Source organism: Achromobacter sp. JUb104 (assembly GCF_024806975.1).
Classification (GTDB): Bacteria; Pseudomonadota; Gammaproteobacteria; order Burkholderiales; family Burkholderiaceae_B; genus Achromobacter; species Achromobacter spanius.
Window position 1 is genome coordinate 57672 of sequence record NZ_JANUEY010000005.1, and the last position, 56071, is coordinate 113742.

Here is a 56071-nt window from a genome sequence, read left to right on the forward strand (position 1 = left end):
CGCCCACGTCCAGCGCCAGGCGCCAGTCGTCATTGATCAGGAACACCACGCCCAGCTCGCGGCACAGCGGCGCTAACGCGCGGGCCTGTTCGGCGCGCACCGCGTCAGGCACGTTCTTGCGCCGCAATTGCAGGGAACGCATGCCGCCTTCGGCGGCCTTGCGCACGGCTTGCAAGAGGCGGTCGGTGTCGTCCCATTCAGGCGTGACGCCATACAGGCCGGCGGGAAAACGCAAGGGTTTCATTGCGGTTGAATCCGATTGGGAATGCGCCGGCCCATGCCGGGCAGGAAACTGGCCGCGACCGACGCATCGGCATGCGCCAGCCCTTGGCGCACGGCTTCGGGCATCTCGAGCCCGCGCGCCAGCATGGCGGTGATGGCGGTGGCGGCCAGGCCGCCGGCGTCGCCGTTGCGGTCGGGCGGCGTCTGCCACGGCCAGGTGTGGGTCTGGCCGTTGGGGCCCAGCAGCACATTGGCAAAATGGCCGGGCCGCTGCGGGCTGCCCAGCACCAGCACCCACTGCGCGCCCGCCGCCACCAGGGCGTGCATGGGCGAAGGTGCGTCCCCGATATCGATGTCGCCGTCGGCATGCCATTGCGCCAGGCGCAGATGCTCGATGATCACCAGGTCCGTCTGCGGCAGCACCAGTTCAAGCGTGGCGGCCAGGAGGTCGTCGGCCTCGTCTTCGTCGGCCGCGTCGGTCGGCAGGGGGGCACGCTGGCCCAGGTGCAGCACCAGCGGCACCTGGCTGTAGTCAGCGGCCACCTGGGCTGCCACGCTGGCAGTTTCAGCGGTGTATAGTCCGCCCACCTTGATGGCCTGCACGGACATGTCTTCCAGCAGGCAGCGAGCCTGGTCGTCCAGCAGGTCGGGCGAAACGGGATGGATTTCTTCGATGCCGGCAGTGTCCTGCACGGTCAGCGCGGTCACGGCCGCCAGGCCATGACAGCCCAGGCGGGCGCAGGTGACGGCATCCGCGGGCAAGCCGTCGGATCCCGAGGGATCGAACGGGCCGAAGACCAAAACGAGAGGGGGGGTAACGGGGGCCACGTAGACAGCGCTTGAGCTTTGAGCGGAGTACCCGGATTCATTTTGAGGTGAATCAGGGGAACCCCTATTGGGTTTCGGTAAGATTGTCCCCATTCTAATGGAAGCCCCCCACCTTTGCCCCGCCTCGGGGAACCGGGTGGGGTTTTGATGTAAGAGAGAACTATGCGTACTTGGATGTGTCTGATTTGTGGCTGGGTCTATGACGAAGAGGCCGGCCTGCCCGACGAAGGTATTGCTCCCGGCACTCGCTGGGAAGACGTGCCGCCGAACTGGGTCTGTCCCGAATGCGGCGCCCGCAAAGAGGACTTTGAATTGATGGAAATCTGAACCCGACCCGCTGACCCATTCCGCCAGGGCTCGTAAGATGGGGCATTGACCCCATCCCACGTAACCAAAGACGGTCTGCCGCCAGGCTAGACGGCCACGCTCGCGTGTGCGACGTCCACGGTTCTTTCAGACTACCCAAAGGGGTTGCCATGACGGAAAAACATCACGAATCCGCCGCATCGCAGGCGGCCAACTTTGCCAACCAGTTCCTGATCGCCATGCCCGGCATGGTTGAAGGCAGCCTGGCCGGCTCGGTCATCTACGTGTGCGAACACACCGAACGCGGCGCGCTGGGCCTGGTCATCAACCGGCCCACCGACCTGACCTTGGGCACCTTGTTCGAGCGCATCGAATTGACGCTTGAAATCGGCCCGGTCAAAGACACGCTGGTTTACTTCGGCGGCCCGGTCCAGACCGACCGCGGCTTCGTGCTGCACGCGCCCGCCGGCGACTACAGTTCCAGCATCAAGATGGGCGCCATGGCGCTGACCACCTCGCGCGATGTGCTGCAAGCCGTGGCCGACGGCAATGGCCCCGCCCGCATGCTCGTCACGCTGGGTTACGCCGGCTGGGGCGCAGGGCAACTGGAAAGCGAAATGGGCCAGAATGCATGGCTCAGCGTGGGCGCCGACGACCACATCATCTTCGACGTGCCCGCCGAAGACCGCTACCCCGCCGCGCTCAAGCTGCTGGGCATTGATCCGGTCATGCTGGCGGGCGATGCGGGCCATGCCTGAAGAAACACTGCTTGGTTTCGACTTTGGCGAAAAGAAGATCGGCATCGCCATCGGCAACACCCTGACGCGCCAGGCGCGCCCGCTGGAAATCATCTTCAGTGAAATCCGCGATGCGCGCTTTGGCCGCATCGCCGCGCTGTTGCAGGAGTGGCAGCCCCATCGCGTGGTGGTGGGGCTGGCGCTGGATGCCGATGGCGGCGAACAGCCCGCCACCGCGCGCTGCCGGCGTTTCGCCAATCAATTGCATGGCCGTTTCGGCATCGCGGTCGAACTGGTGGACGAGCGCGGCTCCAGCATGGAAGCGCAGCGCCTCTTGGGCACGCACGCCGCCGATGACGCGATGGCGGCGGCTGTTATCCTGCAACGATATCTCGACACCCTGCCTGCGGCGTAACGCGCGTGGCCCGGCCTTTTCTATGCTCAATCCGCAACTTGATCGCCGCGGCGAACTCATTCATCTGCTGACAACGGAAGGGCTGCCCAAGCGCCACGTCGAGCGCTTGCTGGACGCCGCGCGTGCCTATGCGGCAGCGGGCGACGCCGGTTCCCCAGCCGCCTTGATGCCCGACGCGCACGCCGCGCCATGCGCCGTCTTTCTGTCCCTGGGCGATGACCTTGCCGACCGCGACGCCTATGCCGCGTTGGCGACCCGGCTGTCGCTCTTGCCTGTGGTGCTGGACGCGCAGGATGAGCAACGCGGACAACACCCACAACACCCACAACACTTGTCCGACGTGCATGCCCCGTTCGCCCCGCCAGCGGCTCACTCGCATGCCGGCGACGCGCTGGCCGAAACGGTGGCGCGCCTGCAACCCGGCGTGCTGGTGCTGCGTCACGCGGCCAGCGGCACCGCCCATTGCGCCGCCGCGCACGCCGCGCCGGGCCTGCGCGTGATCAACGCGGGTGATGGGTGCCACGCGGACCCCTTGCCGGCGCTGGCGCTGGTGCTGGCCATGCTCCACGCCAAGCAAGACCTGACGAACCTGGCCGTGACCTTGGTGGGCGATATCCGGCATTCGCGCGTGGCGCGTTCGGTCATCCATGCCATGACCACCTTGGGCGTGCCCGAGGTGCGCGCGGTTGCGCCTCGCACGCTGCTGCCGCAAGGCTTGCCGCAGTTGGGCGTGCGCGAGTGCGCGACCCTGCGCGAAGGGCTGCAAGAGGCCGATGTCATCATCGTGCTGCCCTTGCAGGTGGAACGCATCAGCGGCGCGCTGCTGCCGTCCGCGCGTGAATACGCCCATGCCTATGGCCTGACCCCCGCCACGCTGTCCCACGCCAAGCCGGACGTGCTGCTCTTGCCCGGTGGCGCACTTACCCCGGGCGTGGAAGTGGATGGCGACGTGGCCGCCGGCCTGCCACCCGTGCAGACGCAATTGGCCGATCTGGAACAACACCTGCGCCTGGCCGCCTTGAGCGTCCTGGCCGGAGACACGCCATGAGGCTGCACATTGCCAATGGCCGCCTGATCGATCCCGCCAATGGGGTGGACGGGCCGCATGATGTTTACCTTGCCGACGGCCGGGTGGTGGCCGTGGTTGCCGCCGGCGCCACGCTGGACGGCTTTCAGGCCGATCGCGTGCTGGACGCGACCGGCCTGGCGGTATTGCCCGGCCTGGTGGACCTGTCGGCGCGCGTGGCGCAACCTGGCCACGCAACGGGCCTGGCGTTCGCGCCCGCCGAGTTGCGCGCGGCCTTGGCCGGCGGCGTGACGCGGCTGGTGATGCCGCCGGATGCCGCATCGGACGACGCGCTGGACGAGCCCGGCAAGGTCGACGCCTTGACGCGCCAGATGGAAGCCGGCCAACCCCGCATCCATCCGCTGGGCGCCATGACGGTGGGCCTGGCGGGTGAGACGCTGACGGAAATGGGCCTGCTCGCGCAAGCGGGTTGCCTGGCCTTTGCCCAAGGCGAGCACGGCATTGCCGACACGCGCGTGCTGTGGGGCGCGATGCGCTATGCCAGCGGGCTGGGCTACACGCTGTGGCTGCGTCCGCAAGACCCCTGGTTGGCCCAAGGCGCCGTTGCCGCCAGCGGCGCGTACGCCGAACGCCTGGGCCTGGAAGGCCTGCCGCCGCAGGCCGAGACGGTCGCCCTGAACACCATCTTCGAGCTGCAACGCGCCACCGGCGCGCGTGTGCACCTGACCCGCCTGTCCACCGCGCCAGGGCTGGCGCTGCTGCGAGCGGCCAGGCGCGAAGGCCTGGCGGTGACGGCGGACGTGTCCGCCCACAACCTGCACCTGACCGATGTCGATATCGGCTTCTTCGACACGCACTTCCACCTGCAACCGCCGTTGCGCGGCCAGCGCGACCGCGACGCCATCCAGGCGGCGCTGGCCGAAGGACTGGTCCAGGCGCTGTGCTCGGACCACACCCCCGTGGACAAGCACGGCAAGGCCGCGCCGTTTCCCGTGTCCACTCCCGGCGCGACGGCCTTGGAACTGCTGCTGTCGCTGACCTTGAAATGGGCGCGCGACCACCGCGTGCCGCTGGCCGACGCGCTGGCGCGGGTCACGTCGGGGCCGGGCGCGGTACTCAGCGGTATCAGCGGCGGCATAAGCAGTGGCACAAGCAGCGGCACAAGCAGTGGCACAAGCAACCCCGCCGCCCAGGCCGGCCAGTTGGGCGTGGGCGCGCCCGCCGACGCCTGCCTGGTGGATCTGGACGCTGAATGGCTCGTGACGCCCACGGCGCTGCAAAGCCGCAGCCCCCATACGCCGTTCGCGGGTATGATGCTGCCCGGTCGGGTACGCGCCACCGTGGTCGGTGGCCAACTGGTCTGGGAGACCTCAGTTTGAAGCTGCTGCGCTTTGTCTTACGGCTGGCCCTGGTGCTGCCTCTGATCGTGTTTGGCTTGTTTTGCGTGGGTCTGGTCTACCCCTTCATCCGCCCGCGAAGCCGGGCCTGGCTGAACCGCTCGTGGTCGCGCGCGCTGATGGCGGCCTGCGGCGTGAAGGTGACCTTCAAGGGCGACCCGCGCATGAGCGGCCCGGTATTGCTGGTGGCCAATCATGTCTCGTGGATCGATATCTTCGTCCTGAATTCCGCGCGTCCCACGTCGTTCGTGGCCAAGAGCGAGATCCGTAAATGGCCCGTGATCGGCTGGCTGGTGGCGGGGGCGGGCACGCTCTTCATCGAACGCGGCCAGCGCCACGCGGTACACGCCATGGGCGAGGCCATGCAAGCCCGCTTCAAGCTGGGTGACGCGGTCGGGCTGTTTCCGGAAGGCACGACGACAGAAGGCTTCGACCTGCTTCCTTTCCACGCCAGCCTGTTCGAACCGGCGCGTTCGGCGGCCGTGGAAATCCAACCCGTGGCCTTGCGATTCCTGCGCGACGGCAAGCGCGATGGCTTTGCGGCGTTCGTTGGCGAAGAAAGCCTGGTGGCCAATCTTTGGCGCGTGCTGGGCGCGACGGGCTTGTCCGTCGAAGTAGTGTTTCTGCCGGTATTGGCGGCAAGGCATCCGGATGGCAGCTTGCCGACCCGGCTTGAGCTGTCGCATCAGGCGCGCGACGCGATCCTTGGTGCGCTGTAAAGCCAGGGCCTGAAGCACGGGCCCGAAGCACGGGCCTGAAGCGCAGGCCTCCCCCCTACACCCCGCCGGAAAACTCGCAGCAGCTTTCCGCCAGCTCGGCCACGCTTTCACAGAACGCCACGTCCGCGTCGCGGCGGAACATGGCGCTGTAGACCGATTGCGGCGGCGCGGTGCTGGTGCGCGCAATCACCAACTGCTTCTTGCTGACCATGTCCGCGAAATAATCGCGGGGCAGGCAACTGACGCCGAAGCCCGCGGCGGTCAGGCCCGCCATGGCGATCAGGCTGTTGATCGTGAAGATATTGCTGTCCGGCGTATGGGGCCGCAGCCACCCGTCGTAGATCATGTTCAAGCCCGACTCGCGGCTTTGGCGCAAGAGCGGCAGGCGCGCGATGTCGGCGGGCGTGTAGACGCGGCTGGCGTCGATCAGGTCAGGGCTGCCCATCCAGGCGAATTCCAGGCGTTGCAGCGCCACGACTTGCAGGTTCGGTTCCGCGAATTCCCCGTGCAGGAACGCCATGTCCAACTGCCCCGCCTGCAAGCGCTTGAGCAGGTCCGCGCCCAGGTCGATGTGCGGTTCCAGCGTGATGCGCGGATAGTGCGCGCGCAGCAGGCGGATCAAGGCGGGCAACCACGTCATGGCCGTGATCTCGGTAATGCCGAAACGGAACGTGCCGGTCAGCGTGTGCTGGCCTTTCAGCCGCACCAGCAAGCGGTCTCGATGGCCCAGCATGTCTTCGGCAAGCGCATAGACCTCGTGACCCCGCGCGGTCAGTTCGGCGCGATGGCCCGAGCGGTCGAATAGCGCCACATTGAAGTCCGCCTCCAGTTCCTGGATGCGCTTGGTGATGGCCGATTGGGTCGTGTGCAGCTTCTGCGCAGATGCGGAAAACGTGCCCAGCCGGACGGTCCAGTACAGGGCCTCGATTTGCTTGAAAGTCAGCATGCCGGGCACCGCGTCGTAGAGAAGTTCATTCCGAAATTTCCGCCTAGGGCTAACCCCTATATTCCAAAAATTGATGAAGCTCGTGGAAATTTAATCCCTTTTTCTGAAAACGAAAAGCTCGCAACATGCCATCTGATTGTTCACCCGGCCGTCCTGCATCCTGAAAAATTCCACAGGGTTGCCGGCGGCTACCGACCCAGGAACTGCAGATCGTCATGGCCAATATCCTTACCGGCGCCCGCCAATTGCCGGCTTCCCCCGTTGCTCCCGCCGCCATTCTTGAAGCGCTTGCCGGCATCGTCACGCCCCACCTTAGCGACAACCTGGCGCGCCGCGAGGGCATCTCGGGCCTGCACCGCTACAACCGCAGCGGCAAGCTCGTGGGCACCGCGCTGACGGTCAAGACGCGCCCGGGCGACAACCTGATGATCTACAAGGCCATGATGCAGATCCAGCCCGGCCACGTGCTGGTGGTGGACGCGGGCGGTGACCTGTCCAACGCCGTGCTTGGTGAAATCATGAAGCGCTACCTGCAAGTGCATGGCTGCGCGGGCGTGGTGGTGGACGGCGCCATCCGCGACGTGGCCGCGTTTGAAGCGGACAGCTTCCCCTGCTATGCGCGTGGCCACATCCATCGCGGCCCTTACAAGGACGGCCCGGGCGAGGTCAACGTGCCTGTTTCGATCGGCGGCCAAGTCGTCAACCCCGGCGACATCATCGTGGGCGACGAAGACGGCCTGGTCTGCTTTGCCGCGTCCGACGCGGAAAGCCTGATTGCCGCCGCGCACGCGCATGCGGCCAAGGAAGAACGCATCATGGCCGAGATCGCCAAGGGCGATAAGACGCAAAGCTGGATGCAGGCCGCCTTTGCCGCCAAGGGGCTGGCATGAGCGCCGCCGATACCGCCTTCCTGGCCGAACGCGCCCGCGCGATCAAGCCGTCGCCCAGCATGGCCGCCAAGACGCGCGTGGACCAGTTGCGTGCCGAGGGCCGCGACATCATCGACTTCACCGTGGGCGAACCCGACCTGCCCACGCCCGCGCACATTGTGCAGGCGGGCATCGACGCGCTGAACAGCGGCGACATCCGCTACACCGCATCCGCCGGCGCCAAGCCGCTGTTGGAAGCCGTGCGCGCCAAGTTCGAACGCGAAAACGGCCTGGACTACGGACTGGACGAACTGATCGTCGGCGTGGGCGCCAAGCAATTGATCTTCACCGCGCTGGCCGCCACCGTGCAAGCCGGCGACGAAGTCATCATCCCCGCGCCCTACTGGGTGTCGTACCCGGACATGGTGCTGGTCAACGATGGCACGCCCGTGGTGCTGGCCTGCCCTGAAGCCGACGGCTTCAAGCTGACGCCGCAAGCGCTGGAACACGCCATCACGCCGCGCACGAAATGGGTGCTGCTGAATACGCCCAGCAATCCGACCGGTGCGATGTACAGCGTGGAAGAACTGCGTGCCTTGGGCGAGGTGCTGGCGCGCCATCCCCACGTGTGGCTGATGACCGACGAAATCTATGAACACCTGGCCTACGGCGACGCGCGCCACGCATCGCCCGCCGCGGTGGTGCCGGCGTTGGCGGGCCGCACGCTGACGATCAACGGCGTGTCCAAGGCCTACGCCATGACCGGCTGGCGCCTGGGTTACGCCGGCGGCCCCAAGCCGCTGATCAAGGTCATGGCCACGCTGATTTCGCAAAGCACCAGTTGCGTCAGCGCCATCAGTCAGTCGGCCGCGCGCGTGGCCTTGACCGCCGACCAGCGCTGCGTCAGCGATGCCGCCACCATATTCCATGCACGCCGCGATCGCATCGTGGCCTTGCTGAACGCGGTGCCGGGCATCCGCTGCCCCGAGCCGCAGGGCGCGTTCTATGTCTACCCGTCGGTTGAAGGGTTGCTGGGCAAGCGCACGCCAGCCGGCCGCGTGCTGGAAAGCGATCTGGACGTGGTGATGTACCTGTTGGACGAGGCCGGCGTTGCCGTGCTGGATGGCGCGGCCTATGGCTTGTCGCCCTACCTGCGGCTGAGCTTCGCCACGTCGATGGAGAACATCGAAGAAGGATGCCGCCGTATCAACAGCGCCTGCGCGGCGCTGCGCTGAACGCGGCGGTTTCCTGAACGCCGTTTTTGTTGGCAGTACGCATACCTGGCAGTACCCATACCTATATTCAAGGGGAATTACCATGAAGACCACCATTGCTTCCTTCGTTGCCGCCGTCGGCCTGGCCGCCACGCTGGCGCCCGCCGCGCACGCGGACACCGTGCAAGACATCAAGGCGCGCGGCAAATTCATCTGCGGCACCATGGGCACGGCCGAGCCCTTCAGCTTCCAGGACCCGAAGACCCGCGCGGTGGTCGGCTACGAAGTCGATATGTGCCAGGCCGTGGCGGATAGCCTGGGCGTGCCGCTGGAACTGAAGCTGATTGCCGTCGAAGCCCGCATCCCCGAACTGATCGCCGGCCGCGTTGACCTGGTGGCCGCCAACCTGGGCTGGAGCCCGGACCGCGCGAAGCAGATCGACTATTCGCACCAGCATTTCGTGAGCCTGCAGAAGATCCTGGCGCGCGAGTCCGAGAAAGACGTGAAGGCGCCTGCCGACCTGGCGGGCAAGCGCGTCAGCGCCGTGCGCGGGTCGTCCTCGGAGCAGGGCGCGCGCAAGAACATCCCGAATGTGGATACGGTGACTTTTAAAGACCCCAGCGGCGCGTTCCTGGCGCTGCAGCAGGGCAAGGTCAGCGGCTTTGTCGCGTCGGAGATGATGCTTGTGAAGCTTCAGCAACAAGCCGCCGGCAGCGCGGTGCCCGTGAAGATCCTGCAACCGGCGCTGTTCGTTGAACCCTGGGGCATGGGCGTGCGCAAGGGCGACACCGCCATGTTGAACCAGGTGAACAAGGTGCTGGACGGCATGGAAGCCTCGGGCCAGGCCACCAAGCTGTTCGATAAATGGTTCGGCGCGGGCACGCAGTTCAACATGAAGCGCGACTTCCGCATCGAAGCCATCAAGGGTTGATGCGCGACACGCGCTGGAGCCTCGTTCGATGCACTACGTTTTCGACTTCAGCGCCATTTTCCAAGGCGAGTACCCGGACTGGCTGCTAAGGGGGTTGATCACCACCCTGGCGCTGGCCGGCCTGGCCTGGGTTCTGGCGTTCTTCCTGGGCAGCCTGCTGGCGGTGATCCGCCTGACGGGCTCGCCCGTGGCCAATGCGGTGATCGCGGTGTATGTCGCGTTCCACCGCAACGTGCCCATGCTGGTGCACATCCTGTTCTGGTACTTCGGCGTGCCGGCATTGCTGCCGCAAGGCTTGAGTGATTGGCTCAACAGCCACGGCAGTGAATTCATCATGTCGTGCATCGCGATCGGGCTGGTGATGTCGGCCTACATCTGCGAAGACCTGCGCAGCGCCGTGCGCGGCATCCCGCCGGGGCAGGTAGAGGCATCGCGCGCGCTGGGGCTGAGCTTTCTGCGCACGATGCGCTGCGTCGTGTTGCCACAGGCGTTTCGCATCGCGATTCCGCCGCTGCTGAACCAGACCCTGCTGCTGTTGAAGAACACCAGCCTGGCGATGGCGATCGGCGTAACGGAACTGACGGCAGCGGGGCGCGAGATCGAGAACTACACGTTCCGCACCTTCGAGGCCTATGCAGTGGTGACGGTTATTTATCTGCTGTTGTCGTTCTTGATCATGGGCGGCGGCGCGATCTTGCAACGACGTTATCGTCCGCTGGGGGCGCGCTGAGATGTGGGACATACTGAAAGACAATTGGCTGCTGCTTCTGATCGGGCAGTATCCGCACGGCCCGATAGGCGGGCTGGTGGCCACGCTGGGCCTGGCGGCCATCAGCCTGACGCTGGCCTTGCCTTGCGGCGTGTTGCTGGCGCTGGGTCGCATCAGCCCGTACCGCATCTTCTACTGGCCGTCGTCGGCGGTGGTGTATCTGGTGCGCGGGCTGCCGCTCTTGATGTTCATTTTCTGGGCGTACTTTTTTGTACCGATCATCATCGGCCGCCCCGTTGCGGGCACGACCACGATGGTGGTGGCGCTGGTCTGCTACGAAAGCGCCTACCTGGCCGAGATCATCCGCGCGGGCATCCAGGCCTTGCCGCCGGGGCAGCAAGAGGCCAGCCGGGCGTTGGGCTTGTCGTACATGCAGACGATGCGGCGCGTGATCCTGCCGCAAGCGCTCTACAACATGCTGCCCAGCATGCTGAGCCAGTTCGTGTCGACGGTGAAGGAAACGTCGCTGGCCTATGTGATCAGCGTGCAGGAACTGACCTACGCCGCCAACCAGATCAACAGCGTCTTGCTGACCAAGCCGTTCGAGGTGTTCGGCTTGCTGGCGATGACGTATTTCATTCTGAATTTTGGCCTGAGTTCATTGGTGCACCTGACCGAACGACGTATCGGCAGACGGCGCGCCGGGCTTGGGGCTGTCTCTAAAGTGGTGCCGACATGATCCGATTTTCACAAGTGCAGAAGTGGTACGGCGACTACCAGGCGCTGGCCGACGTGACCGAAGAGGTCAAGCAGGGAGAGGTGGTGGTGGTCTGCGGGCCATCGGGGTCGGGCAAGTCCACACTGATCCGTACCGTGAACCGCCTGGAGCCTATTCAGAAGGGCGTGATCGAGGTCAATGGCCAGGATATCTATGGCCCGAAGGTGCATCTGGATCAGTTGCGCAGCCATATTGGATTCGTGTTCCAGCAGTTCAACCTGTTCCCGCATTTGTCGGTGCTGGAAAACCTGATGCTGGCGCCGCTGCAACTCAAGCGCGCAAAGCGGGCCGAGGCCCGCGAGCGGGCGATGCAGTTGCTGGAAAGGGTAGGGCTGTCGCACAAGGCCGAGGCGTATCCGGCCCAGCTTTCAGGTGGGCAGCAGCAACGGGTGGCGATCGCGCGGGCGTTGGCGATGAATCCGCCGGTGATGTTGTTCGATGAACCGACCAGCGCGTTGGATCCGGAGATGGTGGGCGAGGTGCTTCAGGTGATGAAGGGGTTGGCCCGGGACGGAATGACGATGGTGTGCGTGACACACGAGATGGGGTTCGCGCGAGAGGTGGCGGACCGGGTGTGGTTCATGGATGCGGGGCGGATTGTGGAGACGGGGGCGCCGGAGGAGTTTTTCAACCGGCCGGGAACGGTGCGGGCGCAGAAGTTCCTGGCGGAGATTCGGCATTGAGTTTTTTTGGGGAGTGATGGGTTGCGCGCGTTCTTGAGTCGGGTTCTTTTGGCGGCCTTGGCGCGCTTCACCCATCCTACGGGGACGGTTTGGGTGTGGCGGTGGTGGGTTGCGCGCGGTCGTGGAATGGGTTCTTTTGGCGGCCCCGCCGCGCTTCACCCATCCTACGATCCTACGGTTTGGCTTCGTAGGATGGGTGAAGTGCGAGGTGGACGGCCCGAAAAAATGCGGTGCTTGCCGCACGTAACCCATCAGCAACGGATGCCTGATCCGTTATTCCGACAACGGGTCCTGGAATTGCGAACACTTTACCTGCACCAGCTTGCGGTCCTGCAAGCGTAGCGCGGTCAAGGAACCGCCCCAGACGCAGCCGGTGTCCAGGCAGATGACGTCGGGTCGCTGCAGCAAGCCCAGCGTGGACCAATGGCCGAACACCGTCGTGATGTCGCGCGTGGCGCGGTTGGGGACGTCGAACCAGGGCACCAGGCCCGGGGGCCAGGCGCCGGGGGCGACCTTGGTGGCGAACTCCATGTGACCGTTCGGGGTACACAGGCGAATGCGCGTCAGCGCGTTGATGATGACCCGCATCCGTTTGCCGCCCTTGTGGTCTTCTTTCCACGTGGCCGGCTCGTTGCCGTACATCTTTTGCAGCGCCTTCTGCCAATTGGGGCCACGCAAGGCGTCCTGTACTTCCCCGGCCAGGGCCAGCGTCTTGGAGACATCCCACTTCGCCAAGGTGCCCGCATGCACCAACAGGTGACCCTGTTCGAAATGGGCCAGGGGGCGAAAACGTAGCCAGTTGATCAGGTCGGTGGCGTCAGGCGCGCGCAGGATTTCGTCCAGCGTGTCCGACTTTGACGGCTTGCGCACCCCGGCGGCGGCGGCCAGAAGGTGCAGGTCATGGTTGCCCAGCACCGAGGTTGCGCGGTCGCCCAGGTCGACGATGCGGCGCAGGGTCTCCAGCGACTGGGGGCCACGGTTGACCAGGTCGCCCGCGAACCAGAAGCGCGAGCGGGGATCTCCGACCAGGTCGGGATGGGCCAGCAAGCGATCCAGCGGCGAGCAGCATCCCTGCACGTCGCCGATCATCCAGATACTGCCGTTCATGCGGGACTCTTGCTCCAGGGCCAACGTTGTTGAACGATGCGGGTAATCGTGTGGCGGTATTCCATATAGCTCATGGCGCCCAGCGCCAGCGCCATGGCGCCGATATTCGGACCCAGGGCGGTGAACCAGGGCGGCCATTTGCCCAGCATGCCCACGTTCAACGCCAACTGGTTCAGCATGAAGAAGCCCACGCCCAGCAAGATGCCGATGAACACCTTCGCGCCCACGCCGCCGCGGCGCGTTTGCATCAGGCCGATGGGGGCAGCAATCGTGATCATCACAAGCAGGGTGAAGGGATACGCCAGTTTGCGCCACAGGGCGACTACCTGTCGACCATATTGCAATTGGTTGTCGCGCAAATACTCCACATAGTCCAACAGGGTAACGATGGACATGCGCTCGGGCGTCAGCACGCGGGCCAGCAGGCGTTCGGCGCTAAGGGTCGTGTCCAGCGTGCGCTCGGGCAGCTTCACCACCGAGGCGGGCGGGTTCTTCGGCTGGCGGGCGTCGGCCAAGGCATCGGCCGCGTCGTCATCCAGGCGCGTCTCAGAGACGTCCTTGAGCACCAGGTCGCCGTGGGCGAACAAGCCGGTGGGCGCGGTGGACAGGGCGGTCAGCGTCTGGTCTTTCTTGAATTCGTACAGGGTGATGCCGGCCACTTGGCCGTCGCCCTTGAGTTCGGCGATGTTGATGATGCGCATGCCGCCATCGGCGGTGGGTTCCTTGAACCAGTAGCCGCTTTTCAGGCGGTCGCCGCCGGCCTTGCCGCGAAACATCAGGTTGGCTTCGCCGGTTTTGATTTCGGCCCAGGGCGTGACGTATTCGGACAGCAGGGCCGCGCCGATCATCAGCGGAATGGTCACCACCCACAGCATGCGCAACAGGCGCATGCCGCTGACGCCCGACACGCGCAGGATGACGAGCTCGTTACGCTGGGCCAGGCCGGCCAGCGCCAAAATCGCGCCGATCAGCAGCCCAATGGGCAGCAGGTCATACAAGCGGGTGGGAATGGCCAGCGCCTGCATGTAGAGCAGGGCCATCATGGAGAACTTGTCGCCCACGTTGTCCAGGTCGTCCACCAGCGCGAAGAACGTGAAAAGGCCCAGCAGGGCCATAAGGACCACTGCACAAGAGCGATAGATCTCGCGGGCCAGGTAGCGACGTGCGGTACGCATGAAAATGATGGGGGAGCGCTAAACGTGAAAGCTTAACAAATCCCGCCCTCCAGGGTGGGGATGACCGGACGGTGGCGCGTGCTTTTGCGTGTCAGGGGATGTCAACCATCCGCATGCGGCGGGTCAGGACGCCCACGCGGGAGTTCAGGTAGTTGGAATTGCGGCGGGTGTCGTAGAAGCGGGGGTTGGGCAGCATGGCCGCCAGCCGCGCCGACTGGCTGGCGCTGAGATTGGCGGCCGAGGTATTGAAATAGTGCTGCGCGGCCGCCTGCGCACCGAACACGCCCACGCCCCATTCCGCCACGTTCAGATACAGCTCAAGAATGCGTTCCTTGCTCATGACGTGTTCGATCATGTAGGTCAGCACCAGTTCCTGGCCCTTGCGGATGTAACTGCGGGAATTGGACAGGAACAGATTCTTGGCCAGTTGCTGCGTGATGGTAGAGCCGCCGCGCATCTTGCTGCGGCCGGCCTCTTCCTGCCGCTGGTTGTATTCCCAGGCCTTGCGGATGGCGTCCCACTCGATACCGTCGTGTTCGGTGAACTTGGAGTCCTCGGACGCCACCACCGCGCGCTTGAGATTTCGGCTGATCTTGTCGTAGGGCACCCAGTCATATTTCAGTTGGAAGGCGGGGTTGCCTTCGCGCAGGCGCGAGCGTTCTTCGCGCATGATGGCGCTGCTGCCGGGATCGCGGTAGTTGTACCAGACCACCTGAGAGAACAGCCAGAATTGGTACAGCAGCACCGCGCACACCAGCGCCATCAGCACGCCGGTGGTGATCCGGAACCAGGATCGGCCTTGCTTGCGCGTCGCCATGCCGCTTAATGCCCGGCCGCCAGGGCCTCGCGCAGCGCGGCCAGCACGGGCGCCGGGTCGGGGCGCACGCCGTGCCAGATGAAAAAGCTTTCGGCGGCCTGGCCCACCAGCATGCCCAGGCCGTCGGCCGTCAGCGCGGCGCCGTCGGCCTCGGCCTGCTTCATGAAGGCGGTGGGCCTGGCGCCATACATCATGTCGTAGGCCGCCGCGCCATCGGCGTACAGGCCGCCCGGCAATGTGGGCGCGGCATCCTGCAAGCCGCTGGCCGTGGCGTTGATGACCACGTTCCAGCCGCCCGGCCGCGCGGCGTCGGACAGGCCGCCCGCCGTGACCTGGGTTTGCGGCGACACCCCGCTGGCGCGCCAGGCGTCGGCCAGTTCCAAAGCCTTGGCCGCGGTGCGGTTGACGATATGGATGCGCGCGCAGCCGGCTTGCGCCAGCGGTTGCAGCACGCCCCGGGCGGCGCCGCCCGCGCCCACCAGCAGCACGGCGGCATCGGACAGATGCACGCCCAGGCGCAGCAGGTCGGACACCAGGCCCACGCCGTCGGTATTGCAGCCGTGCCAGGCGCCATCGCGCCAGGACAAGGTGTTGACCGCGCCGGCCAGCCGCGCGCGGGTGGACAGATGACTCGCCGCCAGCGCGTAGGCGTCCAGCTTGAACGGCACCGTCACGTTCAGACCTTGCCCTCCCTCGGCCACGAACGCGGCAACGGCCTCGGCAAAGCCATCAACCGGCGCCAGCAGCCGCTCGTAGCTGAGTGGCTTGCCGGTTTGCTGGGAAAACAGGGCGTGGATCTGGGGCGAGCGGCTGTGCGCGATGGGGTTGCCGATGACGGCGTAGCGGGCAAGAGGGGACGCCTCGGTCATGGGGCTTGTGTTTCCAGGGTGTCGTTGACGAAGTGCCAGGTGCGGGTGATGACCAGCACGTCCGTATCGCGGGCGATATCGGGCGGGAAGGGGGGGAAGGGCGCGGCCAGCTGGACAATGCGGCGGGCGGCCTGGTTCAGTACGGCGTGCGGGGACGGTTGGTCGATTTCCACGTCGGCGATGCTGCCGTCGGCACGCACCGACACGGTGATGCGCAACGAGCCATAGATGCGTCCCCGCGCCTCGTCGGGATAGTGTTGGGTGCCGATGGCCTCGATGCGGGCGCGCCAGGCGTCCAGGTACGCGGCGTAGCGCGAGGCTTCGGCCGAGGGCGCCACGAATTGCTTGCGCGGTTCGTTGCTGTATTGCTGGACCCGTTCGGCCAGGGCGGCCACTTGCGCATTCTGAATCACGCTGGCCTGGTCTTCGGCGTCTTGCCCCAGGTCGGCGCCATCCGGCCACGGGTTCACGGCCTGCCGTTCGGCGCCCGCCTTGTCCGCCGAGCGCAACTGCGTCATCAGGCGGGTCTGTTCGGCTTCCAACTGCACCTGGCGCTTGCGCATGGCCTCCAGCACGATGGTCTCGGCGGACTCGCCGGTCTGGGGCAGCGGCGTGGTGGTCATGCCGCGTTCGGCGTTGCCGCCGCCGCTCATCTGGTTCTGGGCCTGGGCGCGTGGCGCCTCAGGCGGCGTTTCGCTGCGCGCGTTCAACAGCACCACTTCCAGGCTGGTCACGGGCGGGCGCGTCAGCGCGGGCGCGCCGAACCGCCACGCCAGGGCGCCGGCGTGCACCAACAGCGATATTGCAATGCCGATACGCAGGTAGTGCTGGGCGGGAGCGCCCAGCCACCGCAGGTAACGGCCTAGCGGGGAGGGGGAGTCAGGGCGTTGCACGGTCGCATTGTAAGGCGAGTCCGCGTCGGTCGGCCATGCCGGCCGACCGCTGTGTAACAGCTTTTGGACGGCATGCCGCAAGGCGGCCACGCCGTCGCGCACCCACTGGCGCTGTGGCCGGGCTGGGGCGTTGGGTGGTTACGGGCGCTTGATGGGTTGCGCGCGCTGGGCCGTGTTTCAGTTGCATGAAGCCCTGCGCGCTTCACCCATCCTACGTGGCGGCGGGGCTTAGTTCGCCTACGTAGCGGCAGTCTAGCTCCAGGCCCAGTTCGTCCATGCCCAGGATGTCGATTTCCACGGCGGTGCCGCGTTCCAGTTCTGGCATGCCGCCCACGCGGGTCACCAGCGGTGCGTTGGCGAAGCGGACCAGATCGTCGCGCAGCACGTGCGCCACGGTGCGGGTCACGCCGTGCTGCTTTAGCCAACGCAGGCACCAGTAGCGTTCCATGGCGCTTTGGAATTCGGCCCAGGCGGCGTACTGCGCGTCGAAGGCGCCGATGATGGCGAACAGGTCCGCGTCGCGCGGCTTGAACGGCGCCACCAGGCGCGCCGACACGCCGTGTTCCACCGCGGCAATCAACTGCCATTGGTTGACCAGGTCGACATAGCGGCGCAGCGGCGACGTGCTCCATGCATACTGCGGCACGCCAATCGCTTCGTGCGGCAGCGCCTGCGTGCTCATGCGCACACGGCCCGCCTGCTGCGAACGGTAGATGCCCGGCACGCCATGCTGGTGCAGCAGGCCGCCCCACAGGTTGTTGGCCAGGATCATGTATTCGGCCACCATGCGGTCCAGCGGCGCGTTGCGCTGGCGCGGCACCAGGCGTACCGGCGTGTCCGGATCGTCGGGGTTGCCGTCCAAATAGAAGCTGTATTCCACGCGGGAATTGTTTTCGGGCTTGCCGCGCACGTTTTCGCGTTGCGCCGACAGCGCCTGCGCCAGCTTCCACAGCGGTCGCAGCCAGTGGCCATAAGGAATATCGACCGACGGGTCAGCCAGGCTGGCCTCGGTGACCTGCGCGTCCAACATGTTGTGGCGCAGGTTTTCGCGCACGACTACCCGTTCCAGGCGCGTATCCGATTCGATGATCTCGCCCGTTTCAGGGTCGGCCACCACGTACAGCGACAGCACGGGCACTTCACGGCCCGCGTCCAGCGAGAACGCCTTGATGACGTTGTCGGGCTGCATCGGGATCTTGTCGCCCGGCATGTAGACGGTGGACAGGCGCGCGCGCGCCAGCTTGTCGAATTCGCTGTCGCGGGTGACCGACAGGCCGGGGGCGGCCACGTGTATGCCCACGCGCAGGCGACCGTCGGGTAGCGTGGTGACAGACAGCGCGTCGTCGATCTCGGTGGTGGTGACGTCGTCGACCGAATAGATTTCGGCGTCCGACAGCGGCAGTTCGCGGTCGATGGGCGGCAGTTCCAGCTCGGGGAATTCCAGCCCGCGCGGGAAGTTCACCGCCAGGAAGCGACGCTTGTGCAGCGCCAGCGCATGCGGCCACGCGCCCAATTCCAGCAGCAGGCGGTCGGGGCTTTTGCCCAGCTTGGCGCAGGCGGCGTCCAGCGCCTTCCATTGCTGCGAATTCTTGTCCGGACGGATCAACAGGGTTTCGGCAACCTGCGCAATGGGCTCGGGCAAGCGGCCCGCGGCCATCTCATCGACCCATTCCTGTTGCTGCTCGGCCTGGCGCTGCTTCTTTTCCAGTGCGGCCAGCGCGGCGGCCAGGATGTCCGGCGGGGCGGGGCGGTAGCGGCCCTTGCCACGGCGGTGGAAGTACGCGGGCGCGCTGTGCAGGCGCATCAGCAGCGCGGCGTGCTCCACGGGCGTGGGGGCATGGCCGAAGTAGTCGGCGGCGAGCGCCGGCGTGTCGAATTCTTCCTGGGGGGCGCATTCCCAAAGGAATTGCAGGTCCAGTTCATCGGCGGCCGCGGCGGCCTGGCTCATCAGCGCCGCCGGTTCGGGCGACGCGAAATTGAACAGGGTGTTGGCGCGCTTGATTTTGCTGCGCTTGCCCGACTCTGACTCCACCTGCAGGCTGGCGTCGGTTTCGGACAGGATGTTGCCGGCCTTGAAGCTGCCGTCATCTTCGTAAAACACATACATGGTGGGGATCTTCCTGGGCGACGCGCACGCGCCGCCTTGCGCAGCTATATAGATAGAGTGTTGATGCCTGGTACTGATTATTGAGGGCGAACCTGCTTGCCGCCAAGGGCGAATTCAAGCACCTCGGGCATCCAACGTTCAAAATCGGACAAACCGTGGTCGCTGCCTTCGACGATACGCTGTTGGCAACCCAGGTAGCGATCGCGCATTTCGCGCCAATCCAGCACCTCGTCGCCAGTTGCCGCCAGCAGGAAGTACCGGTCGGGCTGGGTGATGCGAGGGACGTGGATGGCCGCCAATTCGTCCACATATTCGGGCAGAAAGACGAACGGCGCGTTGGAATGATACATGTGGTGCTCGCCAACCTGGGTGGCCAGGTCGCGCGCCGCCTCGACGGCGGGGTTCAACAGCACGGCCTTGCAACCCAGTTGCTCGGCCAGCCAGGTGGCGTAGAAGCCGCCCAGCGATGAGCCGATCACGGTCAGCGCGCGGGGGCTGTCAGCGCCCTGCAATTGGCGCTGGGCAATGTCCATGCACAGCGCAATGGCTTGCCGGGGGCTGGCGGGAAGCTGCGGGCAGGCCCATAGCGCGGCCAGCCCGCGCTGGGCCATGGCGTCGGCCATCTGCCGGGCCTTGGTGGAGCTTGGCGAGGAACGAAAACCGTGCAGGTAGAGAATCATTTCGTGCTCGTCCAAGATGGGGATTCAGCCGCGCGCTCGCAGCGCATCCAGCAGCTTGCCGTGGACGCCGCCAAAGCCGCCGTTGCTCATGACCAGCACCTGATCACCGGGGCGGGCGGCGGCGGTCACGGCCGCGACCAGCGCGTCGATGTCATCGTAACTGGAAGCCCGGTCGCCCAGCGGCGCCAGGACGTCCGCCGGGTTCCAGCCCAGGGCGTGCTTGCCGCCGTGCGCGCCGAAGCAGAACACCAGATCGGCGTCGGCCAGGGCATCGGGCAGGCGGGCGGCCATGGTGCCCAGCTTCATCGTGTTGGAACGCGGTTCCAGCACGGCCAGGATGCGGGCCGAACCGACCTGCCGGCGCAGCCCTTCCAGCGTGGTGGCGATGGCGGTGGGGTGATGCGCGAAATCGTCGAACACCTTGACGCCGTTGACCGTGCCGCGCAATTCCATGCGGCGCTTCACGCCGGCAAAGCGAGTCAACGCGGCGATGCCGTCGGCGGCCGAAACCCCAGCGTGTTCGGCGGCGGCCAGCGCGGCCAGGGCGTTCATGCGGTTATGTTCGCCGCTCAGGTTCCAGCGCACGGTGCCGGCTTCAACGCCATTGCGCAGCACGGAGAACGCGCCGTCGTCATCGGGCGGCGATGCTTGCCAAGCGCCATCGGGGCCGAACGTGACGGTTTCAGACCAGCATCCGCGCGCAATCACGCGGTCCAGCGCGTCGCAATGGGCGGGGCGCACGATGCGGCCAGAGCCGGGGATGGTGCGCACCAAATGGTGGAATTGCGTTTCGATGGCTGCCAGATCGGGGAAGATGTCGGCGTGGTCGTATTCCAGGTTGTTCAGGATGGCGGTGCGCGGGCGGTAATGGACAAACTTCGAGCGCTTGTCGAAGAAGGCCGTGTCGTATTCGTCCGCCTCGATCACGAAGGGACGGCGCGCGGGGTCGTAGCGCGCCGACACGTGCAGGTCCGCCGCCACGCCGCCGATCAGGAAGTTGGGCGCCAGGCCCGCGGCTTCCAGTATCCAGGCCAGCATCGAGCTGGTGGTGGTCTTGCCATGCGTGCCCGCCACTGCCAGCACGTGCGCGCCCGGCAGGATGTTGTCGCCCAGCCATTGCGGCCCGGACACGTAACGCGCGCCAGATTCCAGAATGGCTTCCATCAGCGGGTTGCCGCGGCTGACCACGTTGCCGATCACGTACAGGTCGGGCGCAAGCGCCATCTGTTCGGGGCCAAAGCCCTCGATCAGCTCGATGCCTTGTTCGGATAACTGGGTGCTCATCGGCGGGTACACGCCCGCGTCGCAACCCGTGACCTTGTGGCCGGCGGCCCGCGCAATCAGCGCCAAGCCGCCCATGAACGTACCGCAGATGCCAAGAATGTGCAGGTGCATTGAAAACTCTCCTGTCCGGCATTGTATATATAGCGGACGAGCCGGGGCGCTGAGCTGGGGCGTGCTTGGCGAGGCACCAACCGGGCTCGCCGGCCACGCCGCAACAACGCGCAAAACAGCGGCAGCGGTTATGATCGCGCCATGAATCGACGCCTACTTCTATCCGCCGGCGTGGCCGTGGCCGCCACGGTTGCGGGCGCCTACACCTTGCTGGGGCAAAAGTCCCGCACGTCTTCGGCACCGGCCGACGCCAGCGACCCCGTCGCCGGGCTCATGCAATTGCAGTTGCCCGACCTGAACGGCGCGACGCAGTCGCTGGCCAGTTGGAAAGGCCAGCCGATGGTGGTCAATTTCTGGGCAACCTGGTGCGCGCCCTGCGTGCGCGAAATGCCAGAACTGGATGCGCTGCAGAAAAAATACCCGCATGTGCGCTTTGTCGGCATCGGCGTTGATTCCGCCGCCAACATGCAAAAATTTGTCGAGAAAGTGCAAGTTTCCTACCCGCTGTGGGTGATCGGGGCGGGCGCCATCGACACCTTGCGCAAGCTGGGAAACCCCAGCGGCGGCTTGCCTTTTACCATCGTGTTCAATGCTGATGGCGGAATTAACCGGAAGATATTGGGTGAAATTCAACCAGACGACCTGAACAAAACCCTGTCGGGTTTGAAGGCATAAGTCTGTTGGACAAATAGTAGGAATTGGCGTAAAAAGCTGGTTTATCGGCTGTTTTGCCAGCAATTCCACCGTTGGCAATCCACTCATTGGCAAGCGCATGGCGCAAAACATACTGGTATTGCATGGCCCGAATCTGAACCTGCTTGGCACCCGGGAACCTCATATCTACGGCAGTTTGACGCTGCCCCAGATCAATGAGCGCCTGGAGCTGCTTGCAGGGGAATTGGGCGCCAAGCTGACTGCTTGGCAAGGCAATCACGAAGGTGCGTTGGTCGACCGCATTCAGGCGGCCCGGCAAGACGGCACGGACTTCATCATCATCAACGCGGCGGCTTATACGCACACCAGCGTCGCGATTCGCGATGCGCTGGCTGGGGTCGCGATCCCATTTATTGAAGTACATTTGTCCAATCTGTATAAGCGAGAGCCCTTCAGGCATCACTCTTATCTGTCCGACTTGGCGATAGGCCTTATCACCGGCCTGGGCGCGGACGGCTACGAGGCGGCTCTGCGTTACGCAGTGCGGCACTGATCTCGCACCAAACTCACGGCTTTTACATCTTATACACGGCGCGGACCCCACGCTGGGACGCCGCCGACACTATCTCGGGAAGCAGCTTCTATGGACCTTCGAAAACTCAAAACCCTGATCGACCTGGTGGCTGAATCGGGTATCGCCGAGCTGGAAATCACCGAAGGCGAAGGCAAGGTACGCATCGTCAAGTTCTCGCAAACCTTGCAGCCGGTGGCTTACCACCAGCCCGAAGCCGGCGCGCACGCCGCGCCCGTCGCCCAGGCCGCCGCGCCTGCCGCGCCGGCCGCCGAAGCCGCCCCGGTCATCCAGGGCCATGTCGTGAAGGCGCCGATGGTTGGCACGTTCTACCGTTCGCCGAACCCGGGCGCTGCCCCGTTCATCGACGTGGGCGCCACCGTCAAGGAAGGCGATCCGCTGTGCATCATTGAAGCCATGAAGCTGCTCAATGAAATCGAAGCCGACAAGTCCGGCGTCATCAAAGAAATCCTGGTCGAAAATGGTGAGCCCGTCGAGTACGGTCAACCCCTGTTCGTCATTGGCTGATAGCTGAAAATGTTCGAAAAAATCCTGATCGCCAATCGGGGCGAAATCGCCCTGCGCATTCAGCGCGCTTGCCGTGAGCTGGGCATTAAAACCGTGGTCGTGCACTCCGAGGCTGACCGCGAGGCCAAGTACGTGCGCCTGGCCGATGAATCCGTGTGCATCGGGCCCGCGCCGTCGCGTGACAGCTACCTGAACATGCCGGCCATCATTTCGGCCGCCGAAGTGACGGATTCCGAGGCAATCCACCCGGGTTACGGGTTCTTGTCCGAAAATGCCGACTTCGCCGATCGCGTCGAAAAGAGTGGCTTTGTCTTCATCGGCCCGCGTCCCGACACCATTCGCCTGATGGGCGACAAGGTCAGCGCCAAGCGCGCCATGATCGAAGCGGGCGTGCCGGTGGTGCCGGGTTCCGAAGGCGCGTTGCCCGAAGATCCGCAGGAAATCATCCGCATTGCGCGCGAAGTCGGTTATCCGGTCATCATCAAGGCGGCAGGCGGCGGCGGTGGCCGTGGCATGCGCGTGGTGTACACCGAGGCCGCGCTCTTGAACGCCGTCACCATGACGCGTTCGGAAGCGGGCGCCGCGTTCAACAACCCGGAAGTCTATATGGAGAAGTTCCTTGAGAACCCTCGCCATGTGGAAATTCAGGTGCTGGCCGATGGCGGCCGCAACGCCGTCTGGCTGGGTGAACGCGACTGCTCCATGCAGCGTCGCCACCAGAAAGTCATTGAAGAAGCGCCGGCTCCCGGCATCGCCCGTCGCGCCATCGAGCGTATCGGCGACCGTTGCGCCGATGCTTGCCGCAAGATGGGCTACCGTGGCGCGGGCACGTTCGAATTCCTGTTTGAAAACGGCGAGTTCTATTTCATTGAAATGAACACCCGCATCCAGGTCGAACACCCGGTCACCGAACTGATCACGGGCATTGACCTCGTGCAGCAGCAGATCCTGATCGCCGCGGGCGAAAAGTTCACGCTGCGCCAGCGCGACATCACGTTCAAGGGCCATGCGATCGAATGTCGCATCAACGCGGAAGATCCTTTCCGCTTTGTGCCCAGCCCCGGCCGTATCACCAACTGGCACACGCCGGGCGGTCCTGGCGTGCGTATCGACTCGCATGCCTACAACAGCTACTTCGTGCCGCCCAACTACGATTCGATGATCGCCAAGGTCATCACGTATGGCGATACGCGCGATCAGGCTTTGGCCCGCATGCGTATTGCGCTGTCGGAAATGGTGGTGGAAGGCATTTCCACCAACATCCCGCTGCATCGTGAACTGCTGCAAGACGCCCGCTTCATCGAAGGCGGCACCAGCATCCACTATCTGGAAAACAAGTTGGCTCAGCGCCCCTGACCAACTACCCCCGGGGCCTCACGGCCCCTTTTTACGTTTATGGTCTATCGGGCCGCGGCGCGAGCCGTGGCCCGATGGCCAGATGGAAGAATAATCATGCGTGAACTCGTGCTCCATTGCCTGGAGGCGCAGGCCGAAGCCCTGTCGGATGCGTTGCTGGAAGCGGGCGTGCTGTCGGTATCCGTGGAAGATGCCGACTTCGGCACCGATGACGAACGCCCCTTGTTCGGCGAACCCGGTACCGAGCCCGACATCCAAGCCTGGGACCGCAACCGCGTCGTTGCCTTGCTGCCCGATGGCGCCGACCCCACGCAGATCATGGAAGAGGCCGCCTCGGCCGGCGAACTGGACCCGGCGCTGTTTGCCGGCTGGACGCTGCGCGACGTGCCGGACGCTGACTGGGTGCGCCTGACGCAATCCCAGTTTGGCCCCATCCACATTGCTGAACGCCTGTGGATCGTGCCCAGTTGGCACCGCGACAACCCCGACGTGCCGGGCCTGGACCCGGCCGCCGCCGAAGACGGCGCCATTCATATCGAACTGGACCCGGGCCTGGCCTTCGGTACCGGCAGCCATCCCACGACGCATCTTTGCCTGGCCTGGCTGGAAGCCGAATTGCCCACGGGCGCCACGGTGCTGGACTACGGCTGCGGTTCGGGCATTCTTGCCATTGCCGCGCGCAAGCTGGGCGCCGGTCCGACGCTGGCAGTCGACATTGACGCGCAGGCGGTGCAAAGCACGGCCTACAACGCCGAGGTCAACCGCGTCGAATTGCAAGCCATGCTGCCCGATGCGCTGGCCGACGGTACCTTCCAGGTAGTGGTTGCCAACATCCTGTCCAATCCGTTGAAGGTGTTGGCGCCGATGTTGGCGGGCCGCGTTGCCGCGGGTGGCCACTTGGTGCTGTCCGGCGTGCTGGAGCGTCAGGCCGAGGAAGTGGCCGCGGCTTACGCGCCCTGGCTTGCCATGTCGGTCTGGCGTGCCCGCGACGGCTGGGTATGCCTGCACGGCCAGAAGGCCTGAGTGACCGGATAGGCAGGATTGCATCACATGGCTCTGACCACCCGCTGCCCGCAGTGCGGCACCACGTTCAAGGTGGTGCCTGACCAGCTCCGCGTTCGCAATGGCCTGGTGCGCTGCGGCGCCTGCTCGACCGTCTTCGACGGCCGCGCCTGCCTGCTGCCCGAGGCCGGATCGCTGCCGTCCGCCGCGCCGTCCGCGCCATCCGCGTCGCCCGTGCCGCCTGTGCCATCTTCCGCAGCGGCCGCCGCGGCGCCGGTCCTGGCGCCGACGCTAGCGCGCCCGTCCGCCGCGCCGAGCCAGACGCCGCCCTGGGAAGACGAACCCGCCGCGTTACGGTCTGCGCCCATTGCGCCCGCCGCGCCGCCGCCCGCTCCCGCCGCGCCCTTCACTCCCGTTGCGCCAACCGTGCGTGCCGAACCCGTGATTTCGCCCGTGGCCACGCCCGCGATCCCGCCGGCGGTCCTGCGGGGGCGTGATGCGATACGCCGCCCCGTGGAGCCCGAAGACACGCTGCCGGAAGACGAGCCCGACGACGATCACGACCTGGAAGACGAAGTGCGTGAAGCGCCGCATGGCCGTGCCTATACCGGCCGTACTGATAACTTCCGCACCGATTCCCGCTACGACAAGCCCATCATCGCGTCGCGCGACAACGAACCGATCATCAAGTGGGACGACCGCGACGCGCCCGATGATCACGACAGCCGCGATGACGGCGACGATCGCGATCTCGACGAAGATCGCGACCACGACGACGACCGCGACCTAGACGACGACCGCGAGCCCGTGCTGGGCGAGGCGCGCACCCGCTATTCCAGCGCCACCGACGTCGGCCGCGCGCCGCCGGAGTTCCTGGATCAGGACCGCAGCGAACGCCGGGGCCTGATGCGCAAGATCTGGGGCTATGCCTGCCTGCTGGGTCTGATCGCCCTGGGCCTGCAACTGCTTTACGTCTACCGCACCGACATCGCCAATTCCGCGCCCGCCTTGCGCCCGGTGCTGGAAACCGTGTGCCAGCCGCTGGGCTGCACCGTGGGTTATGCGCGCCGCCTGGAACGTATCGCCATTTCTTCGTCGTCGCTGCAACCGCCCACGGGCGCCGCCGCGATCGACGACGGCCGCAGTCGGCTGGTGTTGAACCTGGTGCTGCGCAACCGTTACGACAAGCCGCAGCATTGGCCCGCGCTGGTGCTGGACCTGACTGACCTGTCCGACACGGTGGTCGTGCGCAAGGTGCTCAAGCCCGAGGACTACCTGACGCCCGAGCAACTGCGCGGGCCTTTCGCCCCGGCGGGCGAGCTCAAAATTTCAGTGCCCATTGAAGTGACTGGCGTTCAAGTCAATGGCTACCAACTTGATAAGTTCTTTCCTTAAAGGATGACACGCATGGCAACCCCCGTCCTGGTTTGCGGTTCGATGGCGTTCGACACGATCGCCGTGTTCGAAGGCCGCTTCAAAGAGCACATTCTTGCCGACCGCATCCAGTCGTTGAGCGTGTCTTTCCTGGTGCCCAGCATGCGCAAGGAATACGGCGGTTGCTCGGGCAACATTGCCTACAACATGAATCTGCTGGGCGGCAAGCCGGTGCCCGTGGCCACCGTGGGTGAAGACGCCGGCGAATACATGGAGCGCCTGTCGGGCCTGGGCATCGACACTTCCCGCGTCAAGGTGGTGCCCGGCACGTTCACCGCGCAGTGCTTCATCACGACCGACCTGGACGACAACCAGATCACCGCGTTCCACCCGGGCGCCATGTCGTTCGCGGCGGACAACGACCTGAGCGACGCGGACGCGGCCTGGGCCATCGTGGCGCCGGACGCCAAGGAAGGCATGTTCGCCCACGCCGAACGCCTGCATCAGCGCGGCATCCCCTTCATTTTCGATCTGGGCCAGGCCATGCCCTTGTTCGACGGCGCCGACCTCGAACGCATGCTGAAGATGGCGCAGGCGTTGACCGTGAATGATTACGAAGCGGGCGTCGTTGAGCAGCGCACCGGCCGCAGCATGGCCGACATTGCCCAGACGCTTCAAGCCGTGGTGGTGACGCGCGGCGCGGAAGGCGCCACGCTGATGACCGGCGGCAAGACCATCACCATCGCGCCCGTGAAGGCGACGCAGGTCGTGGACCCGACGGGTTGCGGCGACGCGCAGCGCGGCGGCCTTCTCTACGGCTTGACCAGCGGCTGGAACTGGGAAGACAGTTGCCGCCTGGGTAACGTCATGGGCGCCCTCAAGATTGCTTCGCGCGGGCCGCAGAACCACGCGCCGTCGCGCGCTGATATCGACGCGGTGCTGCACGCCACCTACGGCATCCATCTGCCGGCGTGAACCCTGGACTGCTCGGGAACTGCCTCAAGACTGCACGGTCGAACGGTCGTCCAAACGTCTGATGCGGTGGCGCTATCGCCACCGCTTTCAGCAGGTGTTTTCTGGCTTTGGCCGTGAGTTTCAGTGTGTTGCAGCCGAGCCTGGCGAAGATGGCGGGCGCGGTATGATCAACGACGTCGGCAGTGCCCGATCGAGGAGTCCAAATGAACCAAAGCAAATCTCTTTCCCTGGTAACGCCGCGTACTGGCCGGTGGCTGGCCGTTGCGGCCGTCGTGACGTCGATGGCAGTCTTGGGCGGCTGCGCGAATCCCAGCGCATCCAGCGGGGTTTATAGCTACGACCAAGCCCAGCGCGAGCAGATCGTTCGCACGGGCACCGTCACGGGCGTGCGCCCCATCGTGATCCAGAATGACAAGTCCAGCGGTGTCGGCATGTTGGCCGGCGGTGCGCTGGGCGGTGTGGCCGGCAATGCCGTCGGCGGCGGCACGGGCCGCACCATCGCCACCGTGGGTGGCGCCATCCTGGGTGCCCTGGCCGGTAACGCCGTGGAAAACCGGGTCGGCAAGAATTCCGGCTACGAAATCACGGTGCGCCTGGACAACGGCGAAACCCGCGTCGTGGCGCAGGAAGCGGACTTGCCCATCAGCGTGGGCCAGCGCGTGCAGGTGATCAGCGGCGCAGGCCCGACCCGCGTGACTCCGATGTAAGTCAAAGCCCGCGCAAGCGGGCTTTTCGATTGCCGCGCCAAGGCGCGCACAGGCCCCTATCAAGGGGCCATTTTTTTGCCTGAATGTCGCTCGGCCGCAACGTGACCCCCCAGGATTTACCCGCAGCTGTCGCCTTTCCCGGCCATTTCTCGCCATCAAGCCCAAAAGTTCGATGGCGATTCAACGGTCGAAGTGCAATGATTGCGCCTGCGAACGAGGCCAAACTCGGTTTTTGATGTAACCGAGTGCATCTTGGCGTCATTCTGAATGGCTGAATCCCGTCAGTTGAGCTTCAGCTTTTTTCTATATCCTCAAGCACCTGAATCCCTGCGAGCGGGGGTGTTTCGCCGACGAGGCGCCCCGCACACCTTATGTATACCGAGCAAGAACTCCACACCAAGATCGGCGATATCGTCGAGTCGATCGTCATGAAGAAAGTCACCCCCGACACGCAATTGATCGCCACAGGCCTCGTGGATTCCTTGGCCGCCGTGGACATCACGCTGGCGGTTGAATCGGAGTACGGCTGCAGCATCCCGGCTCCTGAAATCGCGGAAATCCTGCAGTCGGTCCGTACGCTTGCCGGCTATGTTGCTGCCCATTCTGCGTAACACGCGCTTGCTGTCCCACGTCGCGGCTGCCGCGACGGCGGTTGCACTGGCGGTTGGCGCGTATTGGGGGGCGGACGATGTGCTCAGCCGCATCGTGACGCCCGCCGCCGCGCCCTTGTCGGCCACGGCCGGCAAGAACAACTACCTGCCTAATCTGGGACCGGACTGGGGCACCCAGCACGTCAACCTGAATCGTCTGGGCAACGCCCTGAGCGACGGCACGCTGGTCGTGCTGGGCTCGTCCGAGCTGTCCAGCCACGACCTGCGTTTCGTTCCCTACCGCTTCTTTCCCGAAGAGCTGAAAATGCCGACGCTGGCCTATGGCCACGCCATGTTCCAGTCTTATGGGATCGTCAGCGTGCTGGAATCCGTGGCCGATTCCCTGACGCCGAACACGCGGCTGGTGATCATGGTGTCGCCCGCGTGGTTCGCCTCGGGCGGCCAGTTGCCGCGCAGCGCGTTCGCCGAGCACGTGACCGGCCCGGTCTGGGACCGCCTTTGGGACCAGCCCAGCACGCGCGAGCAGATGCAGACCTGGATCACCGACAACGCGAATTGGGGGCTGCTCTGGCTGATTGCCAACGGCCAGGCGGCCGAGCTGAAAGACAAGCTGGCGCTGTGGTGGCATGCCCGCCAGGAACCCGCGCCCGACCGCCCGCGCACCAAGCTGTCCGTGCCCGCGCACCGCTTCGTGTCCTGGCCATCCGCCGCGCGCTTGAACGCAGGGCAGTGGGGGCAGCTGACGCATCAGGCGCGCGAGGTGGAGCACAGGCTGGGCGGCCATAACCCTTACGACGTGCGCGACGATTACTACAAGCAGTACCTGGCGCCGCTGTACTCGCCGGCCCGCAACGAGTTCGCCGACGTCGACCCCATCACCCGCGCCGAGCTGGGCGATCTGTCGCGCGTCATGGCCTTGCTGCAAAAACGCAAGGTGAAGGCCTACTTCGTCATTCAGCCGTTCAACCCCAAGCTCATCCTGGATGTCGAGCGCTTTGATCCGGTGGTGGCCGCCATCACGGGCATGTGCACGCGCTATCAGATGGGTTGCCTGGACCTTTACAGCATCCCGTTCGAACCGGGCATGCTACGCGACGACATGCACCTGGCCGAGCTGGGCTGGGCCATGGCGGACCAAGGCATTGCGGAGTACTTTTCCCGATGAAATTCTTTCGTAAAGACGGCGCCGGACGCCGCTTTTTTTGGCATTTGTGCCTGTACGTCGGGGTCATCCTCGTGTTTGTACTGCAGGCCCAGCCCACCACGGGCAGCGGCGGACCGATCAAGGTCGAATTTCAATACCAGCAGTTCTGAGCCGCGCCATGGAATTGTTCGCAAGCTTGAGCTTTTTTGGCGGCGCCTTGTGCGGCGGCCTGGGCCTGTTGGCATACCGCTCATTCGGCATGCCGTTTCGCATTGGCTACCGCCACATCATCGGGGTGATCTGCCTGGGTGTCTGGATGGCGGTGTTCTGGGCGCGGCCCTATCAGCCCATCGCGCTGCTGGCTATTTCGGGTAGCGCCTTGTGGGCCGTGCGCCGCAACTACATTCCCACCTGGCTGGCCGTCATCATCACCATGACGCCGCTGCTGCTGGTGAAGACCGGCGTGTCGCACCTGGGGGCGATGCTGGGCCTGTCGTTCGCCACCTTCCGCGCCATCGACGTGCTGCTGTTCGCGCAACGCAACGAGCGCGTGTCGCCGCTGGACTACTTCATCTACCTGTTCTTCCCGCTGACGCTGTTGGCCGGCCCCATGTACCGCTGGCGCAATTTCCAGGCGGATCTCAAGCGCGGCTATGAAGGTGTGAACCTGAACACCTGGCTGACCGGGCTGGAACTGATCATGCTGGGCGTGATCCAGAAGTTCGGCCTGGCCGAGCTGATCTGGCGCTATGGCCTGGCCACGCTGGACGCGCACGACTATTCGTTCACGGGAGTGGTGTTGAACGCCTCGCTGTACAGCGCGTATCTGTTCTTCGACTTCGCCGGCTATTCGACGATGGCGATCGGCATCGGCATGCTGTTCGGTTTCACCTTGCCGATCAACTTCCGCAACCCCTTGGCCACGCTGAACCCGCAGGACTTCTGGCGCCGCTGGCACATCAGCCTGTCGGAGTGGTTGCGCGATGTGGTGTTCATGCCGATCTACAAGGCGTTGAGCAAGACCAGGTTCTTCGGACGCCATCGCATGGCGGCGCAGAACATCGGCATCTTCGCCACGCTGCTGGCCATGGGCGTGTGGAACGGCTTGTCGTTGCATTACATCGTGAGCGGGCTGATGTTCGGCGCGTATTCGGTGGGGCACAACCTGCTGGTCAACGCGGCGCGCACCCGGCCCGCCTTGCAGTCCACGTTGGCGCATCCGGTGATGCGGTTCATGGGCCGCGTGCTTACCTTGATTCTGGCCGCGCTGGCGCTGTACGTGTTCAGCGGCCGCAGCCCCATCTGACGCCGGGAGTATCGGCATGCGTTTTGACCTGAAAACGTTCCAGTTCGTTGATACCGGAATGTCGCCCGACGCCTTGGCCGTCGCCGCCGCCGATCGCTCTTTGAGCTGGGCGCAGTTGCGTGACGAGGCGCACGCCTGGGCGGAGAACGCGCGCAAGCATGGCGCGGGCCCGGATGTGCCGGTGGCCATCTACGGCCACAAAGAAGCGTCGTTCTTCGTCGCCATGGTGGGCGCGCTGCTGATCGGCGCGCCGTTCGTGCCGGTCGACACCATCTACCCGGTGGAGCGGTTGCGCCGCATTGTCGAGATCGTGCGCGCCGCGGCCGTCTACGATGCCGCCGCCGGCACGTTCACCCAAGGCGAAGGCGCGTTGCTTGCCGAGCGCGGCCTGGCTTACGTCATGTTCACCTCGGGCAGCACGGGCGACCCCAAGGGAGTGCAGATCGGCCGCGAAAGCACGGGCCTGCTGGGCGACTGGATGTTGGGCAGCTTTGGCTTGGGCGATGCACCGGTGTTCATGAACCAGGCGCCGTTCAGCTTCGACCTGTCCATGTACGAGGTCTTCGGCACCCTGGCCTCGGGCGGCGCCTGCGTGTTGAATGCTCGCGAGCAGATCGCGGCGGCCGGCACGTGGATGCCGCGCCTGGCACAACATGGCGTCACGGTGTGGGTGTCGACCCCATCATTCGCCCACCAGCAGTTGGCCAACCGGGATTTTTCCCCGGCCACCTTGCCCGCGCTGCGCACTTTCCTGTTCTGCGGCGAGCCGCTGCCGGCGGCCTTGGCCAAAAAGCTGCGCCAGCGGTTCCCCGATGCCGTCATCCTGAACACGTATGGCCCCACGGAAACCACCGTGGCAACCACCTGGATCGAAGTCACTGACGCCGTGCTGGCGGCCCACGACCCGCTGCCGGTGGGCCACGCCAAGCCGGATAGCCTGTTGATCGTGGACGAGGGCGAGATCTGCATCGTGGGCGACCACGTCATGCGCGGCTACCTGAACCGGCCTGATCTGAACGACGCCAAGCTCTACACCCACGAAGATGGCCGCCGCGCTTTCCGCACGGGCGACCTGGGCCAGATGGAAGAGGGCGGCTTGCTGTTTTGCCGAGGCCGCATGGATGACCAGATCAAGCTGAACGGCTATCGCATCGAACTGGCGGAAATCGACGAGGCGCTGCACGGCCTGCCGGGGGTGGAAGGCGGCGCTTGCGCGGTGCTGCGTCGTCCCGATGGCACGGCGGTGCGCCTGATTGGTTTTGTGGCGGGCGTGGCGCGGGAGCCGGATGCGCGTTTGCTGGCGCCCGATGCCTTGGCCGATTGCAAAGCGCGGCTGGCTCAGCGCCTGCCGCCCTATATGGTGCCGTCGGAATTGGTGGCGTGCCCGGCATTGCCGATGTCGAACAACCACAAGATCGACCGCAAGAAGCTGGTCGAGATCTACGCCGGGATTCCGGCATAGCGGAATCAAGAACGGGGCGCGATGCCCCGTGTCTTTGGTCTACAGCCCCATCATGCGCTGGCTCAGATTGGCCAGCACCATCAGCAGCACCTGCGCCACGATCAGCAGCACCAAGGGCGAAAAGTCGATGCTGGTGCGCGGCAGGATGCGGCGGATGGGATCCAGCATGGGCGCGGTCAGCGCCTGCAGCAGCGGCATCATCGGCGCCGTCGGATTGACCCAGGACAGCACGGCCTGGATCAGCGTCAACCACACCACCAGGTTCAGCGCCCACTTGATGGTCATGATCAAGGCCGAGCCCATGGCGGCCGGCAGCAGCGCGGCGGGAATCAGCGCGCCCAGCGCCAGCAGCCAGATCAGCACGATATACAGCAGCGCGGCCAGCCAGGCGGCGACCAGGCTCGTCCAGTCGATCTTGTTGCCGGCGGGAATGATCTTGCGCAGCGGCATCACCAGCCAGTTCGTCGCCTGGTAGATGGTGCGCGCAATCGGGTTGAAGGCGTGGAGGCGGATCGCGTGCATCCAGGCGCGGGCAATCAATGCCGCGCCGAACAGCGTGAACACGATTTCGAGAAGGAAGCGGAAGATTTCACCGAGCATGGAGGCGATCACCGAAAAAATGAGGAATCAATTGTCGCACGCTGCGTGGAAAGTTTGCTGCGGCGTTTGGCGGATGGAGATGACGCAAAAAAGCCGCCTAGCCAAGGCCAGGCGGCTCTAGTGAAGCTACAGCTTCGAACCGTCCTGATTAGGGACGGCCACCCGTGGGAAACGGCCACGAAGCGGCGGGATTCAGCGCGGTCTTTGCACCCGGGGCAGCAGCCGTGGACGGCGGCGTTGCGGGCTTCTTGGGAGCGGCTTTCTTCGCGGCAGGCTTCTTGGCAGCGGCGGGCTTGGCGGCAGCAGCCGGCTTGGCGGCGGCAGGAGCCTTCTTTGCAGCGGGAGCCTTCTTGGCAGCAGGCGCCTTCTTGGCAGCGGGGGCCTTCTTGGCTACCGCTTTCTTGGCAACTGCTTTCTTGGCGGCGGGCGCCTTCTTGGCAACGGCCTTCTTGGCAACGGCCTTTTTGGCGACGGCCTTCTTGGCTACCGCTTTCTTGGCGACGGCCTTCTTGGCAACTGCCTTCTTTGCGACGGCCTTCTTGGCTACCGCTTTCTTGGCAACGGCCTTCTTGGCAACGGCCTTCTTGGCGACAACCTTCTTGGCTACCGCTTTCTTGGCAACGGCCTTCTTGGCGACAACCTTCTTGGCTACCGCTTTCTTGGCGACTGCCTTCTTGGCGACGGCCTTCTTGGCTACCGCTTTCTTGGCGACGACCTTCTTGGCCGCCGGCTTCTTGGCGGCAACCTTCTTCACTGCCGGCTTTTTGGCGGCGGCGACTTTCTTGACTGCTACCTTCTTGACAGCGGCTTTCTTGGCCGGTGCGGCCTTCTTAGCGACTGCCTTCTTGGCGGCGGGCTTCTTCGCCGCGGCTTTCTTTACGGCTTTCTTGGCTGTTGCCATGGTCATGCTCCTTAGGTTCAGGGGTCCCAGAACTTAAACCCGTGCCCCGACTCGCCAACAAAGCGAATCGTGCCCGGGCTATTCATCGGCGCATGCCGCTGTTCTGTGCGAGCAACAGCTACTACGGTTTGCGCTAATGAATTCGGCACAGCCATTTGATATGGCCCCCGCTCCTTTGGCGCGAGCCATTTCAAATGGCGCCGGTCGCAGCCTGATCACAGGCCGCCGACCGCTTGTTCTACGTGTTCGAAAACACCCTGACCAGGAAGCGCGTCATCAAGCCTGTCGCGAACGCGACGCTCTGTGTTGGCAGAGCGTGCCCGCGCCGGGCCTGATGACGTACTGCTTTACTCCCAGCTCAGCGTGCCACCGGTTTGGTATTCGATCACGCGAGTTTCAAAAAAGTTGCGTTCCTTTTTAAGATCGATCATTTCCGCCATCCAAGGGAAGGGATTCTCTTCCTGCGGGTACAGCGGTTCGATACCGATTTGCTGGCAACGACGGTTGGCGATGAAGCGCAGGTAGGATTTGAACATAGGTGCGTTCAAGCCCAACACGCCGCGCGGCATCGTGTCTTCGGCGTAAGCGTATTCGAGTTCGACCGCTTTGCGGAAGAGTTCTCGAATTTCTTCGCGGAAAGCCGGCGTCCACAGATGCGGATTTTCCAGTTTGACGGTGTTGATCAGGTCGATGCCGAAGTTGCAGTGCATGGATTCATCGCGAAGGATGTACATGTACTGTTCGGCCGCGCCGGTCATCTTGTTCTGGCGGCCCAGCGCCAGGATCTGCGTGAAGCCCACGTAGAAGAACAGGCCTTCCATCAAGCAAGCGAAAACGATCAGCGACTTCAGCAGCGTCTGGTCGGCTTCGGGCGTGCCCGTCTTGAAGTGGGGGTCCGCGATCGCGTCGATGAACGGGATCAGGAACTCGTCTTTGGCGCGGATGGACGGAACTTCGTTATAAGCGTTGAAGATCTCGGCTTCGTCCAGGTCCAGGCTTTCGACGATGTATTGATAAGCGTGCGTGTGGATCGCTTCCTCGAATGCCTGGCGCAGCAGGAACTGGCGGCATTCGGGAGCCGTGATGTGGCGGTAGGTGCCCAACACGATGTTGTTCGCGGCCAGCGAGTCGGCCGTGACGAAGAAACCCAGGTTGCGCTTGACGATGCGGCGTTCGTCTTCGGTGAGCCCGTTCGGGTTCTTCCAAAGCGCGATGTCGCGCGACATGTTGATCTCTTGCGGCATCCAGTGGTTGGCGCACGTGGCCAAATACTTTTCCCACGCCCACTTGTACTTGAACGGCACAAGTTGATTGACGTCGGTTTCGCCGTTGATGATGCGCTTGTCGGCAACCTTCACGCGCTGCGCGGTGGCTGCACCGCTGGCGGCCAGACCCGCCGCGTGTTCAGGCGCGGCAGGCGTAGGCATGGCGGTGTCGCCGAACACACCCGTCGCCGCCCGGACTTCGGGCGCAGCCTGCTGGCCGCCCGCGGGGGCGGGGGAAGCAGGTTGCGTGGCGGTGGTGTCGTCTTCCCAATTAATCATTTCAATTCTCCGGAGGCGGTTATTGGCAGGCTTCGCACTCTTCGAAGCCGGGGTCGCCCGGCCGCATGGTGCAAACCGCCCCGAGAACTTCGGGTTCCGGCAAAACAGGTGCGGCGCCCACGGCCGCGGCCGTGGATTGGCCACCAGCAGTGACGGCGTTCAATTCGCCGCCGCGACCGGTGGACTTCTCGGCGCTGGTGGCGCCCAGGGTACGCAGGTAGTACGTGGTCTTCAGGCCACGCAGCCATGCCAGCTTGTAGGTGTCATCCAGCTTCTTGCCCGATGCGCCCGACATGTAGATGTTCAGCGACTGGGCTTGATCGATCCACTTCTGACGGCGCGACGCGCATTCAACCAGCCAGCTCGGTTCGACTTCGAACGCGGTGGCGTAGAGTTCGCGGAGTTCGGAAGGTACGCGATCGATGCGGGACAGGCTGCCGTCGAAGTACTTGAGGTCGGCGACCATGACTTCGTCCCAGAGACCGAGTTTCTTCAGGTCACGCACGAGGTAATCGTTAACGACCGTGAACTCGCCGGAGAGATTCGATTTGACGTACAAGTTCTGGAAAGTAGGTTCGATGCACGCAGATACACCAATGATATTGGAAATAGTCGCGGTTGGGGCAATTGCCACGCAATTGGAGTTGCGCATGCCATGTTGTTTGATGCGCGCGCGCAACGTATCCCAATCGAGCGTGCTCGATTCATCAACTTCAACATGACCACCGCGTTCATCACGCAGCATCTTCAACGTGTCTTGCGGCAAGATGCCACGCGACCACAACGAACCTTCATACGATTGATAGCGACCACGTTCTTCGGCGAGCAGGCTCGACGCGAAGTAGGCGTGATAGCAAACGGCTTCCATCGAACGATCAGCGAATTCAACGGCGGCTTGCGATGCATACGGCACGCGCATCATCTGCAGGCAATCCTGGAAGCCCATGATGCCCATGCCCACCGGACGATGGCGCGCGTTGGAATTGCGGGCCTTCTCGACGGCGTAGTAGTTGATGTCGATGACGTTGTCGAGCATGCGCATCGCGATGCTGACGGTGCGCTTGATCTTGTCGTGATCCAGTTCGAAACCACCACCGGCAGCCGGCTTCATGTGTGCGACCAGGTTCACCGAACCCAGGTTGCACACCGCGATTTCGGATTCGTTGGTGTTCAGCGTGATCTCGGTGCACAGGTTCGAGCTGTGGACGACGCCCACGTGCTGCTGCGGCGAACGGATGTTGCACGGATCCTTGAACGTGATCCACGGGTGGCCGGTTTCGAACAGCATCGACAGCATCTTGCGCCACAGCGTCAGCGCCGGCATCTTCTTGTAGAGCTTGAGCTCGCCGCTGGCGACGCGCTTTTCGTGGCCGATATACGCTTCTTCAAACGCGCGGCCGTACTTGTCGTGCAGGTCGGGGCAGTCGGACGGCGAGAACAGCGTCCATTCACCACCTTCCATGACGCGCTTCATGAACAGGTCGGGAATCCAGTTCGCCGTGTTCATGTCGTGCGTGCGGCGGCGTTCGTCGCCGGTGTTCTTGCGCAGTTCCAGGAATTCTTCGATGTCCAGGTGCCACGATTCCAAGTACGTGCACACCGCGCCCTTGCGCTTGCCGCCCTGGTTCACCGCGACGGCGGTGTCGTTGACGACCTTCAGGAACGGAACCACGCCCTGGCTTTCGCCGTTGGTGCCCTTGATGTGGCTGCGCAGCGCGCGCACCGGAGTCCAGTCGTTGCCCAGGCCGCCGGCGTACTTGGCCAGCAGCGCGTTTTCCTTGATGGCGTCGTAGATGCCTTCCAGGTCATCCGACACGGTGGTCAGATAGCACGACGACAACTGCGAGTGCAGCGTGCCCGAGTTGAACAGCGTCGGCGTCGAGCTCATGAAGTCGAACGAAGACAGGATCTCGTAGAACTCGATGGCGCGCGCTTCGCGGTCGGCTTCACGCAGCGCCAGGCCCATGGCCACGCGCATGAAGAACACCTGCGGCAGTTCGATGCGGGTGCCGCGGATGTGCAGGAAGTAGCGGTCGTACAGGGTTTGCAGGCCCAGGTAGCCGAATTGCAGGTCGCGCTTGGCGTTCAAGGCCTTGCCCAGGCGGGTCAGGTCATAGTTGGCCAGTTCGGGCGACAGCAGGCCGCCTTCGATACCGCGGGCGATGAAGGTGGGGAAGTACTCGGCGTAGCGCGCGATCATGCCGTCTTGCGAGACTTCTTCGCCCAGCACTTCCTTGCGGATCGTGTGCAGCAGCAGGCGGGCGGTGACCTGGCTGTAGGCCGGGTCTTTTTCAACCAGCGCGCGCGCCGACAGGATGGCGGACTTGAACACTTCGTCGACGGGGATGCCGTCGTACAGGTTCTTGACCGTTTCCTTCAGGATGGATTCGCTGTCGATGAATTCGGCCAGGCCTTCGCCGGCGGCGACGATGGTCGCGCGCAGTTCAGCCAGGTCCAGCGGACGGCGCACGCCGGCGTCGGTCACGTTCAGCACGTGTTCCACGGGCGCGGCGGCGGCCTTTTCCTGGCCTTCGGCGGCAGCGGCGGCGGCGCGCTCTTGCGTGCGCTTCTCGCGGTACAGGACGTAGGCGCGGGCAACATCATGTTGGCCCGAGCGCATCAGCGCCAGTTCAACCTGGTCCTGGATGTCTTCAATATGGAAGGTGCCGCCGTTGGGGCGGTTGCGCACCAGGGCGTTCACGGCCTGGCTGGTCAGGTTCTCGACCAGTTCACGCACCCGGGCGGACGCTGCGCCCTGGCCACCGTTCACGGCCAGGAAGGCCTTGGTCATGGCGATGGCGATCTTGCTGGGTTCAAACCCAACCACCGAGCCATTGCGGCGAATGATGTTGTAGCTGGCCCATTGCCCGCCATTGGCGTCGGCAGGGGAATCGGTTTGTGAGGGCGGCACGGCCGAAGGCCGGGTCACAGAGGCGATCGTAGTCTGCATGGAAGCTCCTGTGCGAAAACGCGTAGATAGCGACATGACGGCGGTCATGCCGGGTATGAATGTGGATCTTTTGAGGGGGTCGGAACGGCTTGGACGGCTTAGTCCAAAAGGCGTGGCCGACGAGAATCAGCGCTTAGGCGACCACAACATGTAGTGTAGCACCCCTCGTTGGACACTAATTCTAGTGATCGAGAACTACGGGAACAAGAAAAAGGTATGACGAAGCTCACAAAAGATTGTTACTAAATGCACTGGGCGCGCCCAGTAAGGCGCGCCCAGTAGTGCACGGCTCAAAGCGACTGTTTATGCGGTTTTCCGCAGAGGCATGTCGCGCGGGGCCGGTGCTGTATAGCTCTGCATCAATCGACCCAATTGCGTCCGGTACTTCTCGACGCTTGCTGCCTTCACGTGGCCGTAGCCGCGGATGGTTTCTGCAAGGCCGGCGATTGTAGCTGCTTGCGCGATGTTGTCCCGGTTCAACCCTACAAGAAGTTGGTCTATGGTCTGGCGATACTCGGCAACAAGCGCCCGTTCCATCTTGCGCTCGGCGGTGTGGCCGAAGGGATCGAACCAGGTGCCGCGCAGGCCCTTCATGCGCGTCAGCAATTTCAGTGCCGTCATGGTGCGCGGACCCAGCGTCATCTTGCGCGGCACGCCGGTGCGCGGGTCCTTGCGGGCGAAGATCGGCGGGGCCATATGAAAGCGCAGGCTGTAGTCGCCTTCGAACTGGCCCTTCAATTGCGCCTGGAACGCGTCGCCGGTGTAAAGGCGCGCCACTTCGTATTCGTCCTTGTAGGCCATTAGCTTGAACAGGCCGCGCGCCACCGCCATCGCCAGGCGCGGCGTCTTGGTGTCGGGCGCCAATTCACGCTCGCGCGCCGCGACGGCTTCGACGACGTCCTGGTAGACGCGCGCATAACGGGCGTCCTGGTAGGCCGTCAGGTCCGCGATGCGGCGGGCCACGGCGCGGTCGAACGTTTCCGGCACATGTAGTTGCACGACCTGGGCGCGCGGACGCAAGGCGCTTTCCAGCGCATCGGGCTGGTGTGCGGCCAAGCGGCCGCTGTCAAAGGCGGCGCGATTGGCCGCGATGGCCACGCCGTTCAGCTCGATGGCGCGGTTGATGGCCGCTTGCGACAGCGGCACGCCGCCGCGTTGCCACGCATAGCCCAACATGAACATGTTGGACAGGATGCTGTCGCCGAACAAGGCCAGCGCGGCTTCGTGCGCATCAATGGCGGCCGTGTTGGCATCGCCCGCAGCGTGGCGGATCTTGGCCAGCAGCGCTTCGGGGCGCATGGCGGCGTCGGGGTTGCGGGTGAATTCGGATACCGGCGCAACGTAGGTGTTGACCGTGACCTGGGTATGCCCACGGCGCAGCGCGCCCAGCGAGTCCGGCGCCACCGAGGCTACCGGGTCGCACAGGATGGCGGCATCGGCCTGCTGCCAGTCCAGGCGGACGGGGCCTGCCGGCGCGCCCGCCGGGGCCAAGCGGATGTGGCTGACCACCGTGCCGCCTTTCTGCGCCAGGCCGGTCAGGTCCAGCACCGCGGCCGACAGGCCTTCCAGGTGCGCGGCCATCGACACGATGGCGCCGATGGTGATGACGCCCGTGCCGCCCATGCCCGCGACCAGCAGCCGATAGGGTCGGTCCAGCGACGGCGTGGCGGGCTGCGGCAACTGTTCGATAAGACGTTGCAGGCGTTCCTGATCAGTCTTGGGCGCCGCGCTCTTGCGTGGCTTGCCACCCATGACCGACACAAAGCTGGGGCAGAACCCTTCCGCGCAGGAGTAGTCCTTGTTGCAGCTGGATTGGTCGATGGCGCGCTTGCGGCCATACGGCGTTTCCAACGGCACCACCGACAGGCAGTTCGATTGCACGCCGCAATCGCCGCAGCCTTCGCACACCGCGCTGTTGATCAGCATGCGGCGTGCCGGGTCGGGAAACTGGTTCTTCTTGCGGCGGCGGCGCTTCTCTGCGGCGCAGGTTTGATCATGGATCAGCACGGTCACGCCGGGAATCTCGCGTAGCTCGCGCTGCACCGCGTCCAGCTCACGGCGATGGTGCACCTTGATGTTGGGGCCCAGGTCCACGCCCTGGTATTTTTCGGGCTCGTCGCTGGTGACGACGATGCGCGCCACGTTTTCGCCGCGTAGTTGCTGGCAGATCTGCGGCACCGAGATCGGCCCGTCCACCGGCTGCCCGCCCGTCATCGCGACCGCGTCGTTGAACAGGATCTTGTAGGTGATGTTGGCGCGCGCGGCCACTGCCTGGCGGATCGCCAGATAGCCCGAGTGGTAATAGGTGCCTTCCCCCATGTTCTGGAAGATGTGCGGCATCTTGGTGTAGCGCGACAGGCCGATCCAATCGACGCCTTCGCCGCCCATCTGCGTCAGGCCGCCCGTGTCGCGGTCCATCCAGGCGGCCATGTAGTGGCAGCCCACGCCTGACAGCGCCTGGCTGCCCTCGGGCACCTTGGTCGACGTGCTGTGCGGACAGCCCGAACAGAAATAGGGACGGCGGCGCATGCCGTCGGCATCATTGGACAACGCCGATTGGCATTCGAACGCCGCCAGGTCCGCACCCAGCGGCAGGCCGGCGGTGCGGGTCAGCCAGGCGGCCAGCGGCTGGGCCAGCAGCGATGGGCGCAGTTGTCCGGCCGAGGGCACCAGCGTTTCGCCACCAAAGCCCTTCTTGCCGATGACCGACGGGCGCTCGGGCAAATTGAACAGCAGATCCTTGATCTGGCTTTCGACCACGGCGCCTTTTTCTTCAACCACCAGAATGTGCGACAACCCGCGCGCAAATTCCAGCAGCCGTTCGCCATCCATCGGCCAGGTCAGACCCGGCTTGTAGATACGCACCGGTGCGTTGGCGGTGACGGTGTCCACACCCAGGCGCGCCAGCGCTTCCATGGTGTCCAGATGCGCCTTGCCGACCGTGACGATGCCCACGGTCGCCTTGGGCGCGGGACAGGTCAGGCGGTCGATGCTATGGCGGCGCGCGAACGCGGCAACCGCCTTCATGCGCAGGTTCATGCGCGTTTCGACGGCCAGCGACAGGAAGTCGCGCGCGGAATATTCCAGCGCTTCGGGCGGCATGTCGGGATTGGCCGGCATGTCGTAGTGCTGCACGGCGGCCGGCGTGAACGAGTGGCCGCTTTCGATGGTCTCGGATACCGCCTTGAACGCGACCCAGGTGCCGGCATAGCGCGACAGCGCCCAGCCCCACAGCGCGAAGGTTTCGTACTCATCGATCGACGTCGGATGCACGATAGGCATCTGCCAACCGATCAACGACGCTTCGCTGGCGTGCGGAATGGACGACGATACGGCGGTGTGGTCATCGCCCACCACCACCAGCACGCCGCCGTTGCGCGATGCGCCGGCCGCGTTGCCGTGGTGCAGCGCATCGCCCGCGCGGTCCACGCCCGGGCCTTTGCCGTACCACATGGCGAACACGCCATCGACGTTGCGGTCGGCGCGCACGCCGGCCTGCTGCGTCCCCATGACGGCGGTGGCCGCCATGTCTTCATTGATGCCGGGCAAGAACGAGATCTGGCTGGCGTCCAGCGCCTTCTTCGCCTTCCACATCGCCATGTCCACGCCACCCAGCGGCGATCCCCGATAGCCCGACACAAAGCCGGCGGTGTTCAGCCCACGTTCGCGGTCAACCCGCGCCTGCGTGAGCATGATCCGCACGAGCGCTTGCGTCCCCGTCAGGAAGATGCGGCCGGACTCTCGGGTGAGGTTGTCGGCAAGCTGGTAGTCAAGGTCCAACTGGGGATCGGGGGCGGGAGTGCCGTCCATAATGAATGCTCCTGGTATTTGGCACCATGATAGGTTCGCGGAGCATCCGATTTATTGCGTTTTTGGATCGTGCTATCCCTATAATACGCAATGAACATTTCGTGTTCGACAAAAACCAGGAGACAAAGCGATGGACAAGACCGATATCGGCATCCTCAAGGCCTTGCAGGAGGACGGCCGGGCTTCGGCGCAGCAGTTGTCCGACAAGGTGGGGCTATCGGCCGCACCGGTGTGGCGGCGGGTAAAGGCGATGGAAGCCAGCGGGGTCATCCAGGGCTATAGCGCCCAGGTGGACCGCAGCAAGGTGGGGCTGGGCTGCATGTTCGCGCAGATCAGCCTGGAGCGGCATTCCTCGAACACGGTCGAGCACTTCGAGCGTTCGGTGCGCGACGCGCCCGAGATCCTGGAGTGTTATGCGGTGACCGGCGATTCCGACTTCCTGCTGAAGATCCTGGTGGAAAGCCCGGAAGCGTACGACCGTTTCCTGCACCGCTTCCTGTTCAACATGCCCGGCATCCGCCAGACACGCACCATCGTGGCGCTGCGCGAGATCAAGCATGAACAGCGGCTGCCGCTGTAATTGATTTACGGCGCTCTCTATATATATAGAGAGCGCTGGTGCGGTGTCGCTTGAAACCAACGCATTCGTGCGCGTTCCACACCTAAAACCGGCGCATTCCGGCGTGCACTGTTGCGCAATTGCACACGGCGCGGATCGTCGTTGATTCTTCCCTAGCGGCTCATTAGAGTGCGTCATGTTTGCTGCGCGAAGCCCGTGCCGGTCTGATCGGTACGCCGCGTCGACAGACGTGTTGAGGAAGTCATGAGCAGTGTGTATTTGCGTTCGGCCAGCATCGCCTGTGCCGTTCTTGTCCTGGCCGGTTGCGTGGCCAGAAAGCCCGCCGCCATCACCGACGGCCAGCCCGAGGCACCGCCCAAACCGGTGGCCTGCGAGCCCGCCAAAACGGGTGACCCCATGATCGGGACATGGCTGTCGAACACGCGGCCGCGCGACGTCAGCGGGGAACTGCAATCGCTGATCGTCTTGTCCGCCGATGGCACCATGGCCTATGAGTCGTTGCTCAAGATCGGGCGCAAGGCGCGTCCGGCCTTGCGTGAGACCGGCTGCTGGACCGTGGCCGACAACGTCTACACGATGCAGACGACCAAATCCGCCGGCGAGCCCGTGGATACCAAGGACCCCATCTACCTGAGCCGCTACCGCGTCGAAAAGGTTGAGCGCGCCAAGCTGACGCTGCGCGAGCTCAAGAGCGGCGGTCAATTGGTGACCGCGCGTCGCATGCCGCAGGGCTACCGCCTGCCTTACTGACCGTTGCGCGGGGCGGACACTGCGTGCGTCCGCCGCGCCAGGTTGGGCTGGCTGCGGTAAGGTGCGGGCTTCGACTTTTGCCTTGCCGCCGGTTTCCCATGCCCGCCATGTCTTCTGAAGCACGCGCCATCGCGCTGCTTGCCCTGGCTGCTTTTGTCAGCGCCAGCGCCTTCCGTATTTGTGACCCCATGCTGCCGCAACTGGCGGCGGAATTCGGCACCTCTACCGGGCAGGCCGCGCGCGTGGTGACGGCGTTTGCCGTGGCCTATGGCGTGTTGCAGATGTTCTTCGGCCCGGTGGGTGACCGCTACGGCAAGTACCGCGTCGTCAGCGTGGCGACGGTGGCCTGCGCCGTGGGCAGCGCCGGCGCCGTCATGGCGGATTCCCTGGATATGTTGGTCTTGTGCCGCGCCGTGTCGGGCGCGGCAGGGGCGGGCATCGTCCCGCTGTCCATGGCATGGATCGGCGACAACGTGCCCTATGAGCGCCGGCAGGCAACGCTGGCGCGCTTTCTAACCGGCACCATCCTCGGCATGTCGGCCGGCCAATTGGCCGGTGGCTTGTTCGCCGATACGGTGGGCTGGCGCTGGGCCTTTGCCTCGCTGGTGGCCGGCTACCTGATCGTTGGCGTGCTGCTGCACCTGGAAGTGCGCCGCCAACGCGCGGCGGGCTTTGCGCAGGTGGACCCCAACGCCGTCCGCCAGGGCTTTGTGGGGCAGGCGCGGCTGGTGCTGGGCACCCCCTGGGCGCGTATCGTGTTGGCGACGGTGTTCGTCGAAGGCCTGCTGGTCTTTGGTGCGCTGGCGTTTGCCCCGTCCTATCTGCACGAACGCTTCGATATTTCGCTGACTGCCGCGGGCGCCTTGGTGGCGGTCTACGCGGTGGGCGGGCTGATCTACACGGTGGTGGCCGGCCGCATCCTCAAGCGCCTGGGTGAACGCGGCCTGGCGGTGGCGGGCGGCCTGGTGCTGGGCGTGGCCTTCCTGTCGTACTTACTGGGGCCGGTGTGGATGTGGAGCCTGCTTGCCAGCGTGCTGGCCGGCTTTGGCTATTACCTGCTGCACGCCACCCTGCAAACCAACGCCACGCAGATGGTGCCGTCAGCGCGCGGCACTGCCGTGGCGTGGTTCGCCTCCTGCCTGTTCATGGGTCAGGCGGCCGGCGTGGCGCTGGCGGGCGCGGTAGTAGACGAGATAGGCGCCGCAGCCCTCTTCGGCGGCTCCGCCATCCTGCTCCCGCTGCTAGGCGCCTTCTTCGCCCGCGCCCTAAAAGCCCGCCCCAAACCCTCCACCCCGTAGGATGGGTGAAGCGCGCGCCCGCGCCAAAAAGAACACTAGTGCCGATCGCGCGCAACCCATGCGGCTCTACACCGAACACCACCGCCGATCACCCGCAACCCATGCGGTGCCAAAAAGAACACCACCGGAGACCGCGCGTAACCCTTGGGATTCAGAAGACCCGCACCCCCAAGAGTCCGTGATCGGCCCCCAGCCTTAAATCCCCCCCAACCGTCCCAGCACCGTTTCCTTACCCAACAACGCCAGCACCGCATCAACCGCCGGCGTCTGGGTCTGACCCGTCACCGCCACGCGCAGCGGAATCGCCAGTTGTGGCATTTTCAAGCCACGATCAGCCAGCACCGCCTTGATCAGGGCCGACAACGCTTCACGGGTCCAGTCCGTATCCTTGGCGCGCTGCGCGAAGTCGGCCAGCGCCTCGCGCGCGGCAGGCGTCAGGTGTTGTTCGACCAGTTCCGGCGCGGCGGGCGTGAACGGCGCGCAGAACAACATGGCGCCGTCGGCCAGTTGCTCCAGCGTTTCCGCGCGGTCTTTCAGCAAGCCCATCACGCCCGGCAGATCAATCTTTTCCGGATGGCCGCCACGGTTCGCCACGCGCGGGGCCACGCGCTCGGCCAGTTCCGCGTTGTCCATCTGCTTGATGTAGTGGGCGTTGACCCAGTTCAGCTTCTTCGGATCCCATTGCGACGCGGACTTCGACAAATGCTTGGTGTCGAACCACGACACCAATTGTTCGCGCGAGAAAAGCTCGTCGTCGCCGTGGCTCCAGCCCAGGCGGGCCAGGTAGTTGATCATGGCCTCGGGCAGATAGCCCTCGTTGTCGTACTCCATGACGTTGACCGCGCCGTGGCGCTTGGACAGCTTTTCGCCATCCGGGCCCAGGATCATGGGCACGTGGCCGTATTCGGGCAACGTCGCGCCCAGCGCGCGCAGGATGTTGATCTGGCGCGGCGTGTTGTTGACGTGGTCATCGCCGCGCAGCACGTGGGTGATGCCCATGTCCCAGTCGTCGACCACCACGCAGAAGTTGTAGGTGGGCGTACCGTCGGGGCGCGCGATGATCAGGTCGTCCAGTTCGGTGTTGTCGAAGCTGATCGTGCCCTTGACCATGTCGTTCCATGACGTGGCGCCTTCCTGGGGATTCTTGAAGCGCACCACCGGCTTGCGGCCTTCGGGAACGGCGGGCAGCGTCTTGCCCGGTTCCGGGCGCCACGTGCCGTCATAGCGCGGCTTGTCGCCACGCGCGCGGGCGGCTTCCCGCATGGCTTCCACTTCCTCGGGCGAGCTATAGCAATGGTAAGCGGTGCCGGCGGCCAGCATCTGCGCCACCACCTCGCGGTAGCGGTCCATGCGCTGCATTTGGTAGAAGGGGCCTTCGTCGGGCTGCATGCCCAGCCATTCCATGCTGTCCAGAATGGCCTGCACGGCTTCCGGCGTGGAGCGCTCGACGTCCGTGTCTTCAATGCGCAGCACGAACGTGCCTTGGTGATGGCGTGCGAACGCCCAGGAGAACAGCGCGGTGCGCGCGCCGCCCAAGTGCAAAAAGCCCGTGGGCGAAGGCGCGAAGCGGGTACGGATGGGGGAAGTGGCGTTGGAAGTCATAGGGGGCAATGATAGCGGCTGCGGCACCACAAAGCGGCGTCGGACACGGTCCACATCAAGCGGACGGCGGGCTTGTCTTGTTACGATGAACGGTATTTTAGATTAGGGCGACCCTCCCTATGTTGCGACACGCGCTTGCCCCGATGTTCGAACCCAGTTCGCTGGTGATCGTTGCCGACCGGCCCTTGCCGGCGGCGGGCTCGCTGTCGCCCGCGCTCAAGGCGAAAACCACGGTGGTGGATTGCGAGCCGGGCGCCGCGCCGGAACTGCCCGTTGCGCTGGAAGGCCTGGCGGCGGGGGCGCGTCCCGATCTGGCCCTGGTTTGCGTGTCGCCGGCCGTGCTGCCTGAAACGCTGCGCCGGCTGTCGGCGTTGGCGCCCCGGTCCGTGATCCTGTTGCCGCATCCATTGCCGGACCCGTATCCGCGCGGCACATGGGCGTTGTGCCGGGCGTGGGCGGAAGAAAATCGTTGCGAACTGCTGGGCCCGCGTTCCTTTGGCGCGCAGCGGCCGCACGCAGGCCTGAACTTCAGCCAGCACCCGGTGCTGGCGCGCGCCGGGCGCGTGGCGCTGGTGGCGCAGTCGCGTTCCATCATGGCCGCGGTCATGGACTGGGCCGAAGACGTGCACATCGGTTTTTCCACGGCGGTGTCGCTGGGCGACGAGGCGGTGGTGGGGCTGTCGAAGGTGCTGGATTATCTGGCCAGCGACCCCCGCACCGACAGCATCGTGCTGTACCTGGAAGACGTGGGGCCCGCCCGCGAATTCATGAGCGCCTTGCGCGCGGCGGCCAGCGTGAAGCCGGTCATCGTGCTCAAGGCGGGGCGATCCGACGCCGACAGCGGCGACGCCATTTTCGACGCCGCCTTGCGCCGCGCGGGCGCCGTGCGCGTGCGCTACTTCGTGCAACTGTTCTCGGCCGTGAAAGTGCTGGGCTATACGCGCCGCCCCAAGGGCCGGCGCGTGGCGCTCATCTCCAACGGCAACGGGCCTCCCCAGTTGGCGATGGACCTGATCGGCCCCGACGCCGCCGTGCTGCGCGCCGACCTTGCCCCCGCCACCCGCCGCGCGCTGGAGGCCATGCTGGAGCCGGACGCGGCCTGTCAGAACCCGGTCATTACCTACACGCCGCTGACGCCCGAGCGCATACGCGCCATTCTGGAAACGGTGCTGGATGACGTGGGCGTGGACGGTGTGCTGGTGCTGCTGGCGCCCGACGCGCTGGCGGATATGCCGGCCGTTGCCCGCGAGCTGGCGCAAATCGCACCCACGGCCAAGAAGCCGGTCGTCAGTTGCTTCATGGGCGACGCCGGCATGCGGCCCTTGCGGCGCATGCTGGACGACGCGGGCACACCCGCCTTCCGCACCCCGGAATCGGCCGCCGATGCGTTTGGAGTGCTGGCCTCGCACCACTACAACCAGCAACTGCTGTTGCAGACGCAACCGCAGGAACCTCCCAGCCACGTGCCCGACCTGGCCGCCGCGCGCGAGCTCATCGCGCGCGTGCGGGCCGATTGCCGGCGCGAGCTGAACACCTCTGAAATCCGCACGCTGCTGGGCCTCTTCTATGTGCCGCTGCGCGACATGCCGATCGACGTGGCGTCGGCGGAACCCGAATCCCGGCCGATGGCCATCCAGGTGTGGCGCGACCCCCAGTTCGGCCCGGTCATCCGCTTTGGCGCGGGCGGCCCCGACGCGGTGCTGTCCGTGTCCGACCGTGGCATGGACCTGCCGCCGCTCAACGGCTTTCTGGCCCGCCAACTGATTGAACGCAGCCGGCTGTGGCGCCGCGTGTTGGCGCCGCGCGTCGGCCACATGGCGGCGGAAGCCTTGCAGCAGGCGGTGGTGCTGGTGTCTGAGCTGGTGTCGGAACTGCCCGACATCGCATCGCTGGATATCGACCCGCTCTACGCCGGTGAAACGCATTTGCGCGCGGGCGGGCTGCGCATGACGCTGACCGAGACGCCCGGCTGCGAAACACCGCAGACCTCGGGCTATCCGCACATGGCGATCCACCCGTACCCGGCGCGGCTGGTGCATGTGCGCCGCTTCAACGACGGCATTCCGTGGGTGCTGCGCCCGATTCGTCCGGAAGACGGGAGCGCGCTGCAGGAATTCATTCGCGGCTTGTCGGAGCGGTCACGCTACATGCGGTTTGTGTCGATGATGCGCGAACTGACGCCGCGCATGGTGTCACGCTACACGCAGGTGGACTATCACCGCGAGCTGGCGCTGGTGGCGGCCACGCAGGTGCCCAACCCGGCCAACCGGGGGCATCCGCGCGAGGTGATCGTGGGCTTTGCCCACTATCTGCGCAACCCGGACGGGCGCGGCGCGGAGTACGCGCTGGTGATCGGCGACGACTGGCAGCGGCGTGGCCTGGGCCGTCAATTGATGACGGCGCTGATCGACGCCGCGCGCGAGCAGGGGCTGGAATATATCGATGGCCTGGTGCTGTCGACCAACCGGCCCATGCTGGCGCTGATGACGAGCCTGGGCTTCACCAACGACGCGGATCCGGAAGACCCGACCATGCGTCGCGTCTGGCTGAACCTGACCTGAGGCTATGACGGCCAAGGCGCGCGGCCGGCCCCGTGACGGGCCGGCGCTCGCTGTCAGGCGGTCTTGCGCGCGGCCTGCGCGAGCGTCAGCCGCGCCGTCACTTCGTCTACTGACAGCACGTCGCCAAAGAACAGCATCCAGCCTTGCAGCGAATGCTCGTGCTCGGCCGGCGTCACGGCCGCTAGCGCATCGTCCACCATGATCGTGCGGAAGTCGCGCATCATGGCGTCGCGCGCGGTGGACTCGCAGCACACGTTGGTGACAGTGCCGGCGATCAGCAGCGTGTCCACGCCCAAGCCGCGCAACAGCGGTTCCAGTTCAGACGAACCCGGCGCCATGGCGCTGTAGAAGCGCTTGACCACGCGCAGGTCGGTATCGGCCGCATGCAGGTCGGGGTGCAGTTGAAAGCCCGGCGAATCGCGGCGCAGTGTTTCCAGCCGGCGCTTGCTGCGCTCGGGCGTCAGCATCACGCCGTGATGGTGCGACCAGAAAGCGTCGGCATTGTCGGACGCCGTCTGCACCCACACCACCGTGCCGCCCGCCGCGCGCACCGCGTCGCACAGGCGGTTGACGGGGGAGATGATCTCGCGGGCCGGCGCGCATTCGCCCTGATAGCCGGGCAGGGTGAAATACTGCTGCATGTCGATCACGACCACCGCGGTACGGCCGGCGGGCAGTTCGTCATACGGATGCAGGCAGCCTTGGCGGGCCACGACGCGATCTTGTACCCATTGCGGAAATTCCATGACGGTTCCTTATCCGTAGCGCCGCGCCACGGCGGCTTCGATGCGGTAGATGATCATGTACATCACGCTGGAAATCAGCGCCAGCATGGTGATGGCGGTCATGACGATGTTCAGCTTGAACACCTGGCTGCCGTTCATGATGAGAAAGCCCAGGCCGGAATCCGCTGACTGGAATTCGCCCACGATGACACCCACCAGCGCCAGGCCGATGTTCATCTTCACGGCGGCGATCAGGGTCGGTACGCTGCCGGGCAGCACCACCTTGGTCAGCACCTGCCAGCGGCTGGCGCCGAAGGTGTGGGCAAGCTTCACCTTGTTCAGGTCGATGCCGCGAAAGCCCGCGTACACCACCATGATGGTGACGAACACGGCGATGGCGACCGCCATGCCGTACACGGCGTAGTCAGACCCCAGCCACAGGTAGAAGATCGGCACGAACGCGATCTTGGGCATGGCGTTGGCCACCACCAGGAAGGGGTCCAGCACCTTGTACAGAAAGTCGGACCACCACAGCGCCGCGGCCACCACGATGCCGATCACCATGCTCAAGGTAAAGCCGACCAGCGTGGCCGACAGCGTGGTCATGATGTGCTTGGCCAGTTGGCCGTTGGTCCACAGGTCCAGAAAGGTGGGCCATAGCGCGCTGGGGTAGCTGGTCAGCAGCGGGTTCAGGATGTGCATGCGCGGCAGGATTTCCCACGCGCACAGGAACACGACCAGCAGCATGGCCTGGGTCAGGCGGATGTTGCGCTTCTTGGCGCGGTCGCGCCGCAGATAGTCCAGGTACTTGGCGCTGGGCGCGGGCACGGCACGCAGCGGCACGGTATTGGCGATGGGAGCATTCATGGGTCAACCCTCCACATGGACGTCCAACTCGTCCCATAGCTGTTTGAAGTAAACGTTGAACTCGGGCCGCGATCGCGCCTGGAAGGGCGTGGGCCGCGCGCCGTCGCCATAGTGGATGCGGTACTGGCTTTTCAGCCGACCGGGCCGGCGCGACAACACGATGACGCGGTCGGTCATGGCAATGGCTTCGCCGATATCGTGCGTGACCAGCACCACGGTCTTGCCTTCGCGCCGCAAGATGTCCACGACTTCGTCCGAGATGGCTAGGCGCGTCTGCGAGTCCAGTGCCGAAAAGGGTTCGTCCAGCAGGATCACGTCTGGCTCGGTCACCAGCGTGCGCGCCAGCGCGGCGCGCTGGCGCATGCCGCCCGATAACTGGCGCGGCGTGTGCGACAGGAACGCGCCCAACCCGCACTTTTCCAGCAGATGCACGGCGCGCGCTTCGCTGCGCGCATCGCGTCGGCCCTGGATCTCTGCGCCCAGCATCACGTTGTCCAGAATGGTGCGCCATTCAAACAGGTAGTCTTGCTGCAGCATGTAGCCAATGCGCGGGTTCGGCTTGGTTACGCCTTGGCCGTCGATCATCACCGCGCCGGATGTCGGTGGGATCAGTCCGGCAATCAGCGACAGCAGGGTGCTTTTGCCGCAGCCGCTTTGGCCGATCAGGCTGACGAATTCGCCCGGCGCCAGCGAGAACGACACGTTCGACAGCGCCTCGGTTTCGCCTTCGGCCGTGAAGTACGACAGGCACACGTCGCGCAGTTCGATCTTCGCCGTGGCGGTGGCGGGCTTCAGGTTGTGGACGGCGGCTCCCATCACTGCACCTTGTTGGCAAAGTCAGCCACCACCACGTCTTCGTATTTCACGCGGGCGGAGTCCTTCATCACGGCGCTGGCAATCAGCATGTCCTGAAGGCGATTCATGGCCTCGGCCGTAACCAGCGGCGTCGTCTTCCAGATCTGGTATTGCTTGTAGCGCTCGATGGCTTCGGTCACCGCGCCCTGGTCCATGCCCGGGAAGAACGTCATGATCTGCGGCGCCAGCGTGGCGGCCGGCGTGTCCTTCACGTATTTCTCGGCGCGCGCGACCACATTGGTCCAGGCCTGGATGACCTTGGGGTTGTCGCGAATGTATTTGTCGGTGGCGGTAAAGACGGTGTAGTCCACCTGGCCGACCTCATGGCCCACCGAGGCCACGATATAGCCCTTGCCGTTGCGGACCAGTTCGCCGGCTTCGGGCTCCAGGAAGATGCCGTATTCGCCTTGCCCTGCCATCCATGCGCCGGCACGGGCCGGAATGCCGATGTTGTTCAGCAGCTTCACGTCTTTCTGCGGGTCCACGCCATGCTTGCGCAAGGCGGTTTCCAGAAACACGATGGGGTTGGAACCGGGCCGAAAGCCGATGATTTCCTTGCCCTTGAGCATGGACCAGTCAAACTTTTCGATCGGCTTGCGCGCCAGCAGGAAGAAGCCGTCGGTGGCGGTCAGGCCTGCGAAGATCTTCGGCTTGACCGGCGATTCGCTGTTCTGCACGTAAATGGACGCCTCGGGTCCGATCAGCACGATGTCGGCGCTGCCGGACAAGAGCGCGGTCATGCCCTTGTCGGTACCCTGCGAGGTTTTCATGGACACGTCCAACCCGGCATCCTTGAAATAGCCTTGCGACAGGGCCACGTATTTCGGCACGTACAGGATGGATCGCACGACCTCTTCGTAGCGCACCTTCACGGGGGGATTCAAGGCTTCGGCCTGAGCGGCCAAGGGGGCAAACAGCGGGGCGATCAGCGCGAGCAGCGCCGCGCCCGCCAGGCGAGGCAATGGCAAGGATTTCACGGGACTTTCTCCTGCGTCTTGTATGGCACGCCGAAACCCGGCGCAACATGGCCAATGGGGTGGAATCGACAACAACAACAGGGAAGCCCGAACACTTGCTGCCCGGGCCGATAAGGCATGGATCGAATACTATATTCAATACAAGGGGGCGACAAGCGTTTTGGGATTGGCGTTTTTCTCTATGGACGAGCGCCGTTCAGCCCAGGAGAATTTAGGGCTTGGATACTGGTTGGTATACAGAATGGGGTTTTGGCGGGGTGATGGGTTTGCGCGCTGACGTGCAGTACGCGCGTGACGACCTGCCCGCGCCACACCCATCCTACGAACGACAGTCACGCCCCGTAGGATGGGTGAAGCGCGAAATCATGCGCAGCAGATCCCCACCGCCAATCGCGCGCAACCCATCACACCCCTTGAGACAGTCACACCCCGTAGGATGGGTGAAGCGCGAATTCAAGCGCAGCAGATCCCCACCGCCCACCGCGCGCAACCCATCACATCCCCGCGACAGTCGCCCCCATCATCACCCCAACACGGCATTCAAAAACGCTGAAATGTCCCGCACTTCTTCGGCGCAAACCGAATGCGGCATCGGATACGTGTGCCAGCGCACGTCGTAACCCAAGCGTTTCAATTCCGTCAGCGACGCCTCGGCGCGCGCCAGGGACACGACCGGGTCGTACTGCCCATGTGCCATGAAGATAGGCGTGGCGTTATTGGCGGCGTTGCGTTCCGCTTCGGCCGTGTCCACCAGCGGCAGATACCCCGACAGCGCCATCATCCCCGCCAGCTTCTCCGGCAGCCGCAACCCCGTATGCAAGGTCATGGCGCTGCCTTGCGAGAAGCCCGCCAGCACGATGTTCGACGTCGGAATACCCCGCGCATTCTCCCGGGCGATCAGCTTGTGCACGGCCGCTTCCGACGCGCGGATGCCCTTGGCGTCTTCCACGCGCACCAGGTCCATGACCAGGATGTCGTACCAGGAACGCATCGCCATGCCGTTGTTGATCGTCACGCGCTGGACCGGTGCGTTCGGAAACACAAAGCGCACCCCCAGGCCCGCGGGCAAGTCGAGTTCCGGCACGATGGGGGCGAAGTCGTTGCCATCGGCGCCCAAGCCGTGCAGCCAGATGACGGCGTGCGTGGGGTTGGGGGCGGTTTCGATCTCGATGCAATCGAGCAGGTCGGTAGGAGCGTTCATGGCGGCCGCGGGGAAATTTCAAAAAGGGGAAATCAGAGCGTCAGGGTCTTCAAGGCCTGGAACAACGCGCGATAGTGCTTCTTTTGCGGTTCCTGGCCTTGCAGCAGCGAGGCGTTACCCAGCTTTTCCTTGCGCGCGGCGCGGATCAGCGTGCGCAATTGCTGCGCATCGGCTTGCGGGTTTTTCGCCAGCAGCGCGGTCAACGCGTCATCGTCGTCCAGCAGGCGGTCGCGCAGCCCCTCCAGGCGGTGCATGGCGGCGGTTTCCTCGCGCGAGCCGTTCTCCCAGACATCAAGCTGGGCGCGGATTTCGTCAGCGGGCGCGTCGCGCATCAGCTTGCCCACAAAGTGGACTTGGCGGCGTCGGCCTTCGCGCCCGGTCGTGCGCTGCGCTGTGCGGATCGCCTCATAGAGGCGTTCGGCCAGCGGCAATTGCTTGAGGCGGTCGGGGGACAGTTCGATCAGCTGCTTGCCCAGGTCCAGCAGGGCGTGCATTTCACGCTTGACCTGGGACTTGCTGGGACGGTCGTAGCCGTTCTCGTCGTAACCGTCGTCGACGGATTCTTCTTCAGTATGGGAATTCATGGAAAACTGCGCAATGACAGACTTGGCTATGATAACCGTCTCTGCAAATTGGACAGCAATGGTTAAATCCTCCTCATCCCTGCCGCTGGCGGCGAATCACGCGCGTTTTTCCGAACTCGTCGAACAAACCCTCGCCTACGCGCGCCAGATCGGCGCCTCGGACGCGGCGGCGGAAGTCTCGGAAAGCCTGGGACTGTCGGTCTCGGTCCGCAAGAACGACATCGAGACCGTTGAGCAGACGCGCGACCGCTCGCTGGACCTGACGGTCTACGCCGGCCAGAGCCGCGGCTCCGCCTCGACCTCCGACTTTTCCGAAGCCGCCCTGCGCCAGACGGTCGAGGCCGCCTGGCACATCGCCCGCCACACCGCCGCCGATCCGGCCGCCGGCTTGCCCGACGCCGATCAGTTGGCCACTGAATTCCCCAATCTGGACCTGCACCACGCCTGGACGGTTTCCACCGAGGAAGCCGCTGAACTGGCGTTGCGCGCCGAACGCGCCGCGCGCGATGTCGATCCGCGCATCACCAACACCGACGGCGCCACCGTGGGCACCTACGAAGGCCAGTTCGTGATGGGCAACAGCCGCGGCTTCCTGGGCGGCTACCCCTATTCGCGCCACAGCCTGTCCGTGGCCCCCATCGCAGGCCGCGGCAACGGCATGCAGCGCGACTACTGGTACACGTCCGAACGCGATCCCGCCAAGCTGGCGTCGCCCGAGGCCATCGGCCGCTATGCCGCCGAACGCACCTTGTCGCGCCTGTCGGCCCGCCGCATCCGCACCGGCAAGTTTCCGGTGCTGTTCGAGGCTCCGCTGGCGCTGGGCCTGGTGGGCGCGCTGACCCAAGCCGTCAATGGCGGGGCGCTGTACCGCAAGGCCAGCTTCCTGCTTGACGCGCTGGGCAAGCCCATCTTCCCCAAGCACATCAACTTGACCGAAGATCCGCACATCCCGGGCGCCATGGGCAGTTCGCCCTTCGACGATGAAGGCGTGCGAACCCGCCGCCGCAACGTCGTGTCGGCCGGCGTGCTTGAAGGCTATTTCCTGTCCAGCTACACGGCGCGCAAGCTGGGCATGGCCACCACCGGCAACGCCGGCGGCTCGCACAACCTGGTGTTCAGCTCCACGCAGACCAAGCGCGGTGACGATTTCGAAGCCATGCTCAAGAAAATGGGCACGGGCTTTCTGGTCACCGAACTGATAGGGCAGGGCGTCAACTACGTCACGGGCGACTACTCGCGCGGCGCGTTCGGCTACTGGGTGGAAAACGGCAAGATCCAGCACGCCGTCCAGGAAATCACCATCGCCGGCAATCTGGCCGACATGTTCCAGCAGATCGTGGCAGTGGGCGCGGACACCATTTCGCGCGGCACGAAGACCACAGGTTCGATTTTGATCGAGCAAATGGCGATTGCGGGAACCTGATTGATCGCGGTGCGACAGGCATGATGGGTTTGCGCGTTGCCCGGTTTCGTCCTTTTGGCGACCGTCTCGCGCTACACCCATCCTACAAACGTAGGATGGGTGTAGCGCGGCACCCCCTAAACCAAAACACAACCCGCCACCGCGCAAACCCATCAGCAACCTCCCGCGCAAACCCATCACCACCCCCTCCGCGCGAACCCATCACCACCATCCCACCCAAACCCACCACCAACAGCCCGGGAATTCCTCTACTCACCCACCCCCGCCCAACGTGTAATATCCGGCGGGTATTGCTCGAAGTCCCTAGAAGCTGTTGGTCAGGAGCATTG

53 protein-coding genes (1 of these 53 running past the window's edge) are annotated in these 56071 nt (G+C 64.8%); 30 read left to right on the plus strand and 23 right to left on the minus strand.

Annotated elements, in window-relative coordinates; all coding sequences use genetic code 11:
* Nucleotides 1-244, minus strand: partial view of a thiamine phosphate synthase gene (gene thiE, locus M2361_RS27605; protein WP_259252952.1) — the 5' portion only. 422 nt of this gene lie to the left of the window's left edge; 244 of the gene's 666 nt are visible here — the first part of the coding sequence; it begins with the start codon at nucleotides 242-244; its stop codon lies beyond the left edge, outside the window.
* Entirely contained in the window at nucleotides 241-1050 is an 810-nt protein-coding gene (locus tag M2361_RS27610; RefSeq protein WP_404976461.1) for a hydroxymethylpyrimidine/phosphomethylpyrimidine kinase, read from the minus strand. The genes thiE and M2361_RS27610 overlap by 4 nt, the downstream gene beginning before the upstream one ends.
* A 162-nt stretch (nucleotides 1051-1212) precedes the next feature.
* On the opposite strand from M2361_RS27610, the gene M2361_RS27615 reads away from it, so the two are divergent.
* The 6 genes from M2361_RS27615 (at nucleotide 1213) to M2361_RS27640 (ending at nucleotide 5651) form a co-directional block, all read left to right on the plus strand.
* On the plus strand, nucleotides 1213-1377 hold the full coding sequence (locus M2361_RS27615; RefSeq protein WP_003814980.1) for a rubredoxin: 165 nt from the start codon (nucleotides 1213-1215) through the stop codon (nucleotides 1375-1377).
* A 149-nt stretch (nucleotides 1378-1526) separates the two neighbouring features.
* Complete coding sequence (locus M2361_RS27620; protein ID WP_050447075.1) at nucleotides 1527-2114, plus strand: YqgE/AlgH family protein; 588 nt, start codon at nucleotides 1527-1529, stop codon at nucleotides 2112-2114.
* Nucleotides 2107-2508: a Holliday junction resolvase RuvX gene (gene ruvX, locus M2361_RS27625; protein ID WP_050447168.1), complete on the plus strand. Its 402-nt coding sequence runs from the start codon at nucleotides 2107-2109 to the stop codon at nucleotides 2506-2508. The genes M2361_RS27620 and ruvX overlap by 8 nt, the downstream gene beginning before the upstream one ends.
* Before the next feature lie 22 nt (nucleotides 2509-2530).
* Nucleotides 2531-3556, plus strand: a complete 1026-nt coding sequence (locus tag M2361_RS27630; RefSeq protein ID WP_259252953.1) for an aspartate carbamoyltransferase — start codon at nucleotides 2531-2533, stop codon at nucleotides 3554-3556.
* Complete coding sequence (locus M2361_RS27635; protein WP_259252954.1) at nucleotides 3553-4914, plus strand: dihydroorotase; 1362 nt, start codon at nucleotides 3553-3555, stop codon at nucleotides 4912-4914. The genes M2361_RS27630 and M2361_RS27635 overlap by 4 nt, the downstream gene beginning before the upstream one ends.
* Nucleotides 4911-5651: a 1-acyl-sn-glycerol-3-phosphate acyltransferase gene (locus M2361_RS27640; RefSeq protein WP_259252955.1), complete on the plus strand. Its 741-nt coding sequence runs from the start codon at nucleotides 4911-4913 to the stop codon at nucleotides 5649-5651. Before M2361_RS27635 ends, M2361_RS27640 begins: the two co-directional genes overlap by 4 nt.
* 55 nt (nucleotides 5652-5706) lie before the next feature.
* Here M2361_RS27640 and M2361_RS27645 read toward each other — a convergent pair whose 3' ends face one another.
* Nucleotides 5707-6597, minus strand: a complete 891-nt coding sequence (locus M2361_RS27645; RefSeq protein WP_100853243.1) for a LysR family transcriptional regulator — start codon at nucleotides 6595-6597, stop codon at nucleotides 5707-5709.
* Nucleotides 6598-6812: 215 nt separating this feature from the next.
* On the opposite strand from M2361_RS27645, the gene M2361_RS27650 reads away from it, so the two are divergent.
* From M2361_RS27650 to M2361_RS27675, 6 genes are all read left to right on the plus strand, one after another.
* On the plus strand, nucleotides 6813-7487 hold the full coding sequence (locus M2361_RS27650; RefSeq protein ID WP_259252956.1) for an RraA family protein: 675 nt from the start codon (nucleotides 6813-6815) through the stop codon (nucleotides 7485-7487).
* Nucleotides 7484-8701 carry an aminotransferase class I/II-fold pyridoxal phosphate-dependent enzyme gene (locus tag M2361_RS27655; RefSeq protein ID WP_259252957.1) on the plus strand — a complete coding sequence of 406 codons (1218 nt, stop codon included), beginning with the start codon at nucleotides 7484-7486 and terminating at the stop codon, nucleotides 8699-8701. The genes M2361_RS27650 and M2361_RS27655 overlap by 4 nt, the downstream gene beginning before the upstream one ends.
* A gap of 82 nt (nucleotides 8702-8783) precedes the next feature.
* The gene (locus tag M2361_RS27660; protein ID WP_259252958.1) at nucleotides 8784-9611 is read left to right on the plus strand and encodes an ABC transporter substrate-binding protein; all 828 of its coding nucleotides are present in this window, start codon (nucleotides 8784-8786) and stop codon (nucleotides 9609-9611) included.
* 28 nt (nucleotides 9612-9639) lie between these two features.
* Nucleotides 9640-10341: an amino acid ABC transporter permease gene (locus tag M2361_RS27665; protein ID WP_259252959.1), complete on the plus strand. Its 702-nt coding sequence runs from the start codon at nucleotides 9640-9642 to the stop codon at nucleotides 10339-10341.
* Nucleotide 10342: 1 nt separating this feature from the next.
* Nucleotides 10343-11059: an amino acid ABC transporter permease gene (locus M2361_RS27670; protein WP_100853238.1), complete on the plus strand. Its 717-nt coding sequence runs from the start codon at nucleotides 10343-10345 to the stop codon at nucleotides 11057-11059.
* The gene (locus M2361_RS27675; RefSeq protein ID WP_259252960.1) at nucleotides 11056-11781 is read left to right on the plus strand and encodes an amino acid ABC transporter ATP-binding protein; all 726 of its coding nucleotides are present in this window, start codon (nucleotides 11056-11058) and stop codon (nucleotides 11779-11781) included. The genes M2361_RS27670 and M2361_RS27675 overlap by 4 nt, the downstream gene beginning before the upstream one ends.
* Nucleotides 11782-12054: 273 nt before the next feature.
* Here the strand turns inward: M2361_RS27675 and M2361_RS27680 are convergent, their stop codons facing one another.
* The 8 genes from M2361_RS27680 to mpl all read right to left on the minus strand — a co-directional run bounded on the left by M2361_RS27680 (nucleotide 12055) and on the right by mpl (nucleotide 20824).
* Nucleotides 12055-12888 carry a symmetrical bis(5'-nucleosyl)-tetraphosphatase gene (locus M2361_RS27680; protein WP_259252961.1) on the minus strand — a complete coding sequence of 278 codons (834 nt, stop codon included), beginning with the start codon at nucleotides 12886-12888 and terminating at the stop codon, nucleotides 12055-12057.
* On the minus strand, nucleotides 12885-14063 hold the full coding sequence (lptG, locus tag M2361_RS27685) for an LPS export ABC transporter permease LptG (RefSeq protein ID WP_259252962.1): 1179 nt from the start codon (nucleotides 14061-14063) through the stop codon (nucleotides 12885-12887). The genes M2361_RS27680 and lptG overlap by 4 nt, the downstream gene beginning before the upstream one ends.
* A gap of 91 nt (nucleotides 14064-14154) precedes the next feature.
* On the minus strand, nucleotides 14155-14880 hold the full coding sequence (gene mtgA / locus M2361_RS27690) for a monofunctional biosynthetic peptidoglycan transglycosylase (protein WP_259252963.1): 726 nt from the start codon (nucleotides 14878-14880) through the stop codon (nucleotides 14155-14157).
* Between the two features lie 5 nt (nucleotides 14881-14885).
* The gene (aroE, locus tag M2361_RS27695) at nucleotides 14886-15749 is read right to left on the minus strand and encodes a shikimate dehydrogenase (RefSeq protein WP_259252964.1); all 864 of its coding nucleotides are present in this window, start codon (nucleotides 15747-15749) and stop codon (nucleotides 14886-14888) included.
* On the minus strand, nucleotides 15746-16642 hold the full coding sequence (locus M2361_RS27700) for a TonB family protein (protein ID WP_259252965.1): 897 nt from the start codon (nucleotides 16640-16642) through the stop codon (nucleotides 15746-15748). Before M2361_RS27700 ends, aroE begins: the two co-directional genes overlap by 4 nt.
* A 211-nt stretch (nucleotides 16643-16853) precedes the next feature.
* The gene (locus tag M2361_RS27705) at nucleotides 16854-18749 is read right to left on the minus strand and encodes a ribonuclease catalytic domain-containing protein (protein WP_259252966.1); all 1896 of its coding nucleotides are present in this window, start codon (nucleotides 18747-18749) and stop codon (nucleotides 16854-16856) included.
* A 77-nt stretch (nucleotides 18750-18826) separates the two neighbouring features.
* On the minus strand, nucleotides 18827-19429 hold the full coding sequence (locus M2361_RS27710; RefSeq protein ID WP_050447091.1) for a YqiA/YcfP family alpha/beta fold hydrolase: 603 nt from the start codon (nucleotides 19427-19429) through the stop codon (nucleotides 18827-18829).
* Nucleotides 19430-19453: 24 nt separating this feature from the next.
* On the minus strand, nucleotides 19454-20824 hold the full coding sequence (gene mpl, locus M2361_RS27715; RefSeq protein ID WP_259252967.1) for a UDP-N-acetylmuramate:L-alanyl-gamma-D-glutamyl-meso-diaminopimelate ligase: 1371 nt from the start codon (nucleotides 20822-20824) through the stop codon (nucleotides 19454-19456).
* Between the two features lie 141 nt (nucleotides 20825-20965).
* Here mpl and M2361_RS27720 point away from each other — a divergent pair, with 141 nt between their 5' ends.
* The 13 genes from M2361_RS27720 to M2361_RS27780 all read left to right on the plus strand — a co-directional run bounded on the left by M2361_RS27720 (nucleotide 20966) and on the right by M2361_RS27780 (nucleotide 32514).
* Nucleotides 20966-21499: a TlpA disulfide reductase family protein gene (locus tag M2361_RS27720; protein ID WP_259252968.1), complete on the plus strand. Its 534-nt coding sequence runs from the start codon at nucleotides 20966-20968 to the stop codon at nucleotides 21497-21499.
* A gap of 97 nt (nucleotides 21500-21596) precedes the next feature.
* The gene (gene aroQ, locus M2361_RS27725) at nucleotides 21597-22031 is read left to right on the plus strand and encodes a type II 3-dehydroquinate dehydratase (RefSeq protein WP_006217272.1); all 435 of its coding nucleotides are present in this window, start codon (nucleotides 21597-21599) and stop codon (nucleotides 22029-22031) included.
* Between the two features lie 90 nt (nucleotides 22032-22121).
* The gene (accB, locus tag M2361_RS27730; protein WP_100853223.1) at nucleotides 22122-22577 is read left to right on the plus strand and encodes an acetyl-CoA carboxylase biotin carboxyl carrier protein; all 456 of its coding nucleotides are present in this window, start codon (nucleotides 22122-22124) and stop codon (nucleotides 22575-22577) included.
* A 9-nt stretch (nucleotides 22578-22586) separates the two neighbouring features.
* The gene (gene accC / locus M2361_RS27735; protein ID WP_050447096.1) at nucleotides 22587-23933 is read left to right on the plus strand and encodes an acetyl-CoA carboxylase biotin carboxylase subunit; all 1347 of its coding nucleotides are present in this window, start codon (nucleotides 22587-22589) and stop codon (nucleotides 23931-23933) included.
* A gap of 96 nt (nucleotides 23934-24029) precedes the next feature.
* The gene (gene prmA, locus M2361_RS27740; protein ID WP_100853222.1) at nucleotides 24030-24956 is read left to right on the plus strand and encodes a 50S ribosomal protein L11 methyltransferase; all 927 of its coding nucleotides are present in this window, start codon (nucleotides 24030-24032) and stop codon (nucleotides 24954-24956) included.
* A gap of 27 nt (nucleotides 24957-24983) precedes the next feature.
* Nucleotides 24984-26330, plus strand: a complete 1347-nt coding sequence (locus M2361_RS27745; RefSeq protein ID WP_259252973.1) for a DUF3426 domain-containing protein — start codon at nucleotides 24984-24986, stop codon at nucleotides 26328-26330.
* Nucleotides 26331-26342: 12 nt separating this feature from the next.
* The gene (locus M2361_RS27750; RefSeq protein WP_259252974.1) at nucleotides 26343-27284 is read left to right on the plus strand and encodes a carbohydrate kinase family protein; all 942 of its coding nucleotides are present in this window, start codon (nucleotides 26343-26345) and stop codon (nucleotides 27282-27284) included.
* Nucleotides 27285-27487: 203 nt separating this feature from the next.
* Entirely contained in the window at nucleotides 27488-27991 is a 504-nt protein-coding gene (locus M2361_RS27755) for a glycine zipper 2TM domain-containing protein (protein ID WP_050447100.1), read from the plus strand.
* 371 nt (nucleotides 27992-28362) lie between these two features.
* Entirely contained in the window at nucleotides 28363-28602 is a 240-nt protein-coding gene (locus M2361_RS27760) for an acyl carrier protein (RefSeq protein ID WP_100853219.1), read from the plus strand.
* A complete protein-coding gene (locus tag M2361_RS27765) occupies nucleotides 28580-29767 on the plus strand; it encodes a D-alanyl-lipoteichoic acid biosynthesis protein DltD (protein ID WP_259252975.1) in 1188 nt (395 codons plus the stop codon). The genes M2361_RS27760 and M2361_RS27765 overlap by 23 nt, the downstream gene beginning before the upstream one ends.
* Nucleotides 29764-29916, plus strand: coding sequence for a hypothetical protein (locus M2361_RS27770; RefSeq protein WP_006217279.1), 153 nt, complete (start codon nucleotides 29764-29766; stop codon nucleotides 29914-29916). Before M2361_RS27765 ends, M2361_RS27770 begins: the two co-directional genes overlap by 4 nt.
* Nucleotides 29917-29924: 8 nt before the next feature.
* On the plus strand, nucleotides 29925-31052 hold the full coding sequence (locus tag M2361_RS27775; RefSeq protein WP_259252976.1) for an MBOAT family O-acyltransferase: 1128 nt from the start codon (nucleotides 29925-29927) through the stop codon (nucleotides 31050-31052).
* 16 nt (nucleotides 31053-31068) lie between these two features.
* Complete coding sequence (locus M2361_RS27780) at nucleotides 31069-32514, plus strand: D-alanine--poly(phosphoribitol) ligase (RefSeq protein WP_259252977.1); 1446 nt, start codon at nucleotides 31069-31071, stop codon at nucleotides 32512-32514.
* 39 nt (nucleotides 32515-32553) lie between these two features.
* Here M2361_RS27780 and M2361_RS27785 read toward each other — a convergent pair whose 3' ends face one another.
* The 5 genes from M2361_RS27785 to M2361_RS27805 form a co-directional block, all read right to left on the minus strand.
* On the minus strand, nucleotides 32554-33114 hold the full coding sequence (locus tag M2361_RS27785; RefSeq protein ID WP_259252978.1) for a YggT family protein: 561 nt from the start codon (nucleotides 33112-33114) through the stop codon (nucleotides 32554-32556).
* Nucleotides 33115-33262: 148 nt separating this feature from the next.
* Complete coding sequence (locus M2361_RS27790) at nucleotides 33263-34015, minus strand: histone H1-like DNA-binding protein (protein WP_100853213.1); 753 nt, start codon at nucleotides 34013-34015, stop codon at nucleotides 33263-33265.
* 347 nt (nucleotides 34016-34362) lie between these two features.
* A complete protein-coding gene (locus M2361_RS27795; protein ID WP_050447107.1) occupies nucleotides 34363-35559 on the minus strand; it encodes a ribonucleotide-diphosphate reductase subunit beta in 1197 nt (398 codons plus the stop codon).
* A 19-nt stretch (nucleotides 35560-35578) separates the two neighbouring features.
* On the minus strand, nucleotides 35579-38509 hold the full coding sequence (locus M2361_RS27800) for a ribonucleoside-diphosphate reductase subunit alpha (protein ID WP_100853212.1): 2931 nt from the start codon (nucleotides 38507-38509) through the stop codon (nucleotides 35579-35581).
* A 303-nt stretch (nucleotides 38510-38812) separates the two neighbouring features.
* Nucleotides 38813-42319 (minus strand): indolepyruvate ferredoxin oxidoreductase family protein, encoded by a 3507-nt coding sequence (locus tag M2361_RS27805; RefSeq protein ID WP_259252979.1) that lies wholly within the window; start codon nucleotides 42317-42319, stop codon nucleotides 38813-38815.
* 130 nt (nucleotides 42320-42449) lie between these two features.
* Between M2361_RS27805 and M2361_RS27810 the strand changes: the two genes are divergently transcribed.
* The 3 genes from M2361_RS27810 (at nucleotide 42450) to M2361_RS27820 (ending at nucleotide 44947) form a co-directional block, all read left to right on the plus strand.
* Entirely contained in the window at nucleotides 42450-42899 is a 450-nt protein-coding gene (locus M2361_RS27810) for an Lrp/AsnC family transcriptional regulator (RefSeq protein ID WP_046806515.1), read from the plus strand.
* 243 nt (nucleotides 42900-43142) lie between these two features.
* Complete coding sequence (locus M2361_RS27815) at nucleotides 43143-43649, plus strand: hypothetical protein (protein ID WP_259252980.1); 507 nt, start codon at nucleotides 43143-43145, stop codon at nucleotides 43647-43649.
* A 98-nt stretch (nucleotides 43650-43747) separates the two neighbouring features.
* Nucleotides 43748-44947 (plus strand): MFS transporter, encoded by a 1200-nt coding sequence (locus M2361_RS27820; protein ID WP_259252981.1) that lies wholly within the window; start codon nucleotides 43748-43750, stop codon nucleotides 44945-44947.
* 195 nt (nucleotides 44948-45142) lie between these two features.
* On the opposite strand, the gene gltX is transcribed toward M2361_RS27820, so the two are convergent.
* Nucleotides 45143-46549 carry a glutamate--tRNA ligase gene (gene gltX, locus M2361_RS27825; RefSeq protein ID WP_259252982.1) on the minus strand — a complete coding sequence of 469 codons (1407 nt, stop codon included), beginning with the start codon at nucleotides 46547-46549 and terminating at the stop codon, nucleotides 45143-45145.
* Nucleotides 46550-46668: 119 nt separating this feature from the next.
* On the opposite strand from gltX, the gene M2361_RS27830 reads away from it, so the two are divergent.
* Entirely contained in the window at nucleotides 46669-49110 is a 2442-nt protein-coding gene (locus M2361_RS27830) for a GNAT family N-acetyltransferase (protein WP_259252983.1), read from the plus strand.
* 53 nt (nucleotides 49111-49163) lie between these two features.
* Here M2361_RS27830 and M2361_RS27835 read toward each other — a convergent pair whose 3' ends face one another.
* The 6 genes from M2361_RS27835 to yjgA form a co-directional block, all read right to left on the minus strand.
* Nucleotides 49164-49856 carry a cysteine hydrolase family protein gene (locus M2361_RS27835; protein WP_259252984.1) on the minus strand — a complete coding sequence of 231 codons (693 nt, stop codon included), beginning with the start codon at nucleotides 49854-49856 and terminating at the stop codon, nucleotides 49164-49166.
* Between the two features lie 9 nt (nucleotides 49857-49865).
* Nucleotides 49866-50702: an ABC transporter permease gene (locus M2361_RS27840; protein WP_259252985.1), complete on the minus strand. Its 837-nt coding sequence runs from the start codon at nucleotides 50700-50702 to the stop codon at nucleotides 49866-49868.
* A gap of 3 nt (nucleotides 50703-50705) precedes the next feature.
* A complete protein-coding gene (locus M2361_RS27845; protein WP_050447122.1) occupies nucleotides 50706-51518 on the minus strand; it encodes an ABC transporter ATP-binding protein in 813 nt (270 codons plus the stop codon).
* A complete protein-coding gene (locus tag M2361_RS27850) occupies nucleotides 51518-52534 on the minus strand; it encodes an ABC transporter substrate-binding protein (protein ID WP_404976462.1) in 1017 nt (338 codons plus the stop codon). Before M2361_RS27850 ends, M2361_RS27845 begins: the two co-directional genes overlap by 1 nt.
* Before the next feature lie 523 nt (nucleotides 52535-53057).
* Entirely contained in the window at nucleotides 53058-53735 is a 678-nt protein-coding gene (locus M2361_RS27855) for an alpha/beta hydrolase (protein WP_259252986.1), read from the minus strand.
* 32 nt (nucleotides 53736-53767) lie between these two features.
* A complete protein-coding gene (yjgA, locus tag M2361_RS27860) occupies nucleotides 53768-54319 on the minus strand; it encodes a ribosome biogenesis factor YjgA (RefSeq protein ID WP_259252987.1) in 552 nt (183 codons plus the stop codon).
* Between the two features lie 58 nt (nucleotides 54320-54377).
* On the opposite strand from yjgA, the gene pmbA reads away from it, so the two are divergent.
* Nucleotides 54378-55742: a metalloprotease PmbA gene (gene pmbA, locus M2361_RS27865; RefSeq protein WP_259252988.1), complete on the plus strand. Its 1365-nt coding sequence runs from the start codon at nucleotides 54378-54380 to the stop codon at nucleotides 55740-55742.
* Nucleotides 55743-56071 lie beyond the last annotated feature (329 nt).

Excerpts from the sequence above, each read along its gene's own strand:
- M2361_RS27705 (WP_259252966.1), bottom strand. The coding sequence starts at position 18,749 with ATGTATGTGTTTTACGAAGATGACGGCAGCTTCAAGGCCGGCAACATC.
- M2361_RS27665 (WP_259252959.1), top strand. The coding sequence starts at position 9,640 with ATGCACTACGTTTTCGACTTCAGCGCCATTTTCCAAGGCGAGTACCCG.
- M2361_RS27775 (WP_259252976.1), top strand. The coding sequence starts at position 29,925 with ATGGAATTGTTCGCAAGCTTGAGCTTTTTTGGCGGCGCCTTGTGCGGC.
- ruvX (WP_050447168.1), top strand. The coding sequence starts at position 2,107 with ATGCCTGAAGAAACACTGCTTGGTTTCGACTTTGGCGAAAAGAAGATC.
- M2361_RS27630 (WP_259252953.1), top strand. The coding sequence starts at position 2,531 with ATGCTCAATCCGCAACTTGATCGCCGCGGCGAACTCATTCATCTGCTG.
- M2361_RS27655 (WP_259252957.1), top strand. The coding sequence starts at position 7,484 with ATGAGCGCCGCCGATACCGCCTTCCTGGCCGAACGCGCCCGCGCGATC.
- M2361_RS27615 (WP_003814980.1), top strand. The coding sequence starts at position 1,213 with ATGCGTACTTGGATGTGTCTGATTTGTGGCTGGGTCTATGACGAAGAG.
- mtgA (WP_259252963.1), bottom strand. The coding sequence starts at position 14,880 with ATGGCGACGCGCAAGCAAGGCCGATCCTGGTTCCGGATCACCACCGGC.
- M2361_RS27755 (WP_050447100.1), top strand. The coding sequence starts at position 27,488 with ATGAACCAAAGCAAATCTCTTTCCCTGGTAACGCCGCGTACTGGCCGG.
- M2361_RS27635 (WP_259252954.1), top strand. The coding sequence starts at position 3,553 with ATGAGGCTGCACATTGCCAATGGCCGCCTGATCGATCCCGCCAATGGG.
- aroE (WP_259252964.1), bottom strand. The coding sequence starts at position 15,749 with ATGACCGAGGCGTCCCCTCTTGCCCGCTACGCCGTCATCGGCAACCCC.
- M2361_RS27835 (WP_259252984.1), bottom strand. The coding sequence starts at position 49,856 with ATGGAATTTCCGCAATGGGTACAAGATCGCGTCGTGGCCCGCCAAGGC.
- pmbA (WP_259252988.1), top strand. The coding sequence starts at position 54,378 with ATGGTTAAATCCTCCTCATCCCTGCCGCTGGCGGCGAATCACGCGCGT.
- M2361_RS27745 (WP_259252973.1), top strand. The coding sequence starts at position 24,984 with ATGGCTCTGACCACCCGCTGCCCGCAGTGCGGCACCACGTTCAAGGTG.
- M2361_RS27770 (WP_006217279.1), top strand. The coding sequence starts at position 29,764 with ATGAAATTCTTTCGTAAAGACGGCGCCGGACGCCGCTTTTTTTGGCAT.
- M2361_RS27720 (WP_259252968.1), top strand. The coding sequence starts at position 20,966 with ATGAATCGACGCCTACTTCTATCCGCCGGCGTGGCCGTGGCCGCCACG.
- M2361_RS27840 (WP_259252985.1), bottom strand. The coding sequence starts at position 50,702 with ATGAATGCTCCCATCGCCAATACCGTGCCGCTGCGTGCCGTGCCCGCG.
- M2361_RS27760 (WP_100853219.1), top strand. The coding sequence starts at position 28,363 with ATGTATACCGAGCAAGAACTCCACACCAAGATCGGCGATATCGTCGAG.
- aroQ (WP_006217272.1), top strand. The coding sequence starts at position 21,597 with ATGGCGCAAAACATACTGGTATTGCATGGCCCGAATCTGAACCTGCTT.
- M2361_RS27800 (WP_100853212.1), bottom strand. The coding sequence starts at position 38,509 with ATGCAGACTACGATCGCCTCTGTGACCCGGCCTTCGGCCGTGCCGCCC.
- gltX (WP_259252982.1), bottom strand. The coding sequence starts at position 46,549 with ATGACTTCCAACGCCACTTCCCCCATCCGTACCCGCTTCGCGCCTTCG.
- M2361_RS27855 (WP_259252986.1), bottom strand. The coding sequence starts at position 53,735 with ATGAACGCTCCTACCGACCTGCTCGATTGCATCGAGATCGAAACCGCC.
- yjgA (WP_259252987.1), bottom strand. The coding sequence starts at position 54,319 with ATGAATTCCCATACTGAAGAAGAATCCGTCGACGACGGTTACGACGAG.
- accB (WP_100853223.1), top strand. The coding sequence starts at position 22,122 with ATGGACCTTCGAAAACTCAAAACCCTGATCGACCTGGTGGCTGAATCG.
- M2361_RS27785 (WP_259252978.1), bottom strand. The coding sequence starts at position 33,114 with ATGCTCGGTGAAATCTTCCGCTTCCTTCTCGAAATCGTGTTCACGCTG.
- prmA (WP_100853222.1), top strand. The coding sequence starts at position 24,030 with ATGCGTGAACTCGTGCTCCATTGCCTGGAGGCGCAGGCCGAAGCCCTG.
- M2361_RS27680 (WP_259252961.1), bottom strand. The coding sequence starts at position 12,888 with ATGAACGGCAGTATCTGGATGATCGGCGACGTGCAGGGATGCTGCTCG.
- M2361_RS27645 (WP_100853243.1), bottom strand. The coding sequence starts at position 6,597 with ATGCTGACTTTCAAGCAAATCGAGGCCCTGTACTGGACCGTCCGGCTG.
- M2361_RS27675 (WP_259252960.1), top strand. The coding sequence starts at position 11,056 with ATGATCCGATTTTCACAAGTGCAGAAGTGGTACGGCGACTACCAGGCG.
- M2361_RS27765 (WP_259252975.1), top strand. The coding sequence starts at position 28,580 with ATGTTGCTGCCCATTCTGCGTAACACGCGCTTGCTGTCCCACGTCGCG.
- M2361_RS27845 (WP_050447122.1), bottom strand. The coding sequence starts at position 51,518 with ATGGGAGCCGCCGTCCACAACCTGAAGCCCGCCACCGCCACGGCGAAG.
- lptG (WP_259252962.1), bottom strand. The coding sequence starts at position 14,063 with ATGCGTACCGCACGTCGCTACCTGGCCCGCGAGATCTATCGCTCTTGT.
- M2361_RS27780 (WP_259252977.1), top strand. The coding sequence starts at position 31,069 with ATGCGTTTTGACCTGAAAACGTTCCAGTTCGTTGATACCGGAATGTCG.
- M2361_RS27805 (WP_259252979.1), bottom strand. The coding sequence starts at position 42,319 with ATGGACGGCACTCCCGCCCCCGATCCCCAGTTGGACCTTGACTACCAG.
- M2361_RS27820 (WP_259252981.1), top strand. The coding sequence starts at position 43,748 with ATGCCCGCCATGTCTTCTGAAGCACGCGCCATCGCGCTGCTTGCCCTG.
- M2361_RS27660 (WP_259252958.1), top strand. The coding sequence starts at position 8,784 with ATGAAGACCACCATTGCTTCCTTCGTTGCCGCCGTCGGCCTGGCCGCC.
- M2361_RS27830 (WP_259252983.1), top strand. The coding sequence starts at position 46,669 with ATGTTGCGACACGCGCTTGCCCCGATGTTCGAACCCAGTTCGCTGGTG.
- M2361_RS27795 (WP_050447107.1), bottom strand. The coding sequence starts at position 35,559 with ATGATTAATTGGGAAGACGACACCACCGCCACGCAACCTGCTTCCCCC.
- M2361_RS27620 (WP_050447075.1), top strand. The coding sequence starts at position 1,527 with ATGACGGAAAAACATCACGAATCCGCCGCATCGCAGGCGGCCAACTTT.
- M2361_RS27790 (WP_100853213.1), bottom strand. The coding sequence starts at position 34,015 with ATGGCAACAGCCAAGAAAGCCGTAAAGAAAGCCGCGGCGAAGAAGCCC.
- M2361_RS27650 (WP_259252956.1), top strand. The coding sequence starts at position 6,813 with ATGGCCAATATCCTTACCGGCGCCCGCCAATTGCCGGCTTCCCCCGTT.
- M2361_RS27815 (WP_259252980.1), top strand. The coding sequence starts at position 43,143 with ATGAGCAGTGTGTATTTGCGTTCGGCCAGCATCGCCTGTGCCGTTCTT.
- mpl (WP_259252967.1), bottom strand. The coding sequence starts at position 20,824 with ATGCACCTGCACATTCTTGGCATCTGCGGTACGTTCATGGGCGGCTTG.
- M2361_RS27810 (WP_046806515.1), top strand. The coding sequence starts at position 42,450 with ATGGACAAGACCGATATCGGCATCCTCAAGGCCTTGCAGGAGGACGGC.
- accC (WP_050447096.1), top strand. The coding sequence starts at position 22,587 with ATGTTCGAAAAAATCCTGATCGCCAATCGGGGCGAAATCGCCCTGCGC.
- M2361_RS27670 (WP_100853238.1), top strand. The coding sequence starts at position 10,343 with ATGTGGGACATACTGAAAGACAATTGGCTGCTGCTTCTGATCGGGCAG.
- M2361_RS27750 (WP_259252974.1), top strand. The coding sequence starts at position 26,343 with ATGGCAACCCCCGTCCTGGTTTGCGGTTCGATGGCGTTCGACACGATC.
- M2361_RS27710 (WP_050447091.1), bottom strand. The coding sequence starts at position 19,429 with ATGATTCTCTACCTGCACGGTTTTCGTTCCTCGCCAAGCTCCACCAAG.